This window comes from Bacteroides sp. ET489, assembly GCF_030518095.1.
In the GTDB taxonomy this organism is placed as follows: domain Bacteria; phylum Bacteroidota; class Bacteroidia; order Bacteroidales; family Bacteroidaceae; genus Bacteroides; species Bacteroides ndongoniae.
Map to the genome: position 1 here is coordinate 1 of NZ_JAULLJ010000022.1, position 55,519 is coordinate 55,519.

The 55,519-nt window shown below is 51.4% G+C and carries 63 protein-coding genes and 3 pseudogenes (1 of these 66 cut by a window edge); 27 read left to right on the top strand and 39 right to left on the bottom strand.

The window, feature by feature from the left end:
• The first annotated feature begins 404 nt into the window (after positions 1-404).
• The 9 genes and pseudogenes from Q3C19_RS12005 to Q3C19_RS12045 form a co-directional block, all read left to right on the top strand.
• Complete coding sequence (locus tag Q3C19_RS12005) at positions 405-1,628, top strand: site-specific integrase (protein ID WP_072545349.1); 1,224 nt, start codon at positions 405-407, stop codon at positions 1,626-1,628.
• A gap of 16 nt (positions 1,629-1,644) precedes the next feature.
• Positions 1,645-2,286 carry a site-specific integrase gene (locus tag Q3C19_RS12010; RefSeq protein ID WP_302729560.1) on the top strand — a complete coding sequence of 214 codons (642 nt, stop codon included), beginning with the start codon at positions 1,645-1,647 and terminating at the stop codon, positions 2,284-2,286.
• A gap of 12 nt (positions 2,287-2,298) precedes the next feature.
• Entirely contained in the window at positions 2,299-2,712 is a 414-nt protein-coding gene (locus Q3C19_RS12015) for a hypothetical protein (RefSeq protein WP_018711275.1), read from the top strand.
• A gap of 344 nt (positions 2,713-3,056) precedes the next feature.
• Positions 3,057-3,506, top strand: a complete 450-nt coding sequence (locus tag Q3C19_RS12020) for a hypothetical protein (protein ID WP_302729563.1) — start codon at positions 3,057-3,059, stop codon at positions 3,504-3,506.
• 2 nt (positions 3,507-3,508) lie between these two features.
• Positions 3,509-3,937: pseudogene (locus tag Q3C19_RS12025) on the top strand (ribonucleotide-diphosphate reductase subunit beta); the annotation flags it as partial.
• A 98-nt stretch (positions 3,938-4,035) separates the two neighbouring features.
• Positions 4,036-5,121 (top strand): hypothetical protein, encoded by a 1,086-nt coding sequence (locus Q3C19_RS12030; protein WP_177608175.1) that lies wholly within the window; start codon positions 4,036-4,038, stop codon positions 5,119-5,121.
• Between the two features lie 3 nt (positions 5,122-5,124).
• Positions 5,125-5,679 carry a hypothetical protein gene (locus Q3C19_RS12035; protein WP_225226218.1) on the top strand — a complete coding sequence of 185 codons (555 nt, stop codon included), beginning with the start codon at positions 5,125-5,127 and terminating at the stop codon, positions 5,677-5,679.
• Entirely contained in the window at positions 5,676-6,458 is a 783-nt protein-coding gene (locus Q3C19_RS12040) for a hypothetical protein (protein WP_177608179.1), read from the top strand. Before Q3C19_RS12035 ends, Q3C19_RS12040 begins: the two co-directional genes overlap by 4 nt.
• A 60-nt stretch (positions 6,459-6,518) precedes the next feature.
• Positions 6,519-6,680 (top strand): annotated as a pseudogene (locus tag Q3C19_RS12045) (ribonucleotide-diphosphate reductase subunit beta); the annotation flags it as partial.
• A 336-nt stretch (positions 6,681-7,016) separates the two neighbouring features.
• Here the strand turns inward: Q3C19_RS12045 and Q3C19_RS12050 are convergent.
• Positions 7,017-7,292, bottom strand: coding sequence for a hypothetical protein (locus Q3C19_RS12050; protein ID WP_204393653.1), 276 nt, complete (start codon positions 7,290-7,292; stop codon positions 7,017-7,019).
• Between the two features lie 555 nt (positions 7,293-7,847).
• On the opposite strand from Q3C19_RS12050, the gene Q3C19_RS12055 reads away from it, so the two are divergent.
• The 8 genes from Q3C19_RS12055 to Q3C19_RS12090 are packed head-to-tail and all read left to right on the top strand — an operon-like array spanning position 7,848 to position 10,376.
• Complete coding sequence (locus tag Q3C19_RS12055; RefSeq protein WP_204404715.1) at positions 7,848-8,108, top strand: hypothetical protein; 261 nt, start codon at positions 7,848-7,850, stop codon at positions 8,106-8,108.
• Between the two features lie 12 nt (positions 8,109-8,120).
• On the top strand, positions 8,121-8,609 hold the full coding sequence (locus Q3C19_RS12060; RefSeq protein ID WP_117616271.1) for an SLOG family protein: 489 nt from the start codon (positions 8,121-8,123) through the stop codon (positions 8,607-8,609).
• Positions 8,610-8,617: 8 nt separating this feature from the next.
• On the top strand, positions 8,618-8,836 hold the full coding sequence (locus Q3C19_RS12065) for a hypothetical protein (RefSeq protein WP_302729578.1): 219 nt from the start codon (positions 8,618-8,620) through the stop codon (positions 8,834-8,836).
• Positions 8,837-8,847: 11 nt separating this feature from the next.
• A complete protein-coding gene (locus Q3C19_RS12070) occupies positions 8,848-9,438 on the top strand; it encodes a hypothetical protein (protein ID WP_071150615.1) in 591 nt (196 codons plus the stop codon).
• Positions 9,439-9,463: 25 nt separating this feature from the next.
• Positions 9,464-9,721, top strand: coding sequence for a hypothetical protein (locus tag Q3C19_RS12075; protein ID WP_071150616.1), 258 nt, complete (start codon positions 9,464-9,466; stop codon positions 9,719-9,721).
• An 11-nt stretch (positions 9,722-9,732) separates the two neighbouring features.
• Positions 9,733-9,966: a DUF3873 domain-containing protein gene (locus Q3C19_RS12080; protein ID WP_071150844.1), complete on the top strand. Its 234-nt coding sequence runs from the start codon at positions 9,733-9,735 to the stop codon at positions 9,964-9,966.
• The gene (locus Q3C19_RS12085) at positions 9,959-10,204 is read left to right on the top strand and encodes a hypothetical protein (RefSeq protein WP_071150617.1); all 246 of its coding nucleotides are present in this window, start codon (positions 9,959-9,961) and stop codon (positions 10,202-10,204) included. The genes Q3C19_RS12080 and Q3C19_RS12085 overlap by 8 nt, the downstream gene beginning before the upstream one ends.
• 4 nt (positions 10,205-10,208) lie before the next feature.
• Entirely contained in the window at positions 10,209-10,376 is a 168-nt protein-coding gene (locus Q3C19_RS12090; RefSeq protein WP_158098078.1) for a hypothetical protein, read from the top strand.
• A gap of 31 nt (positions 10,377-10,407) precedes the next feature.
• On the opposite strand, the gene Q3C19_RS12095 is transcribed toward Q3C19_RS12090, so the two are convergent.
• From Q3C19_RS12095 to Q3C19_RS12165, 15 genes are read right to left on the bottom strand one after another with little or no spacing between them, the layout of a single operon-like run.
• Positions 10,408-10,866, bottom strand: a complete 459-nt coding sequence (locus Q3C19_RS12095; RefSeq protein WP_072545356.1) for a DUF3872 domain-containing protein — start codon at positions 10,864-10,866, stop codon at positions 10,408-10,410.
• Between the two features lie 15 nt (positions 10,867-10,881).
• The gene (locus Q3C19_RS12100; protein ID WP_191762945.1) at positions 10,882-11,469 is read right to left on the bottom strand and encodes a conjugal transfer protein TraO; all 588 of its coding nucleotides are present in this window, start codon (positions 11,467-11,469) and stop codon (positions 10,882-10,884) included.
• Between the two features lies 1 nt (position 11,470).
• Positions 11,471-12,469, bottom strand: coding sequence for a conjugative transposon protein TraN (gene traN, locus Q3C19_RS12105; RefSeq protein WP_302729585.1), 999 nt, complete (start codon positions 12,467-12,469; stop codon positions 11,471-11,473).
• A gap of 31 nt (positions 12,470-12,500) precedes the next feature.
• Positions 12,501-13,802, bottom strand: coding sequence for a conjugative transposon protein TraM (traM, locus tag Q3C19_RS12110; protein ID WP_302729587.1), 1,302 nt, complete (start codon positions 13,800-13,802; stop codon positions 12,501-12,503).
• Complete coding sequence (locus Q3C19_RS12115) at positions 13,741-14,064, bottom strand: TraL conjugative transposon family protein (RefSeq protein WP_302729589.1); 324 nt, start codon at positions 14,062-14,064, stop codon at positions 13,741-13,743. The genes traM and Q3C19_RS12115 overlap by 62 nt, the downstream gene beginning before the upstream one ends.
• A 6-nt stretch (positions 14,065-14,070) precedes the next feature.
• Entirely contained in the window at positions 14,071-14,694 is a 624-nt protein-coding gene (gene traK / locus Q3C19_RS12120; RefSeq protein ID WP_072545361.1) for a conjugative transposon protein TraK, read from the bottom strand.
• A gap of 30 nt (positions 14,695-14,724) precedes the next feature.
• Positions 14,725-15,732, bottom strand: a complete 1,008-nt coding sequence (gene traJ / locus Q3C19_RS12125; RefSeq protein ID WP_071150623.1) for a conjugative transposon protein TraJ — start codon at positions 15,730-15,732, stop codon at positions 14,725-14,727.
• A gap of 2 nt (positions 15,733-15,734) precedes the next feature.
• Positions 15,735-16,367 carry a DUF4141 domain-containing protein gene (locus Q3C19_RS12130; protein ID WP_072545363.1) on the bottom strand — a complete coding sequence of 211 codons (633 nt, stop codon included), beginning with the start codon at positions 16,365-16,367 and terminating at the stop codon, positions 15,735-15,737.
• Positions 16,368-16,393: 26 nt separating this feature from the next.
• Positions 16,394-16,675, bottom strand: a complete 282-nt coding sequence (locus Q3C19_RS12135) for a DUF3876 domain-containing protein (RefSeq protein ID WP_072545364.1) — start codon at positions 16,673-16,675, stop codon at positions 16,394-16,396.
• A 4-nt stretch (positions 16,676-16,679) separates the two neighbouring features.
• Positions 16,680-19,184 carry a TraG family conjugative transposon ATPase gene (locus Q3C19_RS12140; protein ID WP_302729593.1) on the bottom strand — a complete coding sequence of 835 codons (2,505 nt, stop codon included), beginning with the start codon at positions 19,182-19,184 and terminating at the stop codon, positions 16,680-16,682.
• Complete coding sequence (locus Q3C19_RS12145; protein WP_071150627.1) at positions 19,181-19,501, bottom strand: DUF4133 domain-containing protein; 321 nt, start codon at positions 19,499-19,501, stop codon at positions 19,181-19,183. Before Q3C19_RS12145 ends, Q3C19_RS12140 begins: the two co-directional genes overlap by 4 nt.
• Before the next feature lie 33 nt (positions 19,502-19,534).
• Complete coding sequence (locus Q3C19_RS12150) at positions 19,535-19,837, bottom strand: DUF4134 domain-containing protein (RefSeq protein WP_072545366.1); 303 nt, start codon at positions 19,835-19,837, stop codon at positions 19,535-19,537.
• Between the two features lie 31 nt (positions 19,838-19,868).
• Positions 19,869-20,561 (bottom strand): conjugal transfer protein, encoded by a 693-nt coding sequence (locus tag Q3C19_RS12155; RefSeq protein ID WP_302729596.1) that lies wholly within the window; start codon positions 20,559-20,561, stop codon positions 19,869-19,871.
• Positions 20,562-20,576: 15 nt separating this feature from the next.
• Positions 20,577-20,969, bottom strand: coding sequence for a DUF3408 domain-containing protein (locus Q3C19_RS12160; protein ID WP_302729598.1), 393 nt, complete (start codon positions 20,967-20,969; stop codon positions 20,577-20,579).
• A gap of 2 nt (positions 20,970-20,971) precedes the next feature.
• The gene (locus tag Q3C19_RS12165; RefSeq protein WP_302729600.1) at positions 20,972-21,736 is read right to left on the bottom strand and encodes a ParA family protein; all 765 of its coding nucleotides are present in this window, start codon (positions 21,734-21,736) and stop codon (positions 20,972-20,974) included.
• 49 nt (positions 21,737-21,785) lie between these two features.
• Here Q3C19_RS12165 and Q3C19_RS12170 point away from each other — a divergent pair, with 49 nt between their 5' ends.
• From Q3C19_RS12170 to mobC, 5 genes are all read left to right on the top strand, one after another.
• Entirely contained in the window at positions 21,786-21,917 is a 132-nt protein-coding gene (locus tag Q3C19_RS12170; RefSeq protein WP_255395964.1) for a hypothetical protein, read from the top strand.
• Positions 21,918-21,941: 24 nt separating this feature from the next.
• Entirely contained in the window at positions 21,942-22,172 is a 231-nt protein-coding gene (locus tag Q3C19_RS12175; protein ID WP_217732218.1) for a hypothetical protein, read from the top strand.
• A gap of 260 nt (positions 22,173-22,432) precedes the next feature.
• The gene (gene mobA, locus Q3C19_RS12180) at positions 22,433-22,876 is read left to right on the top strand and encodes a conjugal transfer protein MobA (RefSeq protein ID WP_217290106.1); all 444 of its coding nucleotides are present in this window, start codon (positions 22,433-22,435) and stop codon (positions 22,874-22,876) included.
• Positions 22,851-24,080: a conjugal transfer protein MobB gene (mobB, locus tag Q3C19_RS12185; RefSeq protein ID WP_302729667.1), complete on the top strand. Its 1,230-nt coding sequence runs from the start codon at positions 22,851-22,853 to the stop codon at positions 24,078-24,080. Before mobA ends, mobB begins: the two co-directional genes overlap by 26 nt.
• Positions 24,081-24,137: 57 nt before the next feature.
• Entirely contained in the window at positions 24,138-26,153 is a 2,016-nt protein-coding gene (mobC, locus tag Q3C19_RS12190; RefSeq protein WP_302729609.1) for a conjugal transfer protein MobC, read from the top strand.
• 2 nt (positions 26,154-26,155) lie between these two features.
• Here mobC and Q3C19_RS12195 read toward each other — a convergent pair whose 3' ends face one another.
• From Q3C19_RS12195 to Q3C19_RS12260, 14 genes are all read right to left on the bottom strand, one after another.
• Positions 26,156-26,767 carry an RteC domain-containing protein gene (locus tag Q3C19_RS12195; RefSeq protein ID WP_302729611.1) on the bottom strand — a complete coding sequence of 204 codons (612 nt, stop codon included), beginning with the start codon at positions 26,765-26,767 and terminating at the stop codon, positions 26,156-26,158.
• A gap of 81 nt (positions 26,768-26,848) precedes the next feature.
• Positions 26,849-27,706, bottom strand: a complete 858-nt coding sequence (locus Q3C19_RS12200; RefSeq protein WP_302729613.1) for a helix-turn-helix domain-containing protein — start codon at positions 27,704-27,706, stop codon at positions 26,849-26,851.
• Positions 27,707-27,831: 125 nt separating this feature from the next.
• The gene (locus tag Q3C19_RS12205) at positions 27,832-28,359 is read right to left on the bottom strand and encodes a hypothetical protein (protein WP_204428840.1); all 528 of its coding nucleotides are present in this window, start codon (positions 28,357-28,359) and stop codon (positions 27,832-27,834) included.
• Between the two features lie 170 nt (positions 28,360-28,529).
• The gene (locus tag Q3C19_RS12210) at positions 28,530-29,549 is read right to left on the bottom strand and encodes a hypothetical protein (protein ID WP_301617857.1); all 1,020 of its coding nucleotides are present in this window, start codon (positions 29,547-29,549) and stop codon (positions 28,530-28,532) included.
• A gap of 183 nt (positions 29,550-29,732) precedes the next feature.
• Positions 29,733-30,035, bottom strand: coding sequence for a hypothetical protein (locus Q3C19_RS12215; protein ID WP_302729617.1), 303 nt, complete (start codon positions 30,033-30,035; stop codon positions 29,733-29,735).
• Between the two features lie 97 nt (positions 30,036-30,132).
• Positions 30,133-30,654 carry a hypothetical protein gene (locus tag Q3C19_RS12220; protein ID WP_302729619.1) on the bottom strand — a complete coding sequence of 174 codons (522 nt, stop codon included), beginning with the start codon at positions 30,652-30,654 and terminating at the stop codon, positions 30,133-30,135.
• An 8-nt stretch (positions 30,655-30,662) separates the two neighbouring features.
• Positions 30,663-31,385 carry a PoNe immunity protein domain-containing protein gene (locus Q3C19_RS12225; protein WP_195617082.1) on the bottom strand — a complete coding sequence of 241 codons (723 nt, stop codon included), beginning with the start codon at positions 31,383-31,385 and terminating at the stop codon, positions 30,663-30,665.
• 68 nt (positions 31,386-31,453) lie between these two features.
• On the bottom strand, positions 31,454-31,930 hold the full coding sequence (locus Q3C19_RS12230) for a hypothetical protein (protein WP_018712185.1): 477 nt from the start codon (positions 31,928-31,930) through the stop codon (positions 31,454-31,456).
• 113 nt (positions 31,931-32,043) lie between these two features.
• Positions 32,044-33,150, bottom strand: coding sequence for a site-specific integrase (locus tag Q3C19_RS12235; RefSeq protein ID WP_302729624.1), 1,107 nt, complete (start codon positions 33,148-33,150; stop codon positions 32,044-32,046).
• Between the two features lie 97 nt (positions 33,151-33,247).
• On the bottom strand, positions 33,248-33,859 hold the full coding sequence (locus tag Q3C19_RS12240; protein ID WP_302729626.1) for a TetR/AcrR family transcriptional regulator: 612 nt from the start codon (positions 33,857-33,859) through the stop codon (positions 33,248-33,250).
• Between the two features lie 97 nt (positions 33,860-33,956).
• Positions 33,957-34,340 carry a hypothetical protein gene (locus Q3C19_RS12245; protein WP_204392330.1) on the bottom strand — a complete coding sequence of 128 codons (384 nt, stop codon included), beginning with the start codon at positions 34,338-34,340 and terminating at the stop codon, positions 33,957-33,959.
• Between the two features lie 124 nt (positions 34,341-34,464).
• Complete coding sequence (locus tag Q3C19_RS12250; RefSeq protein ID WP_204430344.1) at positions 34,465-34,719, bottom strand: hypothetical protein; 255 nt, start codon at positions 34,717-34,719, stop codon at positions 34,465-34,467.
• Positions 34,720-34,816: 97 nt separating this feature from the next.
• Positions 34,817-35,368 (bottom strand): hypothetical protein, encoded by a 552-nt coding sequence (locus tag Q3C19_RS12255; RefSeq protein ID WP_204392334.1) that lies wholly within the window; start codon positions 35,366-35,368, stop codon positions 34,817-34,819.
• Between the two features lie 31 nt (positions 35,369-35,399).
• Positions 35,400-35,777 carry a hypothetical protein gene (locus tag Q3C19_RS12260; protein ID WP_235302476.1) on the bottom strand — a complete coding sequence of 126 codons (378 nt, stop codon included), beginning with the start codon at positions 35,775-35,777 and terminating at the stop codon, positions 35,400-35,402.
• Between the two features lie 264 nt (positions 35,778-36,041).
• Here Q3C19_RS12260 and Q3C19_RS12265 point away from each other — a divergent pair, with 264 nt between their 5' ends.
• The 4 genes from Q3C19_RS12265 to Q3C19_RS12280 all read left to right on the top strand — a co-directional run bounded on the left by Q3C19_RS12265 (position 36,042) and on the right by Q3C19_RS12280 (position 45,787).
• Complete coding sequence (locus Q3C19_RS12265) at positions 36,042-37,376, top strand: DUF3945 domain-containing protein (protein WP_302729634.1); 1,335 nt, start codon at positions 36,042-36,044, stop codon at positions 37,374-37,376.
• 27 nt (positions 37,377-37,403) lie between these two features.
• Positions 37,404-39,506: a type IA DNA topoisomerase gene (gene topB, locus Q3C19_RS12270; protein ID WP_302729636.1), complete on the top strand. Its 2,103-nt coding sequence runs from the start codon at positions 37,404-37,406 to the stop codon at positions 39,504-39,506.
• Positions 39,507-39,627: 121 nt separating this feature from the next.
• Positions 39,628-40,092, top strand: coding sequence for a DUF1896 domain-containing protein (locus tag Q3C19_RS12275; protein WP_204430354.1), 465 nt, complete (start codon positions 39,628-39,630; stop codon positions 40,090-40,092).
• The gene (locus Q3C19_RS12280; RefSeq protein WP_302729639.1) at positions 40,082-45,787 is read left to right on the top strand and encodes an N-6 DNA methylase; all 5,706 of its coding nucleotides are present in this window, start codon (positions 40,082-40,084) and stop codon (positions 45,785-45,787) included. The genes Q3C19_RS12275 and Q3C19_RS12280 overlap by 11 nt, the downstream gene beginning before the upstream one ends.
• A gap of 98 nt (positions 45,788-45,885) precedes the next feature.
• Here Q3C19_RS12280 and Q3C19_RS12285 read toward each other — a convergent pair whose 3' ends face one another.
• The 6 genes from Q3C19_RS12285 to Q3C19_RS12310 form a co-directional block, all read right to left on the bottom strand.
• Complete coding sequence (locus tag Q3C19_RS12285) at positions 45,886-46,041, bottom strand: hypothetical protein (RefSeq protein ID WP_164488585.1); 156 nt, start codon at positions 46,039-46,041, stop codon at positions 45,886-45,888.
• A 20-nt stretch (positions 46,042-46,061) separates the two neighbouring features.
• The gene (locus Q3C19_RS12290; RefSeq protein WP_072545380.1) at positions 46,062-47,021 is read right to left on the bottom strand and encodes a nucleotidyl transferase AbiEii/AbiGii toxin family protein; all 960 of its coding nucleotides are present in this window, start codon (positions 47,019-47,021) and stop codon (positions 46,062-46,064) included.
• The gene (locus Q3C19_RS12295) at positions 47,018-47,743 is read right to left on the bottom strand and encodes a DUF6088 family protein (protein ID WP_072545381.1); all 726 of its coding nucleotides are present in this window, start codon (positions 47,741-47,743) and stop codon (positions 47,018-47,020) included. Before Q3C19_RS12295 ends, Q3C19_RS12290 begins: the two co-directional genes overlap by 4 nt.
• Before the next feature lie 194 nt (positions 47,744-47,937).
• Positions 47,938-48,351 (bottom strand): helix-turn-helix domain-containing protein, encoded by a 414-nt coding sequence (locus Q3C19_RS12300; protein WP_302729645.1) that lies wholly within the window; start codon positions 48,349-48,351, stop codon positions 47,938-47,940.
• Positions 48,352-48,370: 19 nt separating this feature from the next.
• The gene (locus Q3C19_RS12305) at positions 48,371-50,413 is read right to left on the bottom strand and encodes a bifunctional DNA primase/helicase (RefSeq protein WP_205096421.1); all 2,043 of its coding nucleotides are present in this window, start codon (positions 50,411-50,413) and stop codon (positions 48,371-48,373) included.
• A complete protein-coding gene (locus Q3C19_RS12310) occupies positions 50,406-50,765 on the bottom strand; it encodes a helix-turn-helix domain-containing protein (RefSeq protein WP_072545384.1) in 360 nt (119 codons plus the stop codon). The genes Q3C19_RS12305 and Q3C19_RS12310 overlap by 8 nt, the downstream gene beginning before the upstream one ends.
• A gap of 894 nt (positions 50,766-51,659) precedes the next feature.
• Here Q3C19_RS12310 and istA point away from each other — a divergent pair.
• Positions 51,660-53,030: an IS21 family transposase gene (gene istA, locus Q3C19_RS12315; RefSeq protein ID WP_302729649.1), complete on the top strand. Its 1,371-nt coding sequence runs from the start codon at positions 51,660-51,662 to the stop codon at positions 53,028-53,030.
• On the opposite strand, the pseudogene Q3C19_RS18445 reads toward istA, so the two are convergent.
• The 3 genes and pseudogenes from Q3C19_RS18445 to fldA all read right to left on the bottom strand — a co-directional run.
• Positions 53,021-54,115: pseudogene (locus Q3C19_RS18445) on the bottom strand (DUF3945 domain-containing protein); the annotation flags it as partial. The gene istA and the pseudogene Q3C19_RS18445 sit on opposite strands and share 10 nt — an antisense overlap.
• Before the next feature lie 875 nt (positions 54,116-54,990).
• Positions 54,991-55,347, bottom strand: a complete 357-nt coding sequence (locus Q3C19_RS12325; protein ID WP_302729669.1) for a DUF2023 family protein — start codon at positions 55,345-55,347, stop codon at positions 54,991-54,993.
• 34 nt (positions 55,348-55,381) lie between these two features.
• A protein-coding gene (gene fldA / locus Q3C19_RS12330) for a flavodoxin FldA (RefSeq protein ID WP_302729650.1) crosses the window boundary here: on the bottom strand, positions 55,382-55,519 show its 3' portion. It continues 369 nt past the right edge of the window; only the last 138 of its 507 coding nucleotides appear in the window; its start codon lies off the right edge, out of view; the stop codon is at positions 55,382-55,384.

Consider the following 55,519-nt stretch of genomic DNA (forward strand, 5'->3'; position numbering starts at 1 on the left):
TTACGAAAAAAGACTGAAATAAGAAAGTCGAAGACAATATCCTCAAAGTCAGTAACTTTGGGGATATTTTTTTGTTATACCACGACAGATGAATACCCCGTTGGAAGTCGAAAATTGGACAAATCGAGTAACCAAATCGTAACCAAGAAAAAAAACGGGAATTTTGGTTACGACTTCGTAGATATGTCGTTGATTTGTCGTCGTTTACGTTCAATTTTATCGACACGCCGTAACCTAAAATCCTGAGCAGAAAAAGGAAACAACCGGCACGTTTACGATTCATTTCACGGGAATACACGACAATGACCCTCAAATGTCCGTTTCATAGCCGCCAAGTGTCCGCCTGTGGATTGCGCCAAGTGATTGTCAAACAGTATTTTTGCAACAAAAAAACTTAAAAGCGCATGAAACGGAACACATTCAGCGTACTTTGTTACGCAAGGAAAAGGGAACAAGGAAAGGACAAACAGTATCCCATCATGGTTCGCATCACCATCGACAGCGAACAGGTACAATTCAACTCACAGTTAATGGTGGATAAGAAGATGTGGAAGGACGGTGGCGTAGTCGGTCGTAGTGCGACGGCGGTGTATCTGCGCACGCAGATAGAGAAAATCAAGACCGACATTACCCGCATTTACGAAAAGGAAATCGAAAACAACCGCTACCCTTCACCGCTGAAGCTGAAGAACATTTATCTGGGCATCGAAACGAAAGCCAACACGCTGCTGACCGTATTCAAGAAGATGAACGAGGAAAAGCGGAAGGAAGTGGGCACATCGCTCTCGCAGAACACCTACAAGAAGTACGACCTGACTTACCGCCGTATGGAAGAATACATTCAGTTCAGGTTCAGGAAAGAAAAGTATAAAGACATTCCATTGACGGAGATAAACGAGGAATTTATCAACGGCTTCCGCAACTTCCTGCGTGTGGACAAGAAGGTCGGCCACAACGCCACCTCGAAGATGATGCAACTGTTCAAGAAAGCCGTCACCCGCGCAAGGAACGCCGGCCTTATCCAGTTCAACCCGTTCACGCAGCCCATCACCTTCGTTCAGGTGGACAAAGGCTTTCTGACGATGGACGAACTCCAGAGCATTATGGACAAGGAGATTGAAGTGGAACGCCTGCAACGGGTGCGCGACGTCTTTGTCTTTTCTTGTTGGACGGGGTTGGCGTACATAGATGTATATCTGCTCAAAGACGAGCATATCCAGAAGTATCTGGACGGCAACTATTGGATTATCTCCAAGCGCCATAAGACCGGCGTACCCATCAACGTGCGCCTGTTGGACATCCCCCTGCGCATCCTGCAAAAGTACAAGGGGAAACAGCCCGACCACCGCGCCTTGCCCATGCCAAGCAACCAGAAGATGAACGCATATCTGAAGGAACTCGCTGATATTTGCGGAATTAGGAAGAACTTGACCTATCACCTCGCCCGGCACACATTCGCCACGACTGTAACGCTAACTAACGGAGTATCAATAGAATCCGTGTCAAAAATGTTGGGACATACCAACATCCGCACGACGCAAATCTACGCGAAAGTAATCAACCAGAAAAGCGGCAGCGAGATGGAAGCCCTTTCCGACAGGCTGCACGTATCCATGAACGCATTATAATAGAAGGAGGACAGATATGAGAACGATAGAAAGACAGCTTAGAGCCAGACAAACGGCGGTGAGCCTGAACGAGAAGGAATTGAGCAGACTGATGAAAGCCACGTTTGACACGCCGCGTTTGGAACAGGTGCGTGACCTTTTCATCTTTTCGAGTTTCACGGGACTGCATTACCAGAACCTGAAATCCCTCCGTAAAGAGAATTTCCACAGCAAGTACGGGCAGAAGTGGATTTTCATGGTAAGAGAACAGACCGACGCGTTCATCCACATCCCCCTGTTGCCTGTTCCCCGAATGATACTGGAGAAATACGAAGTCCGGTATGCCGGGACGGATGAACTGTTGCCCGTCCCCAGCAACCAACGTCTGAATGTCTATCTGAAAGAGATTGCGGAACTCTGCGGAATCGAGAAGAACATGACCATGTATCTGGCTTACCATACGTTCAAGGAAACGATAACGGCAAAAAACGGCATATCCACCGGCACGGTATGCCGCATGTTAGGGCGGTTCGACCTGCGCGGCCGCCATGCCTATGTCACCGACCGCATCATCAAGCGCGAAATGGACAGAGTGGCGCGCAATTGCATCCCGTTTGAAAAAATTGCGGCGCAATACATTATGACAACCAATAAATCCGTATATTGTCCCACCAAATAAAACGATACCCCTATGCTACACAGAGGAAACATCACCATTACCGGGCTGGAGGACATCAACCGCCACCCCACAGTCAGCGTCAAGTTAGAGAACGGCAACGTATGGCTCACCAAACACGAGCTTGCTCGCCTGTTCGGAGTATTCATCCAGACGATAGATGCCAATATGCGCTCCATCTTCAAGTCGCGTATCCTGAATGAAAGTGAAGCGACCATTACGGAGAAGCAGGATAAGCTATACGTTACCTACTACAATCTGGAGGCCGTCATTTTTCTCAGCTTCCGCATCAACACCTATTGTACGAAGCTGTTCCGCGAGTGGGTGCTCAACTCCTTGTGCGAATACAAACGGCTGAAAGAGAAGCAGCCCGAAGTCCTTGTTGTGTTCAACGCTTCGGATAACCAGACATTCATTTCATACAACTAAAAAATAAGAAACATGGCAACAAACAAATCACAGATAGAAAAGTGGATAACGGCGCAGAAGAAGCACCGGCTGTCCGTCAACAGCGATTTTGTACACCAATTCTTCCCCTATGATGCCTGTTTTTAAGAGCAAGTTGCCTGACTCGTTCCATGAGTCGGGCAACTCACGGAAATGAGTTGCGCGCTATTTTGGAATCTATGGGCAATGTAGAAGGGCTTATTGTGGAAGATTTAAGTATACAACAACTTTAGAAGCAAAAAGTGCAGAAATAGCACGATTACAACCGTATTACGATAAAATAGGAGAGATGCCAAAAGGTAATCAAAAAAGTTTCAAACCTAAAAATGGAAATCATTAGTATGAAAATATATTTTGGACAACTTTATATACAAGCTGGGATTTCATTCCCCTTTAATTCATCATTTCAACGCTTTTTATCAGAAGAAGTGTCTAAATTAGTAGAAATGAATCCTAAATTTGAACAATCTTATGGAACAGAATATGAATTAATGTTCCGTATATCTGCAAAAAAAGAATTATTAACAAATGAAATATGTGGACCAACTATTTTCAAAAAGGAGAAAGACATTGAATACACCATATTTTTACCTTATAAATTTATAATGGAGCAATCTAACCCTAATAAATGCGCATTAGAGTTTTTGTTTGAAGGGATTTATACAGTTTTAGACTTATATGAAATAAATACATCAAGGCTGAAAATAGAGCAAAATAAGATTATAAATAAAATTATATCATCTTCTAATATGTTCAAAGATATACTTGTTTATTAATCAAGGAGGGGAAGCAGGCGGCCCTCGTCGCCAAAATCTTCTCCCTCTGCATCTCCCGTATGCCTTTCTACAAGGAAAAGGCTGCCAATGCCGTACTCATTCCCATCCCGGCGGCTACCCGTGAGCGCAACGCCGCCCGTTTCGCCCGGTTTTGCAGCCTCCTTTCACGCCGCCTGAAAATCACCGACGGCTTCCGTGCCACATGGATAAGGGAAGACCGTGAGCAGATGAAAGGCACTCACGGCCTTGACAAGCTTTCCAACCTCATATTCCACCTCGCCTGTTTTCAGGGACGCGATGTGTTCCTCGTGGACGACATTGTGTCCACCGGCGAGAACTTCACGCAGATGAAACGCAGGCTGATGCAGCTTGGAGCCAACTCCGTTACCGGCCTGTTCTTGGGGCGGACGGTGAAAACGGGGAAAGAATAAAAGGAACATTTCACAAAGTCGGACAACCTAAAGTTCTGAGTTGGAGAGGATGATGGCGGATTCCGCTGATGGTATGACATTATTGACAACGTAAAACAATGATAAAGATAGAATCATTCATATTGTGCCTGCTTTTCCCTATCATGGCTTATGGTAAGGGAAGCATGAGGGATACCGTAAGGATTCAGGTTCATAAACAGATGTATGAACTTACCATGTCCGTGGACTCCGCTAAGGGCGGATGTGCCCAAAGCCCGGTTATCGTGTCCGTGAAACTTGCCAAGGGAGGGAAGCCAGCGGGAGAAAGCGTCTTTCCGTTAGCAGGCGACTGTCCTGATGAAGAAGATATAAGCATTGAAGGCTCGGACAAGGGATTTACAATCAAATGTCCGTACTGCGAAGGTTTCTACCTTTATATCGGCTATGCCCGATTTGGATATTCAGAAAGGCTGGATGATTTTGTTTTGGCGGGATACAAAGAAGAAATTATAGACAGGCTGTTTCCTGAATCGGAAAGTAAAACCGTGGAATACAAGTTCCGCCCTGAAAAGCCGCTTACTTTATGCGCTTTTTCAATCCAGGCTGTCAAGAATTTGATACATCAGAACATAGCTCAGGAATACGAAATTGCTCAAACCCGTACCGGTTTGTATCCGGTGTTCGGTTACTCTTCCAAGAAAGGCAAATTGATGTGGATAGGATGTCCGGTCGAGTTTGTGATACATAACATAGGTAAAAACAGGCTGTCAGTGCTTGATCATTCTTCTTATTACGGCTATGCCCATGAAGTTATTTATAAGCTTGATAACAATCCTTCCAAGAGATGGAATAGCGAACTCATTTATAGGAGTGAAAGCGACTCTATAGGAGATTATCTGGATTCTGCGGAATCCATTTCTCCCAACGAATCCAAACGCTACATTATCATGCCACGGATTTTTGTTTATAAGAATCCGGAATTTCAGAAGCTGTTTGAGGATACGATTGCGGTCATGGCACGTTCCCATAAGGAATCCCGTTGGCCTGTTGCCCCTTCTTCGCTATCCTCTGACCAGCGGAAGTTCCTCAAGGAACTTATTTCCGGTGATTCCCTGAGAGTCCGGTTTTATTCAGATTCATTGCATCGTCATCATGCGGTAAACATTCCTCTTGATACTGACAAGAGGCTTTCCTCATTCTTCTGATAAATGAAAAAAGGGAATATTAATTCAAAGACTTTAATTGCTATATGGGAAAGAAAAATGAGAAAAGCCAATACCATAAAGTTCACGATATACTTCTTGCTTTTCGCTATTATTCTATACTTTGAATATTATGCGATAGAAATGCAAGAGGGGGAATGGATTGCCCATGACGACCGCAGACCTTTGACAAGCATGATAGCACTGATTGGCATTTGCCCTCTTTATATATTGTATGACATGGCTATACGCAATACGTTGTGTCGGTTGTCCGCCTTGCTGTTGCAAGCCGTTTTTAACCTTTGGAGCCTATTATGGTTTAGTTCATTGCCGACACTTGGCACATACGAAGCGGAATATGAACGCACAGGGGTTCTGCCGGAGAATATGATACCGTCTAATGAAAACAATTTCTACTTTTGTTGGATTGTTGGCGCAGTCATCATACTTTATCTTGTGGTGGCAATGACAATCTCGTATGTTATGAAACTATATGCCGGAAGCAAACGATTTACAGACAAATGGACTGGCAGCAGACAACCATGCAACAAACATCTATGAGAATACTTTTTTGTCTTATATTGCTATTGTTACCTTCCCTGATAATAAAGGGGCAAACAGGACAAGATTCTATCATCTTTCATGGGAATATAGTGAACGACATGGAGGAGGAAGAGGATATTGTAGCGCAGTACAGGTACAATCTATTTTGTAAAAGTAATCCACAAAACAGGATTCCATTAGATACGACTGTTTTTGCAATCAAGTGTTTGAGAGGAGATACTATTGTTTTGGAGGTGTTGGAAGCGTCTCCGTTCCTTTTTCAAGTGGAATGTATCGCAAACAGCGATGCCCAGACCGATATTCATATTTGGAATTTCCCCAAATCGTATAATGGTTGGCATCTTGGTGATAATAGGACAGAACATCTGCCCGTAAAAAAAGGGGATTACCTTTCAACATTAGTCGGAACCTATCAGCAGACATTACATATCGCAGGCGAAGAGCTTGTATGGACGATGATGAAACTTGTCGCTGATGGCACTTTTGAATATATCGGTAATATCTTTAACCTGGACAGAGAAGGTGGAAATTATCTTATTGGAAGATGGTATGTAAACAAAGATACCCTTGTGTGCAATGTAGAACCTGAATTATTCCCTCCGCGAATACAAAGGCGTTATGACGGACAGATTCTTTGTTTTCGTTATCCTGCATGGGAAGAAAATAGGAAAGAAGCTTTGAGCCATGGCATCGTTTACAAGTTCTTAATACGCAAGACAGGTTTGATTGAGATTGATGACAAACAAAGAGTATTCAAAAAAATAAAGCATCGGTAGCTACCGGATATGATTATACCCCAATAGGTCATTAGACTTTAGGTAGATTGCCTGCTTATGTTTTGCAGCCTCCTTTCGCATCGCCTGAAAATCACTGACGGCTTCCGTGCCACATGGATAAGGGAAGACCGTGAGCAGATGAAACGTAGGCTGATGCAGCTTGGAGCCAACTCCGTTACCGGCCTGTTCTTGGGACGGACGGTGAAAACGGGGAAAGAATAAAAGGAACATTTCACAGAGTCGGACAACCCAAAGTTCTGAGTTGGGCAACTCACGGAAACGGGTTGGGCGACTTGCAGGCTTGGGATAAATGCCAAAGAATACAATATTCCAATCCCCGACCCAAGCAGCGGAATGTAAAAGCCCGTCATTTCCGTCGGCAAGCATATCCCCGTTCCCTTTGGGAATGGAAATACCCTTGCCGCCTACGCAAAACCGTAGAAACATGCCGCATGGTCAAGCGTGATGAACCCAATCATCACACCATATCCCATACGCCACCTTTCCTTGACCGGTTTTGTCGCCAAGGTAGGCTTTTACGCTTGTCCGACCCGCCCGTTATTGCACGTTGCCGCCTTCGAGGGCGGAGTCGAAGGCATTGTAATGGTCGTCGTCATGCACGCTCAATGCCGCCACGAGGCTGTTCAACGTGCGCACGGCATCCAGCCGCTGTTCCGGCGAGCATTCCTCCGGATGGCTCAATACATCAATGGCGCAGGTCAGATGCGCCTTCGTCTGCTGCAAGGTGGACACATCTTGGATGGGAAACAGATAGAAAAGTTCTTCATCGGAAGAACGGACGATGCCCTTCAGGGCGGTAGCTTGTAATTCCATATCTTTCGGGTATTAACAAATGACGTAACGCTGCCGGCCACCGCACCCAAAGCATCGCCAAACGCTTAACACGAAGTGAACCGGCAGGTTACGTCAAGGTATAACCTACCCGGTTCATTTACCTTCGTGTTTTGAAATTGGCGATTTCTGGATGCCGGTAAATGAACAACATTACCACGATGCTATTTGCACCGCTGGCACAAAGGTAAGAAAATAAAGCCAATAATCCATTGCCATCCTTAAAAAACCTCCTTCGGAAAAGTCCATTGCGGAGAGAAATCAACATTCCTACGGTATGTTTCCCTTGCCGCTTTCATTCCCCATCACTCCACCATGCGCGATTGAAAGGTTGGATGGGCTGACTTATTACGTGCGCAAAAGTAATTTCGGGTTTTGACGGACAAATCAAATTTTTTAGGCACAATCTCCACACTTCGCAGGCTCAGGTAGTATTCCACCGAAAAAATTTGCTTCTGCAAAACCCTGTCTTTTGCCCCGCTTACGAAATAAGTCAGCTCACCCAACTCGTCAATGCATAAAAAAAATGTCGTGATTATGAAAGCAACAAGAGAAACAAATGGAAATAAGTCGCTTCCCAATCTGCCTCTGCATAAATTCGTGGGCGTGGCGGTGAGGTTCTCCCTTGCGGCACTCGGCACATCCCTGTACGGTGGCTCCCTTCTGGTGTGGTTCGTCGGGCTGTGGCTGGCGTGGAACTTCCTTGTGGGTGTAGTCCGTTTCCTGTGGGTCTGCCTTGTGTTCCTTTTTGCGTTTGTTTCGGTTGTCGCTTTCATAGTCTGGGTATTAACACTCTAAACTCACATCATCATGGATACAACAAACATTTCAAAGAACGTTTCGTTTACCGGACACCGCTCCGGCAGGATAAGCCAACCCATGCTTACTCTTTTTACAGGCATGGTGACGGAAATCAAAAGACTGTATGCTTTGGGCTACCGTAACTTTCTCTCAGGCATGGCGGAAGGCAGCGATTTGATTTTTGCAAAGGCAGTCTTGACGGTAAGAAACGAATTAACCGATATACGGTTGGTAGCTGCCATCCCTTTCCGGAAGCAGTCCGCACGCTATTCCGACACGAACAAGAGGCTTTACATCAGTCTGTTGGAAGAAGCGGACAAGACGGTTATCCTTTCAGAAAGCTATCACAAGGGCTGTTTCCACCGGCGCAACGACTTTCTGGTGGAACATGCGGCAATCATGCTCGCTTATTGGGACGGACTGCCCTATGGCGGCACATACTATACCATAGGAAAGGCGCAGATGCTGAACAGAATAATTATAAACCTTTATAAATAAGAACGCTTATGAAACGGTACAGCAAGACTATCGCACAGCAGTGCAAGTATTATGAAGTGGAGGACATTTTCGAGTACATGGTGGAAACCTACATCGACGGCAACCACAGCACCTTTACCCGGCTGTTCAAGGAACTGGAGAAGGACGCACGCAGGCTGTTCATCGAATACCTGTTGTGGGAAGTCAATCCCCAATACCACGTGGAAATACTGAAAGCAACCATCTAAAGAATTACGGTATGGACAAGATAATATCCCAAATGACGAAAGAAGAAAAATTGCAGGCTTTGGCGGACTACCATGCCTGCAAGCGTGAGCGGCACATCATTCTCCGCTATATCCAGGCACTCCGCCGGGAAGATGCGGAACAGACCGCCTATTTCGAGAGCTTCGGCGAAAGCGTGCATCAAATTGTGCTGAACGTGAATACCTACGAGCGCAGGCTTGTTTTCGGCTATGTGGACAAGCAGTTCAACGAATATGGATGGATAAATGGCATGTTGCCCATCGTGGAGGAAATACGGTTGGACACATCCAACGTGATACACATCGGCCAGTCCGTGAATGGCACGTATGCCGTTACGGTGAGCTGGTGTACCGGCACGGCAGGAGGCGGTAGCCACCCATCGGTATGGGATGAACCCATTTCCGACTACAAGGAAGCGGTACGCACGGGAATACATCGGCTGGAAGGGCATTACACTTATGCGGAACGCCACTCCCTGACAGACAAGGGAAATTACAACCCGAAGTATATCCGCAAGTTGAAAGCCGGATTGCGGGAACTGAAGTTACGCTATACCGCCCCGCAGCAGTTGAGCCTTTTTTGATTATTCACCTATAAATATATAATGTATGGACGTAAAGATTGAAAGCATGATTTTCGGGTGGGACGAGCGGATACCCGAAGTGTTGGTAAAGTTCATCAATTCCGTGACGCTGACAAAGGACGAACAGGAGCTTCGCGAACTGGTGAAAGTATTTGCACAAAGCAAGGAGTTCAACCGCTTCTTCGCTTTCGGATACGGGAGCAGCCACTTTTGGCTCAAACAAAGGATGGCATCTGACCCGGACAAGTGCATGGAGAACCGCTTATTGATTGTCGAATTTTAAGGAATTGTATGATGGTTACAAGAATGACAGAAAACGGCGTTTCGACCTGCCGGGCAGCAGGAACGGAACAATTCGAGAAATTCCAGACTGGTTTTGGGAGAAGAAAACGCACGCTTGTGCAGTACGATTACAGGGCATCCGATGGGGAATTGTTCTCCTGCGTGGCTCCGACTTTGGAGGAATGCCGCCGCAGGCGCGATGCATGGTTATCGGAAAAGGAAAGAAAGGAGGCCGGCAATGAATGACGGTTACGAAACGCTGATAATCACATTTAGCGAACCCATCGAGGTTTTGGACGGTAGGTTTGAGGACATCGACACATGGGGCGTGGACAGCCTGAAGAAGTGGGTGGACGATTACGAGACCACACGCTTCACCCCGATAAACGGCTATACGGCAGTCATCACATCCGAATACAACATGAAGCCCGTAAGGGAATGGTTGGAACATTACATGCCCATAGCGGAAATGAAGGAATTGTAGAGGGATGATGCGCTTGCAGAAGCAGCCCGCCGGAACCAATCCGACGGGCTGCAACCGTTTCACACCACAGGCATGTCAGTCCGTTTCCTCGCCCCAAAGCTCCGTATCAGTCGGGGCATGGCGTATGGCACGCCAGATGCAACAGCCGGTTACGGCAAGAAGCGTCAAGTAAGCAATGGCAAAACAAAGCATAGCCGTCAGTATTATGGAGCAGGCTGTTCCGGGTTCTCTACTCCTTCTTCCGTCTCGTTGTTGAACGAAAAGCTCTTGGTTACCGTCTGGTTAAACGAATCCACAATGTAGATGTCAATCGTCTGCTGGTCGGTGCAGAGCGACCTGTAATAGAGCCGGAAGGTCTCGCCCGGCAACGAATAAAGGTCATTGGGCAGCAATACCGTGCCGTCCTCCAGACGAAGCTCCCCCTTGCCCGTAGGCTGGAAATAGCGGATGAAATACTCCGTTTCCTCGTACCGCCCGCTGCGTACCAACTGGCAGCGTATTTCGGCTTCCCCGCCTTCCACGATGGTACTCTGTACCGGCAGGGTTGCCAAATCGAACTCATACACCTGCTGGATGTCCAGCTTGTCGGAACAGGCGCAAAGCAGCACGGCGGCAACCAGCGCGAAACCGGCGGTAAAAATCAGTTCAGTCATTCGTTTCATTTTCTTGATGATTTATTAGTCCAATATGAATTTCAGTCCCACCCCGAACTGGAAGTGGAAATTTCCCGTACCGCCACCCCACAGGCAGCGTTCACGCGCATGGAGGAGCAGTACTGTCCGGTTGGTGAGGTAGGTTTCTATCTCCAGCGATACCGCGCCGCCATAGACGAAAGCGTCGCCGTCCGTGATGCGTGCCCCGTCATAAAGCAGGCTCTCGCCCCAATTCACCGTTTCATAACCCGCCATCGCCGAGCCGCCCACGTAGCAGAGGAACACTTTGTTCGCGTCCGAGAGGAAGTTATAGTAGTATCCCCCTTCCGCCGTGAACTGCGACAGCGGCAGGCGCGTGTCCTTGTACGGGTGGTACTTTTGCAGATACTCCGCGCCGAACACCCACTTGCTGCACCCTTTCGTGTACGAGTCCATCGACAGCCCGAAGTGGTAGCCCAGCTCATTGCGCCGGCTTGCCGAATGGAAGCCGTCCGCCATGCCCGCCGTCAGGCGCAGCCCTTTCATACCCGGCAGACAGCGTTGCGCCTGCACCTTGTCTGCAAGGACAAGGCACAGCGCCATGCCGATTAGAATAAACACCGTCCGTTTCATCCTACTTCACTTTCAGTTCGTTGATGACCTTGGCACGCACCAGTTCGGCATTGGTGACCGTGAACTGCTGATGCCGCCCGCCGTTCTGCTCGTTTATCTCCACCACCAGTTGCTTGTCGTCCGGCAGGGTGAACTTGGGCAGGGTGAACACCGTGCGCTCCCGGCTCTTGCCGCCAATCTCCGTCACGTAGTTATAGGCACGCAGCGGTACAATCACCTGCTCTTGGATGGCGGTGCGTTTCGCCACTTTCCGGTCCACCACCTTGAACGACACGAAGTCCACCGTGAACGGCACGTTGGAGGAGTTCTTCAGTTCCGTATGGAAATAAAGCAGCCCGTTGTGCGTGTAGATGCCTTTCAGGAGGTACTGGATGCCGAAGCGTTTGCAGCCGATGTGCTTCACCAGCCGCTTGTCGTCCTTGTGGATGGACTTCATGATGAGCCGCACCAACAGCGGTGATTCGCTGCCCAACTCCTTCAGATAAACCTCCTGCGAATTGTTCGGGCGGTTCACCGCCTCCCCGTCGTGCAGGAAGTCCTTCATCTCGATGTTCAGCTTGGTCGGCTCATCGGCATACTTCACGTTGAAGGTATAGTAGCTTCCATCCTCGGTAATCACCGCCAGATTGGTTTCGCGGGAGAAGTCGCGCAAGGCGGCCTTCACTCGGAGCACGTTTTCCGAGCCGTCCGCCTTGCCCGCGATGATGTCGGCGGAACCCAAGTCCACGTATTTGATAGTGGCGGGGAAGATGATATGCACGGTCTTGTAAAACGTAACCTCCAGCGCATACGGGGGTATCATCCGGTCGAAGGTTATCGGGCGTGTCAGCCCGTCGAACAAATCACCGGTGGACGGGCTTTGTTTTACCCCATCATCGCCCGTTTCAGTTTGTCCTACTGTTTCTTCCGTTTCTTTCAAATCGGTTTCTTCCACGACCTTCTGCGCTTGGGCATGGGTCATTGCGGCCATGAGAGCCGCCATAAGCATAATTTTCTTCATTCTTCCTTGTGAATAATAGTGATACATAAGATTATTTCTTGGCCACGAGCAGTACCGCGTGGTTCGCCTTGAGCGTTACCTTGACGGTGCGGAACTTCGTGGCGAGGTATTGCGACAGCCCCTGTATCGCACTGCGTCCCAAGTCCGAGGCCAGTTGCGCCCCGGCATCGGTGGAGATGTTGATGCTGCTGCCCATCGTGGAACCCATGTTGGCCGCCATCTCCTTGAGTGCGGTCAGTTCCTGCGACCCCGGCACCGAGATGCCTTTCATGCCGCCCATGTCATATACCTCCAGTTCCACCGGCACGACCCTCCCTTTATAGGCAATGGTACTGATGGTCAGTTCCATACGCTCCCCGTTGATGCGTGCCGTGGCGGTCAGCACGGTGTTGGCCGGTATATACATGCCCCCGACGTCAATCGGTTCCAGCAGGCGGATTTCCGCCTCCTTGCCGTCGCTTACTGTAACCGTGCGCCGGATGCAGGCACGGATGCTGTTCCTGCCTGCCGTGTGCGCTTGGTCTGTTACCGTGTGGAACCCCATGTTGTGGGGACGGCTGTACCGTTCCATGAACTCGGCATCGGACATCGGTTGTGCCAGCATCGACACGACCTGCTCCGCCACCTGCGTGACCGGGCTGACCGTCCTTCCCTTCGTTTCCGTTACGGGTACGGACTTCGCTCCGCCACCCTCTTGTGGCAGGTAGCGCGAGGCCATCTCGTAGGATTTCTCCATCAGGCGGAGCTGCTCGTCGGCGGTTTCCTTTGCCTTGCGTTCCTCTTCCGCCCGGCGTTCCAGCTCTTGTATGCGCCATTCCAGTTCCAGCGTTTTCTGGTCGTCCTCCGGCTCCGGCTGCTCGTAGAAGCTGCCAATCTGCCGGTTGATGTCCCGGTAGGCATCCGCCGAGGTGCGGATGGACGACCCGCCCGATGATGCAGTTTCTTCGGTCTGGAACACATCTTCCACGGCCTCCCTGTCCGTATCATCCTCCGCCACCGCCAAGTCCTGCAGGGTGCTCATCTTCTCCCGCTGCTTGCGCTCGAAGTCCTGCTGCTCGTAGGCGGCACGCTTGTCCGAAGGCAGGTTCTTCTCCTCCGGCATGGGCACTTCCACGTTGAAGCCGTCGGGCAGGCTCTCCCCTTCGTCCGACGGTGCGAATATCAGCCACATCGCCACGCCGAAGACAAGGAACAACAGCGGATAGACCAGCATCTTCCTCCGTTTCCGGATTTCTTCGGGAGTCAGCGGTTGGGACTCCTTCCGCCCGCGTTCATTCTTCTTTGCCGTTTCCGGCTGTTTTTCCGTTTTGTTCTCTTTCATGTTTCCTGTCATGATTAAAATGGATACTGTCTTTACTTATGCCCGGATGCAGTTCCAACTGCCGCATCCGTTCTATTCTCATCTGCTCTCCCCGGCGTTTGCCGATGTTGTATATCGACGACACGGTGATGTAGATGGAGAGGGCGCTGAATCCCACGAGCATCGCCACCACCACGATGAGCCGCACATCGGGCGACAACCGCCCGCACACGCAGCGCATCCCGTCGCTTATCCGGTCAGGGATGTAATGGAGCCACTTTCTTGTCTTTCCCATACGCCTTTACCTTTCTATGGTCCGTAAATCGCGGTTCTCCAGAATGGTGAACTGCTCCATCGTGAAACCGTGAGGATTGTTGTCCGACCGCACCGAGTTCAGCAGGCGGCAGCGGGTTACAAGACTGCGCTCGGTGATGTTGCTGCTCCTGACGAGCGACTGGCGGGCATAGGTCGTCACGATATAGGGGTAACGCTCGAAGTCGCACGCCACGCTGTCCACCCGCACGGTCTGGTTGATGTTCGCCGAGATGATTCGGTTGTAATACCCCTTCTCTTCCCAGTCCTTGTAGTAGCGGAAGGCACTTTCGTCACACAGGTACAATGCCCGGCGGATGTTGCCCTCAATGGCCGCCTTGTCGGGCGAGAGTGTGAAGAACAGTTCGTGGAACCGCCTGACATGTTCCCGCGCCTCGACCGGACGGTTCTGGGAAAGGTCTTGCGAGAGCGCGAGGATGAGCGACTTGCCGTTGTCCAGCACGTAGATTTTCTCCCGCTGCTTCTCGGCGAAGCTGTACGAACTCCATAGCGCGTAGCCCGTGACCAACGCGCACAGCACGACGAAGGCTATCGCCATCGTGCGTATCTGCCGGAAGCTCGTTTCGATGTTCTTTAATGACTTGAATTCCATTTTCTTTAATTCTTGTTGTTGATTGTTGAATCATTTGCCCCGCAGCTTGCCCGCAATGTGCCCTGCTCCGGCACCGGTAGCCGCTGCCGCCACCTTGCCGGTCTTGACGGCGGAGTTGTTCACCTGTTTGCCGTAGTTGCCCGCTCCGGCCGCCTGAATCACCCATGTCGATACCGTCGGGATGGTGAAATACCCCACGATGGCGATGAGCATGAAGATGATATAGGCCGAGTTGTTCGTGTCCGGCACGAAGTTCGGGTCGGTCAATGCCGCGATGTCCTTCTCGATCATCAGCGTCTGGATGCGTGCCAGCACCGAACTGAACAAATCGGAGATGGGCAGCCACAGGTAGATGCTGATATACTGGCATATCCAATGCACCATCGTGCTGTGGAAACCGTCATACACCGAAATGGCGAATGCCAGCGGCCCTAGGATGGAAAGCACGATAAGGAAGAACGTCCTCAGCGTGTCCAGTATCAGCCCCACCGCCTGAAAGAGCAGCTCCAGAAAACTGCGGAAGGCGTTGCTGATGGTCTGCTTGATTTCATACTTGCCGCGCTCGATGGCCATCCCCGCCATCGTCTTCAGTTCCGACGGCGTCCAGCCCAAGTCCTCAATCTGCCGCTCGTATTCCTCGTCGCTGACCAGATAGGCCGTTTCCGGGTTCCGCACCAATGCCTCGTATTCCAGTTTCTCCCGTTTCTCGGCGTACTCCTCCATGTCAAGCGTCTGCCCTTGCAGGATGCCGTGGCAGCCGGTGACGATGGGACTCATGATGCCGTTGATGGTTCCCAACACGAAGGTGGGGAAGAACATGATGCACGCCCCGATGCAGAACGGGCGGAACAGCGGATACACGTCTATCGGCTCGGCGCGTGAGAGCGCCTGCCATACCCGTGAGGCCACGTAGAACAACGCGCCCAATGCCGCCACCCCGGTGGCCACGCCCGTGATGTCCGAGCAGAGCGGCATCATCTCGTCATAAAGGCTGCGCAGCACTTCATGCAGGTTGCCGAATGTACTTTCTCCCGTCATGGCTACCAGTATCTTTGGTTATCGGTCCCGTACAGGTCGAGCACGCGCCGCGTGTCGTTCTTCTCCTTTGCCCGGAGGTACGACACGCCGATGTTGCGGTTCGTGTAGTAGCGCACTAAGTTGCGGTGGTTCTTCACATCGCGGTAGATGCGGTCTATCAGGTCCATGCGCTCCTTGTCCGTCATCGACAGGCCGGTCTGCGTGACGACCGTCTTCAGCTCGTCAAGCATCCCGCTGCTTTCCTCCAGCATCTTCGTGTAGCCGGAGGCGATGGCGGCCAGTTCGTCCGTCGTGTAATTCTCGTCGGCAAGCATCTTCTGGAACGAGTTCACGTAGATGTCCGATATTTCCCCCACGAGCAGCACGGTCTGTTGCACCTTACGCGCGTCTTTCACCAAGTTATGTACCGACTTGAGCGCGTCGTAATACTTCTTTCCCTGCTCGTAAATCTTGACCGTTTCCTGAAAGTTCTTCACCATGTTCTCAGCGGTCGTGGTGGTCTGTATCACGTTCCGCGTGGTGTTCACGATGCTCTGCGCGAGGTTCGACGGGTCAAAGGTCACCCATTGCGCCCGGACCGTCGTGGCGGTGCAGAGCAAAACCGTAAGACAGATTGCTGTTATTCTTTTATTCATATCCGTTGATGATTAAAATGTTCTTGTCAATATTCATATTCCCTGCAATCCCGTACATACACCCCTTCCGAGGCGAGCACGAGCCGCTCGTTTTCTTCGTCATAGGCGACCTGCACCCTTTCGGGCAGTTCCGCCCATGTCCCTTGCCCGTTCCGGTAGAGCGTGGCGGTCAGCACGGCTCCCCAGCGGTAGGCGAGGGCGATGCGGTACGTATGCCCTTCGCGGTACACTCTGACCGGGGGCGACTTGCCCCGGCTTTTCCACCGCCCGCAGATGCGGTCGAGCGGGAACAACGTTGCATATTCCATAGGCTCATCCCTTCCTTGCGTTCCTTTTCTCCTCTGCCAGCCGCTTGATGGCCAGCTCGATGTTGCCGCCGAGCTTCTCCGCCATGCGCTGCACCTCCACTTTCTCGCTCTCTTCGGTGGTGTAACAGAGGTATTCCTCCAATGAGGTTTCCGTCGCATACACCGCCGACTGCACGCCGCCCAGCCCGAACCACACCTCCTTGTACTTCCGCGTCGGGTCGTTGGACATGTTCACCGAAAGAATCTGCCCCTTCTCCTTGTCCGTCAGCCCGAGCAGTGTCTGTATCTGGTCGAACTTGTTCAGGTATTTCCGCTGGTCAAGGAGAATCTTGCAGTCCGAGTTGTTGATGATGCTCTCTTTCACTATCGGCGAGGAGATGATGTCCTCCACTTCCTGCGTGACTACCACCGCCTCCCCGTAGAACTTGCGGACGGTCTTGTAGAGATAGCGGATGTAGTCCGCCATGTTCGCCGAGGCGATGGCCTTCCACGCTTCCTCGATGACTACCATCTTGCGGATGCCTTTCAGACGGCGCATCTTGTTGATGAACAGCTCCATGATGATGATGGTCGTAACGGGGAACAGGATGGGATGGTCCTTTATCTGGTCGATTTCGAAGACGATGAAGCGTTTCGTCAGCAGGTCAAGCTGCTTGTCCGAGTTGAGCAGGAAGTCATACTCGCCGCCCCGATAATAGGGTTCCAGCACGTTCAGGAAGCCCGCCAGGTCGAAATCCTTCTCCCGTACCTGCTTTTCCTCCAGTATCCGTCGGTACTCCGACTTCACAAACTCGTAGAAGGTGTTGAACGAGGGTTCTTCCACTTCCCCCGCCTTGATGCGCTCGATGTAGAGCGACACGGCGTTGGACAGCGCCACCTCCTCTGAGCGGGTTGCCGGTTCATTGTCCTTCTTCCACAAGGTGAGCAGCAGCGTCTTGATGCTCTCCCGCTTCTCGATGTCGAACACCCGGTCGTCGGTGTAGAACGGGTTGAAGGCTATCGGGTGCTCGTCCGTGTAGGTGAAGTAGATGCCGTCCTCGCCCCCGGTTTTCTGGTGTATCAGCGAGCAAAGCCCCTCATACGAGTTTCCGGTGTCCACCAATACGATGTGCGTTCCTTGTTCGTAGTATTGCCGTACCAAGTGGTTCATGAAGAATGACTTGCCGCTGCCCGAACCGCCCAGCACGAACTTGTTGCGGTTGGTGGTGATGCCCCGTTTCATCGGCAGGTCGGAGATGTCCACGTGCAGCGGTTTGCCGCTGATGCGGTCTGACATCTTCAGCCCGAAAGGGGAAAGCGAGCTGCGGTAGTTCGTTTCCTCCGTCCAGAAGCAGACGGCCTGCTCGATGAAGGTATAGAATGATTCCTCCGCCGGGAAGTCTGCGGCGTTGCCCGGCATCCCCGCCCAATAGAGCGTGGCGGCATCCACTGTGTCGTGGCGCGGTTTGCACTCCATTGCGGCAATCTGGCTGCCCGTGTCGTTGCGGATGACCTTCACTTCGTCCGGGTTGTCCGTCCATGCGATGACATTGCAATGGCAGCGCACCGAGGTCAGCCCATAGGAATGCGCGTCGTTCAGGTACAGGTCTATCCATTCCTTGTTGATTTGGTTGCTCCGCGAATAGCGCGAGAGCGACTGCATGTTGCGTGCCGTCTTCTCGAAGCGTTGCAGGTTCTCCGCGCTGTCGTCGATGAAGAGGTACTGGTTGTAGATGTGGTTGCATGGGAGCAGCAGCCCCACCGGGCTGGCGAAGGAGAGGCGGCAGTCCGACCGGTCTGTGGAGAGCCGTTCATAGCGGCTGTCCGTACCGACCCGGCCCGGCAGCGCGTCCAGTTCCGAGAGCGTATAGACCGACAGCCGTTTGTCGCCGATGCGCACCCCCTCGTCGCCCAGTTCGATGTCCTCCAGCGTGCCGGTGTCCTCCAACGACAGGCAGAGGTATTTCTCCAGCAGGCCGGGTTTTTCCTCCGTGCCGGTTACCTCGTCGCCCGACAGACGGCACAGTCTGACCAGTCCCGTGTCGTTTACAATGCGGGCGAACTGCCCGGCGGCATCTAAAAAACGTGCCGCCGTGTCCCGGTTCACTTCCTTGGGGATGATAAAGCCCCGGCACAACGACGAGAAGCTGCTCTGCATCCGCATCCGCTCCTTGGTCGTCTTGGTCAGATACAAGTAGCAGCAGTGGTTCAGGAAAGGCCGTTCGTTGAAGTGCAGTTCATAGCTCCGCGAGAGGAAGCCGAGCTTTTCGCCCTCCGTCCGGCTGCGGTAGTGTTCCTTCACGAACCAGTCCTGCTTGTGTACCACCGTGTAGTCGGGCAGCACCTTAACCGCTTTGCACCATGCCGCATGGATGGCGGCATATTCGGCAGAGGTTACCGTGAACAGTTCGGGAAGCTCCACTTCGAAGGCCACGGTGATGTCCGCGTCTTTCGAGACGATGCAATCCGACTCGACGGCCAGCAGCGGGAACTTGCTTTCCAACGTGGCGGCTTTCAATATATTTCTCATAGGCTTCTCTTTGGGGTGAATAACTTCCGGACGCTAATCCGGTTAATCAGGTATCGCGGGTGCTGCCGTTTGGCGAGCCGTTTCATCAGCCCGTGCTCGCCGTACTTGGCGTTCAGACGGAATGTGAGCCATACCAGTATCGATGCGGATACCGCGCCAAAGGCGATGCACACCCATTGACCTGTTCCTGCCATGTACATAACGATGAACACCACGAACACGGCAAGCAGTCCTCCGGCGAAGATGAACAGGTATTGTGCCTTCAGCCCCTTGAACTCCGCGCTCTGCCCGATGCCCTTGTTCAGTTCATATTCCATAATCCTATTCTATATATTATTTATGTATAGGGATTAGAGGAAGAACGAGCGCAGGATGGTGGCGGCGACTATCAGGAAGATGCACGCCCCGAACCACGAGGCGGCGGTCTTCGATGTGTCCGGGTCGCCCGAACTGAACTTGTTATATACCTTGATGCCTCCTATCAGGCCGACCACCGCGCCGATGGCATAGACGAGTTTCGTTCCCGGGTCGAAGTACGAGGTGACCATCTGCGTGGCTTCCGTGATGCCCGCTTGTCCGTTACCTTGCGCGTAGAGCGCACCGGCTGCCATCAGGCAAACCGCCATGAAAAAGATTCTCTTTGTTGTGTTCATAAAAAGTTGGTTTTATGCGGATAGACCGCTGTTAAACAATGTCGTCAATGGAAAAGTCATCGGGTACGATACTCTCGGCGGGAGGCTCCGGTTGCCGCTGCCTGCGGTAGTCCGCCAGATGCAGCTCGATGAGCGAGGCGATGCGCCGTTCCCGTTCCGCATCCCCGGCGGTGAGCTGGTCGAACATCGGCGTGCCCTTGAGTTCGGCAAGTGCACGTCCGGCCTGCTGCCGTTCTGCTTCGGTGGCGGTGTTGTCATCCATCGCCATGCGCACTGCCAACCCCATGTCCTCGAAACGGAGGCCTGTCGCTTTGGGCGCATGGCCTTCCAGCATCTCGTCCTCGTCTATCGGAGGCTCGCCGGCATCCGTGTCCCGGTACTCCATCGGTTCGTCCTGCCCCTCCACGGGTTCCAGCCCGCCTTCGGCAAAGAGCGCGTCCAGCTCGTCGGCGGACACCACCTTGGGGTATCGTTCCGATTCCGTTGCAAAAGTACCCGCTTCGCTTTCCGGTTTCACGGTTTCCGTTTTTTCAGGTACTTGTGGCGTGGAGTGGCACAGGGAAAATGTGCTTTTGCCTAAAATCTCTCCCGCGTCGGCTATCTTCCGGGGGAGTGTTTCCTCCCTTTCGCGCTGCCTTTTCCGGCGTTCATGCCGCTCATACAGGAGATAGGCGGCCACCCAAAGCAGATAACCTGCAAGGAATATGATAAGGATTGTTGTCATAGGCTGTCTGTTATTTTAGAAAATTCCGGTATCCCGTTGCTTGTATTCGCGCTCGATGTCCCCCTGCCAGTCGGCAAAATGCTTCTCCAGCACGTTGTCCACGTAGCTGAACAACGATACCCGGTTGCCTCCGATGGTCTGCACGATGCGCTGTATCCGCTCGTGGAACTCCTTGCGCAAGTAGATGGTCTTGCCCAGCCGGGCGCATACGGGCGACTCGTGGATGAACAGGCGGAGGTACTCGCTCTCATGGGCTGGCTTGATGTCCGGCTGTTCCGTCTGGCGGGGTACGGGCGTTTCCGGCTCCACCGTAGGAGGGACGGCCAGAGCGGGCTGTTCTTCCTTGAACGAGGCGACGATGGAGCTTTCGTCCAGTTCCGTCAGGCTGATTTTCTTCCGTTCCCCCATGGCTACCTCCCGATAATGGTGAGTATCTCTTCCGTTATCTCCCGGATATGGCTCCCCTTGGCGAGCGTGCCGTCCACCGGGAACAGCGTCGAGCGGAACACCGCCTTGTGTTCCCCCGTCAGTTCGCGCCGGAAGCGCTTGCTGTCGGGCAGGAAGGTTTGCAGCACCTGCAACCCCAGCTCCCGGATGATTTCCTCATATACCCTGTAGAGTTCCGACTTCTCGCGCCCATCCACCATGTTCCACAGCAGGTACAGCCCCTTGATGTTCGTCTTGCCCGGGTCTATCAGCGTGTCTTTCAGCTTGGCCGCAAAGCGCAGGGTGCTTTCCATCACCACCCGGTCTGCCGCGATGGGCGAAAAGATGTAGTCCATGTTCGCCAGCGTCCGCAGCACGCCGCCGCTGTTCACCGTGCCGGGCAGGTCGAAGAACACGATGTCCGTGCCGGGCAGCTTCTCTAATAGTCCTTCCGCCTTTTCCACGGCATCCTCCGCCGTGCCCTCGACGACCGGGTAGGCCTTCTTGCCGATACGTTGCAGTTGGCGGTAGGCCATCGCCTTGTAGTGTTCGTCCTCCATGACGGTTTTCAAGTCGCGCTTGCGCATTTCGGCGATGCTGTGCTGCGGATAGTCGCAGTCCACCACCGCCACGTTCAGCCCTTTCACGTAGTGCAGGTAGCTGGCCGCCAGCACCGTCAGGGTCGTCTTGCCCGCCCCTCCCTTCTGGGTGGAGAAGGCGATGTAAAGTGTTTCTTTTTCTGTTGGCATAACCGTTCCGTTTCAAATGATGCGGCAAAGGAAAAGAGAAACGGGAACGGTGGAAAAGGATTTCACGCTTCGGGGCGCGAGTGGCTCGGCTTTGGCGTGGAGTGGCTGGCTGGTTGGTCATACATCTGATTGTCCGGATAGTCCGTTGGACATCCGTATGATTGCCGGGTGGAATGGCTGATGCACCGGTGGCTGATATGGCTGGATGGCTGTTTGTGTCATTAGCCGCTTGACGGGTTGTCCGGTTCTGCAACCGCCCGGTTGTCGGTACGGTTGGATGTCGGGCTGGCTGGTCAGTCGGCTGTCCCAACGTTGCAACGGAGGTGCTGGCTACCGTCGGAATTATCCTCCGGGCAAAGTGGCTCCCCTATGGCATAATGTGGCTGGTCGGGGTGTTGTGCTGCAAACGGCTCCGCTTCCTACCTTTGCGGCATGAATCCGTTGGCGTGGTCGGAGGCTTTCCGTCTGGTCATCGTCCGCTTTCCCCGAAAGCGCTTTTCTCCACCGGTGGGGAAAACGTATGTTCGCCAGAACATAGCAAGCTGTGTTTTTTGCAGCACGCATCCGCTTCTGCCGCAAAAAACGCTTGCCCTTGCAGGGGGCGCAATTTGGCTCCGAAGTCGCAAATTGTAGGGATGGGGCATAACGGCGGCACGGCCACGGACGGGCAGGTTTCACCTTTTAATGACAGCAAGCATGAATGAACAACAGCAACACCCGAAAAGAAGGAAAGGCGGACGGACACCCAAGTCCGCGCCCGCCTTCCACCGCGAGACCGTCAATCTCGACGCCGCGCAGCACGCCCGGTTCCTCACCCTTTACGAGCAGTCCGGTCTTTCGTCCAAGTCGAAGTTCATCGCCGCGCGTATCTTCGGCGACGGCTTCCGGGTCATACGCACCGACCGGGGCACGATGGAATATGTGGCCAAGCTCACCGCCTTGTACCAGCAGTACCGCGCCGTCGGGGTGAACTACAACCAGGCGGTCAAGGAACTGCACGTGCATTTTACCGAGAAAAAGGCGTTGGCATTGCTCTACAGGTTGGAGAAGCTGACCCTCGAACTGGTGGCGCTCAGCCGCCGCATTGTCGGACTTTCCGAAGAACTCAAAAGGCATGGTGGCGAAAATCAGCACGGGTAAGGACTTGTATGGCACGTTGGCATACAACCAGACGAAGGTAGAGGAAGGGCACGCGAAGATATTGGATGCCAACCTGCTTCCATACCCGGAGGACGGGCATTTCCGCATGGGCGAAACGATGGAGGCTTTCACGGCATGGCTTCCCTCGCACTTCCGCACCGAGAAGCCGGTCATCCACATCTCGCTCAACCCGCATCCCGACGATGTATTGACCGACGGGCAGCTTGCCGCCATCGGCAGGGAGTACATGGAGAAGTTGGGCTACGGCAACCAGCCTTTCCTGATTTTTAAGCATACAGACATCGACCGCCACCACATCCACATCGTGTCCCTGCGCGTGGACAGCGGGGGCAGGAAGATTTCCGACCGCTTCGAGCACCGCCGGAGCAAAGAAATAACCGGGCAGTTGGAACTGAAGTACGGGCTGCATCCGGCAGAGGGGCAGAAGAAGGCGGAGGAGTGGAAGCTCCGCCCGGTGGATGCGGCGCGGGGCGACATACGCCGGCAGATAGCCGATACCGTCAAGCCGTTGCTCAAGCTCTACCGCTTCCAGTCGATGGGCGAGTTCCGGGCGTTGCTCTCCTTGTATAACATAGGCATGGAGGAAGTCAGGGGCGAAGCGGGCGGACGTGCCTATCATGGCATTGTCTATACGGCATTGGATGCGGACGGGAACAAGGTGGCGACCCCCATCAAGTCGGCAAGGCTGGGCAGGATGGCGGGTGCGGAGGGCTTGCAACGGCGCATGGAGTGGTCAGCCTCGCGCATCAGGGCGGACGGTTGCCGCGAGCGGCTGCGCCCTCCGTTGGCCGGGGCATTACTGAAGGCAAGGGACGAGGCGGATTTCCGCCGCCGTCTGGCTGCCATGAACGTGGATTTGGTGCTACGCCGCAATGAATCCGGCAGGATTTACGGGGTAACCTTCATCGACCACACGAGCCGTACCGTGCTCAACGGCTCCCGTTTGGGCAAGGAGTTCTCCGCCAATGCCTTGGAAGCGCGTTTCAACGTGGCGCAGCCCGGACTGTCGGAAGAGGTACAGCCACATATAGCAACATCTGCGCCGGAACCCGATACGGACGGCAAGGTATTGGGCGGCCTGTTCTCAGCCATCGAGCCGGAGACAAGTTTTGTCCCCCGGCATCCGCGCCTGCACAAGCCTGACAAGAAGAAACGCCGCCGCAGGTACGGGCGGCAGGACTGAATGCAGCCCGGATAACATTCGACCGAATTTCAATCACCGTTAAAACAAGTATAACTTATGTCACAGGAAGATGATTTGAGAGGGCTGGCCAAGGTCATGGACTTCATGCGTGCCCTCAGCGTATTGTTCGTCATAGTCAATGTATATTGGTTCTGCTACCCCTCGATGAAGGAATGGAACATCGACATCGGGGTGGTGGACAGGATACTGCTCAATTTCCAGCGGACGACCGGGCTGTTCTCGTCCATTCTTTGGACAAAGCTGTTCGCCCTTGTGTTCCTCGCGCTCTCCTGCTTGGGGACAAAAGGCGTGAAGGAGGAAAAAATCAAGTGGCCGCATATCTGGGCGGCGCTTGCCGCCGGCATCGTGCTGTTCTTCTTCAATTGGTGGCTGCTTGATTTGCCGCTGCCCCTTTCGGCGCGTACCGGCTTCTATCTGCTCACCTTGTCCGCAGGCTACGGCTGCCTCTTGGCCGCCGGGGTATGGATGTCCCGCCTGCTCCGGCAGAACTTGATGGAGGATGTGTTCAACAACGAGAACGAATCCTTCATGCAGGAGACACGTCTCATCGAGAACGAGTATTCCGTCAATCTGCCCACCCGCTTCTGGTACAGGAAAAAGATGTGGCACGGCTGGATAAACGTGGTGAACCCCTTCCGTGCCTCTATTGTCTTGGGCACGCCGGGCAGCGGCAAGTCCTTTGCCGTGGTCAATTCCTATATCAAGCAGCAGATTGAAAAGGGCTATGCCACCTATATCTACGACTTCAAGTTTCCGGACTTGAGCACCATCGCCTACAACCACCTGCTCCGCCATCTGGACGGCTACAAGGTCAGGCCGAAGTTCTATGTCATCAACTTCGACGACCCCTCGCGCAGCCACCGCTGCAACCCGCTCAACCCGAAGTTCATGACCGACATCTCCGATGCCTACGAGAGTTCCTACAACATCATGCTCAACCTCAACCGGACTTGGGCGGCCAAGCAGGGCGACTTCTTCGTCGAGTCCCCCACCATCCTGTTCGCGGCCATTATATGGTTTCTCCGCATTTACAAGGACGGCAAGTATTGCACCTTCCCCCATGCGGTCGAGTTCCTGAACAAGCCCTACGAGCAGATTTTCCCCATCATGTCCTCCTATCCCGAACTGGAGAACTACCTCAGTCCGTTCCTCGATGCGTGGCTTGCCGGGGCTGCCGACCAGCTCATGGGGCAGATTGCCTCGGCCAAGATACCGCTTTCGCGCATGATTTCCCCGGCACTCTATTGGGTGATGTCCGCCGACGAGTTCTCCCTCGACATCAACAACCCCGACGAGCCGAAGGTGCTCTGCATCGGCAACAACCCCGACCGGCAGGCCATCTACGGGGCGGCGCTCGGACTGTACAACTCGCGCATCGTCAAACTGGTGAACAAGAAGGGCAGGCTGAAAAGCTCCATCATCATCGACGAGCTGCCCACCGTGTTCATCAAGGGGCTGGATAACCTTATCGCCACCGCGCGCAGCAACAAGGTGGCCGTGCTGCTGGGCTTTCAGGACTTCTCGCAGCTCATCCGCGACTATACCGACAAGGAGGCGAAGGTCATCATCAACACCGTCGGCAACATCTTCTCCGGGCAGGTGGTGGGCGAGACCGCCAAGACGCTCTCCGAACGCTTCGGCAAGATTCTCCAGAAACGGCAGTCCATCTCCATCAACCGCAACGATGTGTCCACCTCCATCTCCACCCAGATGGACAGCCTTATCCCGCCGAGCAAGATTTCCTCGCTGACGCAGGGCATGTTCGTCGGTTCGGTGGCGGACAACTTCGGCGAGAAAATCGAGCAGAAGATTTTCCATTGCGAGATTGTGGTCGATGCCAAGAAGGTGGCGGAAGAAGAAAGGACTTACCAGAAGATACCCGTCATCACCGACTTCAGGGATGCCGACGGCATCGACCGCATGAAGGAAATGGTGCAGGAGAACTACAACCGCATCAAGGAGGAAGCCCGGCAGATTGTCGCCGACGAACTGGAACGTATCGGGAGCGACCCGAACCTGAAGCATCTGCTGGAGTTGAACAAACAGGCATAGGCTTATTTGTTCCGCCGGTATTGCTTCTCGTCGTCCGTGTCCATCTTCCGCAGCAGGACTTCCCGGAGCCGGTCGATGAAATAGGTGCGGTCGTCGCCTTTCCTCCGCCGCATCCGGGCATAGTAGCTCGATGCGTTCTTCACATCCACACCCAGTGCGCTGCACACATATTCCACCACTTGCTTGAGCGTGATTTCACCGTCATTGAACAGCTTCAGTTCATGGCAGGCATAAAGCAGTTCAATAAGATGGATGGCATCGTCAGTCCACAGCACGGGAGGCCCGTCGCCGGGCGGACGGGCTTCTCCGTTTCCGGAACCCGTCCGTCTTTTTTCCATTCGTTCCATCGTGTTTTCCACATACATGATAGCTCCCACCACATGGCAGTAGCACACCAGATGGCTCTGCCCGTTGTTGTGGTAGCGTTCCCGCAGGACGGTCAGCCGGAACTTCGTGTATTGGAGATGGAGGAACACGCAGGTGTGGTTGCCGTGTTCCTCATGCAGATGGCTGAGGTGGCGTATGAAATCGTCGCTTGCCTCATTCAGCCTTTCGGTATCGCAATCCCCCTGTTCCAGTAAAAGCAGGTAGGGGCACAGGTAAAATACATCCATTTGAAACTATTTTATCGGTTATGAACGGCAAAAATAGCGGTGTACATGGATGTGGCAGTTCCGTTTTTCGCCGGAAATGCGTCATTCCCCCAAATAGAACTTCTGCCGTTCCGCACACAGCTCGTCGTACAGCTCCTTGTGCAGCTCGCTGGGGCTTTGCTTCATCTGTCCCGTGCAGAACTCCCAGAACCGGTTGGCCGACTCGAAGCCGTTCTTCTCGGCTATCTCCCTGAGCGGGCGGTCGTAGTGGTATTTCAAGTCCCGCCGTATCTGCCCGATGCGCTGCTCCCGCAGCCATTTGTTGGCGGACTGGCGGTATATCCTGCTGAATTTCTCGCGGAAGGTCGATACGCCCATGCAGAGCATCCCCGCCAGTTCCTCCACGCTGTTCGTGCGGTAACTGTAACGGTTCACCTTCAGCCGGAACACGGCGGCATACAGCGGCTTCAGCCGTTTCTCGGCATGTTGCAGTTCCGCTTCGGTGAGCGGTGTGGGCTGGCGGCTTATCTGCTTGCGCCGCTCCACAAAGAAGTAGTCGCACACCTCGTTGCACAGGTTGTACAGGGGGCGGGGGATGCCGGTCTGGTACAGCACGTCGCACAGGTAGAGCATCTCCGGCGTGCGGCAGGCTTTCCGCCAAGGCTCTGCCAGTCCGTGCAACAGCCGGTTCTGCACCTCCGTGTCTTCCGACAGGGCGAGCAGCATCAGCAGCGGGCGGCATCCGGGAGCCGACACCTCCGGCAGCGCGGGCTGTCCCGTCAGCAGGTCAAGGAGGTGGTGGCATAAGTTTGTGTCCCGCGCGTAGGGTTCCAGCGCGAGGTAATGCTTCGGGGTGCGGGCTTTCAGCAGCCCTTTCACTTCTCCGCACAGGGCAGCGATGGTCTGTTCCAAACCTGCCGGGGCGGTAGCGGACAACAGTTCGATGAAATTTGTTTGCATAAGAAATCTGTTTTTATTGTTTGATGAATCCACAAAGATAACCGGCTGCACGTGCCGGTTGTTCCGATTTCCGCCGGAAATGCCGCATGGAATGGAGTCGCCATCATTTGTTTCCGACTCTCCCTTCACACCCCACTAAGCAACAGATAGAAAGTCGCCAACTGGACAACAAGGGAAACGACATAGATGCCGTAGTAGAGCAGATACCTTTTCTTTTTATCGAACTCGGCGAAATACTTCCTGTACTTGTCGTGCTTGAACAGGAATATATGATTGGCATAATACAAGGACAGCACGATGACTGCGAAAAGCAAGACACAGAGGAAGATGTTTCCAAAAACCATATCCAAGATGCTCAATAATCTTACCTTGAAAATCTTGATGCAGGCAAGGCAGACAAGGCAGAGCATCCAAAAGCTGATGATGCATGGGGTGTGGGTCGCCCAAATGCAGATGGTGCCATTGATACCTTTATCCATTCCGGCTGCTTCTTGTCGCTTATCAATTGAAATGCATCGGTTTATATAGCGGTTGTCCCATTTCAAGAGGCTTAGCCAATACAAAGGGTTTAGCAGCCTCCAACAAAGGAAGAACAGCAGCTTATAAGTGCAGTAATAATTGATATTGTAATATTTCTCCAATAATTTCATCATGCTTAATAAATAATGATGCATCCTTTTTCCACCGTGTTTTACGATTCCCAGCCAAATATCCAGTAACACGCCAGCAAGTACAGAATGAGAAACACGATAAATCCTACTCGAAAAAAGTGTCATTGATGACAGTTTTCCCGAGTAGGGCATTCGCCATTATCTCTATATACCTAATTGTCATGAAAACAATTCAGCGAATCGTTATCAGCATTCCTTTCCTTTTCTCTTATTCCTTCTATCTCCTTATAAGTATCGTCCACGACTTGACGGGACAACCCGTTCAGTTTCTTCGCATGTTCCTGAACAATAGAACCTATTTCATGACAAATCCAAGCGGCGGCAATCAGTACCGCGAATACCATCAATATATTCTTTATCGGTTTGTAGCGCAGCAGATACCCCAAGAAAGCGAACAGGATATACGCGACGTATATACATATAGTGTTGAGAGTTCTGCCGAAATATTCTTTTTGATGGCGTTGCAGTTCGGTGGAGGTTTCCCATGCGGTGATGGCGTATCGGTACAATTCCGTATGAGCTATGAACATCAGACTGTCTTCGCTGGCAGCGGGATGAGCGGCATATTGATAGGCAACGCCCATTGTTTCCAACTGATAGCTGTCATAGGCTTTCGATGCCAAAGTGTCCGGTAGCATTGAAAGCAGTAGTCCGCACGTGTCAATATCAGCTAAAAAAGATGTTTCAAGAGAATCTGTTTGGGCTATAAGTTTCGTTTTGGGCATTACCATAGGTATATTGTGCAATATTTCTTCCGGGTCGATGCTGAACTTGTCTGCCAACGATTGGGGATAAGTCTGTTTTATTTCTATTATTTTATCAACAGATGCAGCCATTGTTTGGGGACGTATAAACCAGTCATAGTAATAGGTCATCGCCGATAGAGGCAAAACAAGAACCAGACCGATTACCCAATTTCGGAGAAAGCCTGTCCATTTTTCATCGTTCATTGCCCAAAAACTCAAGAAAGTTGCGATGCTCAAACTGTATGGAATGAGGGCAGTAAATGCTGCCATCCCCAATTGCAAACAAAAGGCCAATGCCTCCGAGGTGGCTAAGTCATAAAATGTGCCCTTATCTACTTCCTTAATTACAAGTACCGTGAAGCCACATACCAAAACGATGGCAAGAATGATAACAAAATATATACTAAGTTTCTTCAAATACTTCATATTCATTTTACTGATTAATGGTTTGGTGGAAAACACCCGTTCTGGGGTTATCTTCCTTTGTTACCAATGAATTTACTTTTATATACAATTCTTACTTTTGTTGTATTATTCATATATGTGCGCTATTTGTTGGTAATGGCTAAGCGGGGAACGGCTTGCCGTTATCCTGCGTTGTTAGTAACTTTAATCACCCGTAATTCTTATCTTAGATATATTGGTGGTATTTATACAATTTACTATTTGCTCAATCTCCTTACCATAAGGAGATTTTTTTCCAATTTCTTTTAACTCATTAATGAAAGATACTAATTCTGTTCCCGAAAGTTCTACATCAGTTAAATAATAGTCTTGTACACGGAATATAGTTCGAAATCGCCCTTTATCTAAATGTGCAAGATTAAACAGCCAATAATGTAAGTTTTCACTAATTTCAGTCACATCCGTACTTGTTCCGTCTTTATTATAAATTGAAATATCTAAGCCCATATAAGAATTATTAAATTGTTACTAATGGTTCAGCAGGGAACGGCTTGCCCGTTATCCTGCGTTATTAACATCACATTTTATTCTACCAGTGTCCATATCAATACACCATAATAACAAGGTCTTTTTGCGCTTCAATGGCTTCGTCGAAAATGAAATTCAAGTCGTCCATTTCCTGCTCATAGTCGTAATCACCGATACCATTGCCCTCTTCCAGCGAATTGTATTCCGTCCTCTTGCTCCCCAATTCAGAAACAGGTATGCTAATGATATAGGGAAAATCATCACTTAATGGAATAGGGATGAATGTACTTTGGCTATCCAGTTGCCAAAGGTTTTCCGCACAATAGATTTGCGTTCCGTAATGATTACAAATCTTTTCATACACATACCCGTACATGAAAGCAATTTCGGGATAACGGATTTCTCCGTTCACAATGTCTGCCAATACAGCATAAGCATCCATATCCGTGTTCAGACTATCGCTGAAATAATCGTTCAAACTGTCAAGTCCCGACTTCAGTGCAGCCTTTAATTGGTTAAGCAGCAGATTATCACGAGCTCCATAAACAGACTTTACCTTATCGGCTTCTGTCAAATATGCACAAACAGAGTAACTCATACTTATCTTTATTTTATGTTGTCGTTCCAGTGTACCATATCGTATGGATAATATGGCAACCCTTTCAGGCTGCTATCATCCAGCCCCAAAACCTTGACCAATGCACCGCTCTCAAAACTCCAATATCCATCATGTATTATACCATATTTGTGGTCGTCATGCCAAGCGCAATCGGAATGTCCTCGATACCATTCCCTTTTTAGATACTTTTCCAATCGCTTCGTCGCTTGAAGCTTGTTTGTTTTAGCCAAATCCGACACTTCCAAGATTGCCCGATAAGGCACAGCATCAAACACACAATCCGCCATTTCCTTCCGTTCCGGGAAACGGTAATTCAGCAATACATCATAAACACGGTCTTTAACTTCTTTCATGTCTATAAGTACGCGGAGTTTATCAATAACATTATTATCATACTCCAACATGATTCCTATTGAAAGCAACCATAACATCTGAACATAATAGCCATACGGAGTCCAGCATTTTTCTAAAACATTGATTGTTAAAATATAATTGGATTTTATAGATTCTAAATTCTCCCCCATAGAATACATAGTTACGATAGTATAAACTCTACAATCAAATAAACGTCCATACAAATCAGGACTAATCTCATCACCATCTTTTTCTGATTGTTCTATCATACTATTAAGTTTTTCTATTCTGGTAGTATACTTAGCCAATTGCTTTATATACTGTTCTTCGGTAAAAAGTTTATCTCTTGTTTCCATTATGGTACACTGTTTTTGATGTTAATGGGATGCAGCTTGCTGCCGTTAGGCGGCACAGGTGCTTGTTATCAACCTTTCAAAAATTCAGAATAGCGTTTATTACAAATTTCTTTTATCTCATTATAGTTTTCTTCTGAATTTTCCACATAAAAATATGAAGTGTCGGGATTATATTGACTGCCTAACTTATTCTTTACCCAATTATCATAGTCAGCTAAATAGTAACCAAACTTCTTTGCAAATTTGGTTTTGTCTGAATGATAATAGGCTGCTGCAAACTGCTTACCTTTAGTATTAAGTTCATTTGATGTAAGAACTCCGTCCATATCATCAAAGAAAAAATCTCTACAATCTAACTCTTTATTTTTAATTTGTTGGAGCTCTTCTGCACAATCTTCTTCGATTTCTCGTGACATTAAATCATTTTCAACACACCACCTTACGAAGAAAGCAATGTGTGTTGCACCTGCTATTGCAGGTAAATCTTTAGGCATATCTTTTGAGTCATAATGCCATTTGGCTTTGTCATAAACTTCAAACTTCATATTTTGTTTTTTTAAGTTAGTTGATAATTTGTTTATAAATACACCTGTAGGTATAGGATATTTCGATAACCGACACCTGGCAGGTGTGTTTCCTAATCTCTAATAGCCGCACCCTACGAATCATCCAGCGAATCAAGCGGATTTGGGATTTTAGCTTTGTGTGCATTCGATGTATGAAGATATATGGCTGTAGTCTTTATGTCGTTGTGTCCCAACAGTTCCTGTATCGTGTGCAAGTCTGTCCCTTGTTCCAAAAGGTGGGTGGCAAACGAGTGGCGGAGCATGTGTACATGCACTCGGTGCTTGATGCCCGCACGTTGTGCGGCTTCTTTCAGCACTTTCACCAATGCGCTTGCCGAGTATGGTTCTCCGGGCGTTTCGCCCTCAAACAGCCATTTCTTCGGTCGGTATTCACGGAAGTACCGCCGCAGCTCTTCCAGCAGCTTGGGCGAAAGCAGCGAGTAGCGGCATTTCTTGCCCTTGCCCATGATACGCACGGACATCATTTCGCTGTTGATGTCTTTTGGTGTGAGGTTCAGCAATTCACTACGCCGCAATCCGGCTGAATAAACCAAGGAAATCATGCAGTGATGCTTGATGTTAGACAGTTGGTCGAGGATGCGTTTTATCTCGTTCTTGCTCAATACTTCCGGGACGGTCTTGTATTCTTTGGCTCGTGTGATGCCGCCGTAATACTGCCGTTTCCCGCCTTTCACCTGCTCGTAGTAGAACTTGATGGCGTTGATGCGCATATTCTGCTGTGAAACAGAAATTTTCTTTTCGTTTACAAGATAAAGAATGTACCTGTTGATGTCCGCCACTTTCAGGCGGTCGATGTTGTGCCCTTTGTGGTACTCCACGAAGTCGCTGAAATAAGCCCGGTAGGTCTTTATGGTGGATGGGCTGTAGCGTTTCTGTTCCAGCAGTTCCAGATAGCCTTCCGGCAGCGTGTATTCCCTCTTGGGTCTGGGATGCCGCACATATACCCGGCTGTAATCAATATAGGCATGGGGAGAATAGCGGTCGTAGAAATCCGATAGCTTGAAAACAGCAGCCGCCATGCAAGCGGAATCCTTGCCGGTCATTTCCACGCCTGTATCCTGGGCAAGCAGCAGGGGGATTGCCCCGTTTCCTGCATACTCTATCCGGACATAATCCACACCATCCTTTTCTTCCTTGTGCAGGATGATGCTCCCTCTTTGCCTCTGAGCCTTGTCCATGTCGTCGAATTTTGCTTCATGGCTTCAAAGGTAGTGAAAAAACGGCATATTTTGAACAATCGTTCAAAATAATGGAAGTTAAAAAGACTAAACGGCGTCAGGCTTTAAGCAGGGAATAAACATAGCGGAAATTTTTCTCCAGTTCGTCCACGTCCAGACCGTTCAGGAACGCCTGTTCGTAGGACAGTCCGAGAAAAATCTGCCGGAACAGGGTTGCCGCCTTCCGCACGTCCGTGTCGCTCCTGATTTCTCCGCTCTCTTTCGCCTTCTGTATGACTTTCTCCCAAAGCTCATACTCCAGCCGGAAAATCCGCTCGATTTTTTGCCTGATGCCCGGATAGTACATGCGCACTTGCGAGAGGAAATGGAAGTAGTAGAAGTTTGGGCTGCAATCATGCGGGCTGCCGTTGTCGCCAATCAGTTCGAGAATCCTTTTCATGGAAGCGGCTACTCCCGCCACGTATTGCCCGATGAATTCCGCCAGCGTATCGGCGGGAGCGGTAAACTTGTTGTCCGGCTTGTGCATTTGCAGCACATACTTGTCCGCCACGGCCATGAACAAGTCCAGCTTGTGCGGAAAATAATAGACGATGCCCGTCTTGGTCAGTCCGCAGGCTCTGGCAAGCGTGATGATGCTTGCCTTCTCATAGTTCATCCTGACAAATACCCCGAATGCCCTGTCAATGATTTCTTCCCGGTTGGTTATCATGCTGATGCGTAGGTTTATGTTTTTTTTGTCAGCGAAGATAAGGAAAATCGGCGAGAATCCGATGCGGTAGGGGCAAGTTTCTTGTTTATCGTACCTGTTATAAATTAAAGATTGCCAAAGCCAACAGCCCCACAAAAGGAGTGAGCATAAACAGGTAAGCCCACAGACTTGTGGTATGCTCATAAGTCTTCTTCTGCATAATTCGATAATCTCTACTCTTGTATCGGTAGTAGAAGTATAGGCTGAGCCATATTGCCAAGCCGCCTCCATAAACAACCAAAAGTACGGCCCCCATATCCTTATACGGAGGATAGCCCATAATGATATAATGGTATAGAATCCAGAAATCTACGATATAAAAGAAGATAACTCCTGTCATTACGAAAGGGACATGTACGTTCAGGCTACTCGTGTCTGAATAACGGGTAATCCTCTGAATCTTGTAGTACAAGTATTCCATTATCTGATGAAAGGTTTTCATGCGAAGTATCTGCTTGCGATTACGTATTCCTTTATATTTTCAGTGGTCGTTATCCTAATCCCGCCGCTCCAAAGATACAAAAAGAATCAGAGAAACAGACCGGGCGGTTAGAAAAAGTCGCTGATTATCCATTCCGATTTGCCAAATATCCGCAAATGGACAGATATATTCCATAAATCACAATAGACAACCCCATATAAACGAATGCTCTATGCGGGAATATATCCAGATGATTGCTCCACAGCAGCACGGGCATTATTACCGGGAGGACAATCAGGAGTTTTTTTCGGGTAAGCCGCAGGATGAACATGCCTGCCAGCAAGGTCAAGAACAGGATGACAATGCTGAACCGGAAAAGGATGCCTATCGAAACGTCCATGTGCACAATCGGTTTGCATACATTGATTTGATTGAGGCATACGCAATATGTCGCACAGCAGATTATATTCAATATGACAGGGACAAGTATTTTCATGTTATTCAATACCGTACAGCTTCTTTTTGGCGCAGACAAAAGAATTCCAATCCTGGAAAAGTTCTTTGATGCGGTTCACATATTTGTTGCCTTTCTTGTAGTCCCAATCCCAATGTACCCAAACCGTGTGGTATTTCTGGTTCGTGTCCACCGAATAGTGGTGCGTTTCCATTAGGATATCGTCAATGTGGTTCCTGAAATCTTGGATATTGTCCCAAGTGGAGAACACCGGGTCGTATTCCTCGCCCTCCTTGAAATCCTTCGTCATATACTTTGTTTCTTTGTAATAGGTGCGGGATATGGATTCGTATTTCACCAAAGTGTCCAGCGGCAATGTCTCAATGTCGTATTTCTCCACCATCTTGCGCAATTCGCAGGTGTCGCAGGGTGCATTGCTTACTACAAAGGCTTCGTGTTTCATGCCATCGTTCAGTCTTGTGAGAATCGGATAAAACTCCGTCGGCTTGTCGGGATTGTACCCGCAAGCCAGCCATTTCCACATCAGCAGACCGACTGCGAGAATGGTCAGGATAAGTATTGTTCGCTTTTTCATGGGCAACTTGGATTTAGAAAAAAATATCAACTTATTTATCAGTCTTTGATTGTAAGATATACCGTAAGCCCCAACAGTATTCCGTCTTGCTGTGGCTCTGGTAGCAATTATTCTCGTCCAAATAAATATCCAGCTTCCAAAAGTCCAAATCCTCTTTGCGAATGACATCACCGTAGTTATCTATGAAAACAGCCGCCTCGTCATCCTCGTTCCAACTCCAAAGGTAGGGCAACCTGTAGCGGACAGTATGATTTTCGATATACAGTTTCTCCAAATCCCCATCTGCCGTGCAAACTATCTTTCCCAAATACTTGCTTTCTTGTGGGGTATGGAAGATAATGGTCGGATGAAACTCACGATATAGCCACCCCGACAGCACGAGGGCTGCTATAACGGCTATTGTCTTCATCAATCCTTTTTGTTGTTTCAATCGGACAGTCATATTTCCTGCGATTTGTAATACTAATGTTCAATTGCGATTCCCAAAGATATGAAAAGAATCGGAAGCACAGACCGGACGGTCGGATATTTTTGCAAAAGAAGCGGGCGGACACTTCACGCCACCCCATAGCCACTTGCCTCCCGTCCGTTGATTTCCCATTGCCCGGCAAGGCAGCCCGTTTACTTTCGTGCCGCAATCAACTTATTGTTTCACGATTTAATTCATTTGTATATGGACAACCTCAAGGACATGAAAGACGAAGTGCTGGTAATGACCAACGCTTCCGACGGTAACAAGCCCCATGTGGTAGAGCGCATCGAACAGGACGGCTCATTGAAGACCCAGCCGCTGGCAAAGGTCAAGCCCGACGGCGATTTCCTGAAAATCGACCGCAGCGAATCCATCCTCGAAGCCTTCTTCTCCAATTTCAAACGGCAGTTTGACAACCCGTCCGACTTCCGTTTCTACCACATCCCGGCGGAACTGCTCGCTGCCGCCAAGGATATGGCGGACTTGTTCCGCAAGCCGGAAGAGAACGCGGCCATGATTGACGGGTACAGGTTAGACCCGGAACAGCACGTACAGAAACAGGACTTGCGGCAGGCTCCCGCCACCGAAGAACCCGCCCCGCAGCAATCCACGAAATGGAGCATGGAACAGGTGGACTGGCAGCAGCTCGCACGCATGGGCATCACACCCGAATCGTTGGGCGAAATCGGTACGGCACGTTTGCTCAACGGGCATGAATCCGCCGTGCTTGACATCCGCACCAACTTCGAGGGCATCAGCTTTGAAACACCGGCCTGCATCCGGCTGGTGGAATCGCCCGACGGGAAACCCGTGCTCAACATCGAGTGCTGCAGGCAACGCCCGGAACTGGGCGAATACATGGGCACTGAACTTCCTCAGGAGGTGCAGGACAGCTTGCTCAAAACACACAATGCCGGACGTCCTATCGACATCCGCCAGCCCGATGGCACGGTAGAAACCTGCCTTCTTTCCTTCAACCCCAAGACCAACCGCCTGCACCACCTTCCCATTCAGGATATGAAGCAGGTGCGCGAAATCAACGGGGTCGCGCTGACCGAAGACCAGGGACTACGGCTGATGAACGGCGAGTCCGTATTGGTCGAGGGCATGTGGTCCGAGCGGAGGCAGAAGCATTACGACGCACGCCTCCAGTATAATGTATGCAAGGGCGGCTTCGATTACGACTTCCGGGGACTGAACCGCAAGGTGGAGCAAGGGCAAACGGAGCGGCAAGAAATCATCATTCCGCAGAAGCTGAAAGGGGTGGAACTGACCCAAGAGCAGAAAGATGCGTTGAAAGCAGGCAAGGCGGCGTATGTCAAGGGCATGTCCGACGGTGGCGGGGGCACGTTCAATGCCTACGTGCGCCCCAACTACGAGAAGATGAAGTTCGACTTCTTCCGCTGGAATCCCGACAAGAGCCAAAAGCAGTCGCAGGGACAGACTGGCGGGCAGCCGAAACAATCCGCGCCGACGGCGTCCCAGAACCGTCGTATCCGGAAGTCGGAGAAAAAGGGAGTCGGTGCATCACTCTAATTACTTACCTATAATATATAAGTGTATATGAAGAATGTTATCATCGCAGAAAAGCCGTCGGTGGCGCAAAGCATCGCGGCAATCGTGGGAGCCGGACAAAGGAGGGACGGGTATCTGGAAGGCAACGGCTATGCCGTAACATGGGCTTTCGGGCATCTGGTCGGGCTGGCCATGCCCGAAGCCTACGGGTTTGCCGGTTTCCGGCAGGAGAACCTGCCCATACTGCCAGCCCAATTCACGCTCATCCCCCGCCAGAAGCGTGAGGGGAAGGAATACAAGGACGACCCCGGCGTAGTGCGCCAGTTGAACATCATCAAAGGACTGTTTGAGTGTGGCGACCGCATCATCGTGGCGACTGATGCCGGACGCGAAGGGGAGCTGATATTCAGATATATCTACCATTATTTAGGCTGCACCAAACCGTTTGTCCGCCTGTGGATAAGCAGCCTGACCGACAAGGCCATCCGCGAAGGGATGGAACGGTTGCTGCCGGGCAGCAATTATGATAATCTCTATCTTTCCGCCAAGGCACGTAGCGAAGCGGACTGGCTCATCGGCATCAACGGCTCGCAGGCGCTCAGCCTTGCCGCCGGGCGGGGCGTGTTCTCGCTCGGACGGGTACAGACACCCACATTGGCCATGATTTGCTCCCGTTATCTGGAGAACAAGTCGTTTGCCCCGAAGAAGTACATGCAGATACGCATCACGGTGGAGAAGGATGGCATTGCGTTCCATGCCACAGCGGAACAGCGTTACGAGGACAAGACCGCCGCAGACAGTGCGTTGGGCGAAATGAAAGCGTGCGGCACGCTCCGCATAACAGCACTTGCCCGGCGGGAGGTCAAAGAAGAACCTCCGCTGCTCTATGACCTGACCGCCCTTCAGCGGGATGCCAACACCCGGCTGGACTTCTCCGCCGACCGCACGCTCTCCCTTGCGCAAAGCCTGTACGAGAAAAAGGTGCTGAGCTATCCGCGCACCGGCAGCCGGTACATTTCCGAAGACGTGTTCGACGAAATCCCCTCGCGCATCGCCCTCTTGCGGCAACATCCGCGTTTCGGGCAGTATGCCGCGTCGCTTTCCGGCGCACCGCTCAACCGCCGCAGCGTGGACGGTGGGAAAGTAACCGACCACCATGCGCTGGTTATCACCGAGAACCTGCCCGACGGCTTGTCCAAAGACGAACAGGCCATCTACGATATGGTAGCCGCCCGCCTGCTCGAAGCCTTTTCCGCCCCCTGCATCAAGGAGGTAACGGAAATCCATGCGGCGGTGGGCAACGACACGGTGCAGGCCAAGGGCACGGTGGTCAAGTCCGCCGGCTGGCGTGCCGTGCGCAGTGGAAAGGAAGATAGCGACGAGGATGCACCGCTTCCCCGTCTGGAACAGGACGAAACGCTCCCGATACAATCGCTCGAATCGGTGGAGCGGCAGACCAAGCCTAAACCGTTGCATACCGAAAGTTCCCTGCTCTCGGCGATGGAGCATTGCGGCAGGGAGATTGACGGTGAGCAGCTACGGGCAAGCATCCGCGAGACGGGCATCGGTACGCCTGCCACCCGTGCTGCCGTCATCGAAACGCTGTTCGCACGCGGTTATATCCGGAGGGAGAAGAAAAGCCTTGTGCCCACCGACAAAGGCATGGCGGTCTATGAAACGGTAAAGGAGAAGAAGATTGCCAATGTGGAAATGACTGCTGCATGGGAGGACACGCTGGCACGCATCGAATCGGGCGAAGCCGACGCAGCCGCCTTCCGGCGCGACATCGAGGCATATACCGCACAGATTGTGACCGAACTGTTGGAAACCAAAGTGTCCGTAGCGCCTTCGGAAAGCGAATACCCGTGTCCCAAATGCCGGAACAGCCGGGTGCTGTTCTTCCCCAAGGTCGTCAAATGCGCCGATGTGGACTGTGGCTTTACCCTCTTCCGTAACAAGGGCGGCAAGGAACTGTCGGACAAACAGCTTGCCGAACTCCTGACCAAAGGCAGAACCGGTGTTATCAAAGGTTTCAAAAGCAGGGAGGGCAAGGCTTTCGATGCTTCATTGGTATTGCGCCCCGACTTCTCCGTGGGCTACGAGTTTGCCGACAAGAAACCATCCAAAGGCAAATCTGCCAAGCGGAAATAACCATCCGGATATCAACCCGGACTTGATGCAGGATAAGTCCGTACCTCATGTACCATCAGTCCGGAACTTATCCTGTATGCCAATTACTATTGTTTCGTTTAACTTGTAAAGAAGAAAAATCATGAATCCGAACAAACCGAACATCCCGGCTCCGGCAGTTGAGCCGGACGAACTTTCCTATTACCGTCTTACCCTGTTGTCCTACCTCCGCGAATCGCATCCCGAACGGGCTGCCGACGATGCTTTTATCCGTGCGCGTGCCGACCTTGCCGCCGAAGCGTTCAGCAATGCCGTCAGGTCGGGCATGAATTATGACGAAGCCGTCCAACAGGCGGACGAGGTGCTGTTCCAGGGTCTGCACTTTTCCCGGCTCGACACGCTTATCACCGTGTTGTGGAACGAGTTCGCCGACGAGGTGCCCGCAGGCCGCGCCCGCGAGGTGGCACTCCAGCTCCTGCCCGAATGCGGCAGGGTGTTCAGCGGTTACGACCTGAGCGACGGTTTCGAGTTTACCCCCGACTTCGACCGGCTGTGCGGGGAACTGGCCGGTGTAATCTCAATCTGGCTCGAAGAAAATGGCATATAACAAGAAGGCACATCTTAGGGACAACATCGAGGCCATCCGCCTGATGTTCCGTCTGGAACGGGAGAGGCGCACCGCCACACCGGAGGAGCAGGCGGTATTGGCTGCCTATTCCGGCTTCGGGGGCATCAAGGCGGTGCTGGCCCCTTTCGGCAAGCTCACCGACATCCTCCGCTGGACGCAGAGCGACCGCGAACTCTTTCCCCTTGTGTCGGAACTGCATGGCGTGCTCCGCGAGGGGGCGACGGATGAACGGGAATACAAACGGCTGGTGGACAGTGTGAAGGCATCCACCTTTACCGCGTTCTATACACCGCCGGAAATCATTGGTGCACTGGCATCCTCATTAAGTGAGCATGGCGTGTCGCCGCACCGCTTCCTTGACCCGTCATCGGGCACGGGTAACTTCATCACCGCTTTCCAATCGCATCTTTTCACGGCCACCGCCCAGCCCGAAATGGCGGCATACGAAAAGGATTTGCTGACCGGGCGTATCCTCCGGCAGCTTCAGCCCGGTACGGATGTCCGTGTGCAAGGCTTCGAGGAGCTTCCCCCGCAGGACAACGGGCGGTTCGACGTGGCGGCGAGCAACATCCCCTTCGGCGACATCCGCGTATTTGACCCGTTGATGGACGATGGCACGGCACGGCGCTTCGCGATGAACTCCCTGCACAACTATTTCTTCGTCAAGGGGCTGGATGCCGTGCGCGAGGGCGGCATCGTGGCTTTCATCACCTCACAGGGGGTGATGAACTCCGCGATGGGCACTCCCGTGCGCCAATATCTGATGGAAAGGGCGCGGCTCCTGTCCGCCATCCGCCTGCCCAACAATCTCTTTACCGACTATGCCGGTACGGAGGTGGGCAGCGACCTCATTGTGTTGCAGAAGGACACGGCATCCGGAAGGGAATACACCGGCCTTGAAAAAGCTTTCGTGGAAGTCAGCACACAGGCCGACGGCACAACCCAGAATGAATACTTCGAGCGTACCGCCGCCATTGTCCATACGCGCGGCCATGTGGGAACCGACCCTTACGGCAAACCGGCACGCGTCTTCCTGCATGACGGGGGCATGGATGCCATCGCCGCAGACCTGAAATGGATGCTGGACAAGAACCTGTCGGAAAACCTCGACCTTGACCTTTATCTCCGCTTCTCGCCGGTGCGCGAGTTGCGCGAACTGGCGGAAGTACGGGCGGAAAGTCTTCAGGAACGCATTGCACAGGTGCGGGCGTTATCCAAGCCGGAACAGCAGCGTGTCGCGACGGAAACGCCGGAGGCGGTTGTGGAAGAACCGCCCATTGTCCGCTCTGAACCGGAGAAACCCGTCACGCAGGAGCCACTGATGTCCCTGTACGACCTTTTCGGTTTCACACAGGAGGAACGGCAGGCGTTCAGCACCGGACGGAAGCCCAAGCGGAAGAAGAAGCAGGACACCCCGCAGCTCTCCCTGTTCGACATTGTGGAACCGCTCAGCGGCCAGTCCGTACCCGACAAAGGGGATGCCATTGCCGCATCGCCCGCAGAAAAGCCTGCCCGGACTGCACAGCCCGAACCGGCAGCCGCACCCCAAGCCCCGTCGGAAGAAGAACTCCGGGAACGGGAGCGCCGCCGGGCGGAGGAAGAGGCCGCACGGAAGGAGCGCATGAAGCCACGCCCCTTCACCGGTGAAAGGCTGGAACATTACCGGAACGGCTCACTGGTGGATATGGACGGGCAAATCGGCTACCTCTCCGGCATGGATAAGGGAATCCCCGTGTTCCATCCGCTGGAACTGCCCGCCCGCCAGCAGCAGCGTGCCGCATCCTACATTGAACTTCGCGACACCTACCACCGCCTGTACAATGACGAGGCGGAGCATCATCAGGAGAACGGGGAACTGCGTGCGGGCCTGAACGGGCTGTACGACGGCTTTGTCCGTCAGTTCGGCAACCTGAACGACAAGAAGAACATCGACCTGTTCCGCATGGATGCCGATAACCGGGAAATCCTCGCCTTGGAGCGTTACACCGACGGCAAGGCGGTCAAGGCCGACATCTTTGACCATCCCGTGTCGTACAACGTGAACGAGATTACCCACACCGACGATGTGCACGAGGCATTGGCGGCCTCGCTCAACAAATATGGCGAGGCAAACATGGAATATATGGAATCGCTCACCGACAAGCCGCAGGCACAATTGCTGGATGAACTGCGCGGCAGGGTGTTCTACAACCCGCTGGCGAAGCGTTTCGAGATTGCCGACCGCTTCATCGCGGGCAATGTCGTGGCAAAGGCGGAGTATATCGGGGAATACTTGCAGACACATCCCGACGATGCCGAATCGCGCGTTTCGCTTGAAGCATTGCGTAAGGCGGCACCGGTACCCATTCCTTTTGAGGAACTGGACTTCAACTTCGGCGAACGCTGGATACCGGCTGCCGTGTACAGCCGCTATGCCTCATGGCTGTTCGACACCGACGTGTCCGTCCGCTACAACGCCAGCGCGGACGAGTACAATATCCGTGCCTCCGAACTCAGCCCGCGTATCTATAACCAGTACGCAGTCCGTTCCGAAACGCGCCTGTTCAACGGCGTGGCCCTCATGCGCCACGCCATCCACAACACCACGCCCAACATCACCAAGACCGTCACGGACAAGGACGGCAAGGACATCAAGGTGCGCGACCCCGAAGCCACGCAACTGGCCAACAGCAAGATTGACGAGATACGTGAAGGCTTCTCCGACTGGCTTATGGAGCAGTCACCGGAGTTCAAGAAGAAGCTGGAGGACATGTACAACCGCAAGTTCAACTGCTTCGTGCGCCCCAAGTTCGACGGCAGCCACCAGACCTTTCCTGACCTTGACTTGAAAGGGTTGGGCATCAAGGATTTGTATCCATCTCAGAAAGACTGTATCTGGATGCTGAAGATGAACGGCGGCGGCATCGCTGACCATGAGGTGGGTGGCGGCAAGACGCTGATAATGTGCGTCGCCGCCTACGAGATGAAGCGGCTCGGATTGGCGCACAAGCCGCTCATTACCGGCCTGAAGGCGAACATCCACGAGATTGCGCAGACCTTCCGCACCGCCTATCCCCATGCCAAGATACTCTATCCGGGCAAGGAGGACTTCACGCCCGACCGCCGCGTGGAAATCTTCAACCAGATGAAGAACAACGACTGGGATGCCATCATCCTCTCGCACGAGCAGTTCGGCATGATACCGCAGTCGCCCGAAATCCAGCGCGACATCTTGCAGCAGGAACTGGACAGCGTGGAGGAAAACTTGGAAGTCTTGCACCAGTTAGGCAGCGAGATAACCAATGCCCAACTCAAGGGCGCGGAAAAGCGCAAGATGAACTTGGAAGTCAAGCTCAAGGAGCTGACGCACGAGATAGAAACCCGCAAGGATGATGTGGCGGACTTCAAGCGCATGGGCATCGACCACATCTTTGTCGATGAGAGCCACCGCTTTAAGAACCTCATGTTCACCACGCGCCACGACCGTGTGGCGGGACTGGGCAACTCGGAGGGCAGCCAGCGTGCGCTCAACATGCTCTTTGCCATCCGCACCATCCAGCAGCGCACCGGCAAGGACTTGGGAGCCACATTCCTGTCGGGGACGACCATCAGCAACTCACTGACCGAGCTGTACCTCCTGTTCAAATACCTGCGCCCCAACGAACTGGAGCGGCAGGGCATCCGCTCCTTCGACGCATGGGCGGCGGTGTTCGCACGCAAGTCCATTGACTATGAGTTTTCCGTGACCAACGAGATTGTGCAGAAGGAACGCTTCCGCTATTTCATCAAGGTGCCCGAACTCGCCTCGTTCTATTCCGAGATTACCGACTTCCGCACGGCGGAGGACATCGGCATCGACCGCCCGAAGAAGAACGAGATACTGCACAACATCGCGCCCACGCCCGACCAGCAGGAGTTCATCGCCAAGCTCATGGAGTTCGCCAAGACCGGCAACGCCACCGTATTGGGCCGTCCGCCGCTGACCGAGAAGGAAGAAAAGGCCAAGATGCTCATCGCCACCGACTATGCCCGCAAGATGTCGCTCGACATGAGGCTTATCGACCCGCTGAAATATGACGACGACCGCGACAACAAGGCGACCCACTGCGCCGACATGATTGCGCAGTATTACAACCGATATGCCGAACATAAGGGCACGCAGTTCGTGTTCAGCGACTTGGGTACGTACAAGCCTGACCAGTGGAACCCGTACAGCGAAATCAAGCGCAAACTGGTCGAAGACCACGGCATCCCCGAAGACCAGATACGCTTCATTCAGGAAGCCAAGACCGAGAAGAAGCGCAAGGCGATGATTGAGGCGATGAACGAGGGGCGCATCCGTGTGCTGTTCGGCTCCACCGAAATGTTGGGCACGGGTGTCAATGCGCAGAAAAGGTGTGTGGCCATCCATCACTTGGACGCACCGTGGCGCCCAAGCGACCTCCAGCAGCGCGACGGGCGCGGCATCCGCAAGGGCAACGAGGTGGCGAAGCTCTATGCCGATAACAAGGTCGATGTCATCATCTATGCGGTGGAGAAATCATTGGACAGCTACAAGTTCAACCTGCTCCACAACAAGCAGCTTTTCATCACCCAGCTCAAGCAGAACCGCATGGGCAGCCGCACCATCGACGAGGGCAGCATGGACGAGAAAGGGGGCATGAACTACTCCGAGTATGTCGCCATCCTCTCCGGCAACACCGACCTCTTGGACAAGGCGCGTCTGGAGAAGAAGATTGCAGGGTTGGAGGGCGAGCGCAAGGCGTTCCAGCGCGGCAAGGGCGATTCGCGCATCCGGTTGGAGACCCTGTTGGCTAACCAAGCCTCCAACAGCGACATCATCGCGAGGGCGCGGCAGGACATGGCCGACTTCGAGAGCCGCGTGCAGTACGACAAGGAGGGCAAGAAGCTCAACCCGTTGAAGATTGACGGGGTAACGGGCAGCGACCCCAAAGTCATTGCCGCCCGACTGCACGAGATAGAGGACAAGGAGCGCACGCACGGCCAGCCGGTTCCCATCGGCTCCCTCTACGGCTTTGAAATCGTGGTCAAGACCGACACCACCGTCAAGGAGGGATTGGACTTCTGCGAGAACCGCTTCTTCGTGCGCGGCACGGGCAAGCTCCTGTACAACTACAACAACGGACGCTTGGCAGCCGACCCGCAGACCGCCTGCCGGAATTTCATCAACGCCTTTGACAGCATCCCCCGCCTGATAGAGAAATACACGCGGGACAATGCTGACATTGAAAAGGAAATTCCCGTCCTGAAGCAGGTCGTGGATGAAACATGGAAAAAAGAGGATGAGTTGAAGCAACTCAAGGCCGAGCTTGCCACGCTTGACCGCAAGATATTGCTCTCCTTGAAATCCGTCGATGCGCAGGAGGCCAACACTGAAGGGGTAACGGAAATCCGGCCGGAGCCGCAAGCTCCATCGGTGGCGCAACCCGCTCCCTCAATGCCCGGCGACCCTGCCGTCCCGGCAGCATCCGAACCATACGTCCACCGTATGCCCGACTACATGGCACATGCGGCGGAGCGCAAACCGCCGGTGCTGTCAGCCATGCCCAAGACCATCAGCATCAAGGAGCTGATGAGCGCGGGCAAGGAAAAGGTCGTAATCGGCGGCATCCCCCAACCGGAAGACGGCACGGAGAAGCCGCAGGAAAAACCGAAATGGAGGATGAAGCTGTGAGCGGGGTACACTTAATGAAAAACTTGGCAACTACATATAGTAAGGTGGTTGCCAAGTTTTCTATTTCAAATCTCGCCAATACATTCTTTATATGTTTTTCACCAAAATGTATATTGAGCCTTGAACTTCGCATAAACCTTCTTTGCCGCCTCCCTTTCTTCCTTGCTTTCAGGTTTCAAGTGAGCTATCTTCTCCGCAAAGCGTTTAGCGTCCTTACCGGTAACTACCGGCGTTTCTTTAATCGGTCGAGCCATAAATCCCTGTATGTTGTAAATTATATCTTGTTTTCAATTATCGAAATGAAATCGTGCAATTTCTTTCCAACTTGATTCGCATCAGGTATCCGGCTATATGCCAGATAATTTAATTCCCGTTCATAATATCCGCCCAATTGCTTCCATAGCTCATTGAATGAACCAAGAAGGGGAGATTCTTTAATGGGTGTATGTTTCCATTTTTCCGGTGAGTCAAACATTTGTCGGTCATGCGCCGCCAGTTCTTGCAGGTCTTTAATGAAATCCTGTTCCACATATTCCATACATTCCCTATCGTCAAGCAGAAAATAGATATCATAGAAATGGCGGATTTTCCCGGTTAATCCTTGCACCGGATTATCCATAAAGGAGAAACGGAGCAGCGAAACGACTTTCTCGCACAAGGTGCGCCGTTTGTCCAGAATGTTCAGTTCAAACGGATGCAGGTCATATTCTTCAATGAAAGAGTCCATACCTGTATTTTCAAGGTAGGAAGTGATAAAGCTCTTTATTTGCCGTCTGACATATGGATAAGGATTGGCAAACGAATTTATTTCCACGACTACACGGTTGGCGACAAAATCAAACAACGGGTCATGGACGCTTGCCGGATATTGGTACAAGGCTTTCCGATAACGGGAACCCTTACTTGTCAGTTCAGGCACAACCTGTTCCTGCAAGCCTTGGGTCATTTCTTTGCAGACCTTGGAAATCAAAGTCTTTATCTGATTTCCGCTCAACTTTTGCGTGAGTACAGCCACATCCACATCTTCCGAGAAGCGGTTAATCAATCCGTACCCTTTTGACAAGGATGTGCCGCCCTTGAACACCGTGTTCTCCATATAAACGCTTCGGGAGAGTTGTTGCAATATCTTGCTTATCCAATAGTCTTTTTCGATATAGACCGGTGCTATATGGTAATATTCGGAAGCCGCGCGTATTGCATCTGCTAACAGTTCAGGTTGTTTTTCCAGTATCATTCAATCCTCCATTTCTTTTTATTAGGCAATGTATCTTCATTTATTCCCAATTTATAGACCGTTACTGGATTCAATGAATCCCATAAAGGTTGCGCTTTCGCCATACCGCAATCGTTCTCGATGATGGTTCCCAACAAGGCGCGTACCATTGGCGGATAGGCCTCGGCCAAGGCAACCATCTTTTCCTTCTCCCTCCTGCCAAGTTCTCCTACCAGAAAAGCTATGCGCCTGTATGATGCCTCTATCGTGGTGTCGGGTATTTCCTTGATGAAGCGGATGGCATCCAATAATTGCAGGAGCGGAATATTGTCTTTGGTTATCGGGTTAGGTTGCAGGACAAAGCAGACGGTGAATATATCCCGTTGTTTCTTGTTCCTGCGTTGGTTTGTGCCGATTTGGATGATGTTGGGCACTTGTGTAGTAAGCCCCAACCGATTAAAGACGGAGTAACCGGTCAAATATCCGATGCGCTTTCCGTTCTTTTCCAACAAATCCTTCACCAACTCTTCTTGTCTGGGTTTCAACGTTCCGAACACGCTCTTTTTAGGCTTGTAGAACCGTCCTTTGGATATTTTAGCCAAGTAGCCTTCACCCGCCAGCCGATTCAGCATTTTAATGATGCTTTCGCTCGTTTCGGCAGGCAAGTTTAAGTCCCGGTAGGTAAACACGTAATCGGGCTGAAAATCTTCCAATCGTTTCTGTACTTCTCTTGTGATAATCATAATCCCATGTCCTTGGTTGTCGGTGCAAAGATAAGAAATATTCTTGTTTTTACGACACAAAACTGGAATTTTATTAGAAATGGCTCCACCCTGTCCTCCCGACAGAATGAAGCCGGTTGTTTAACTTAAATAGCGGGAACTTCCTGCTTCACAGCGGTAGAGAGTATCCCTGAACGATGAACATCCAAGATGCATTATCCACAATCATCTGGGAGTTCTTTATCTTCTGTTTCTTTCTCCCCGCTGCTCTCATCCGTTTCTTCGGGCATCGGATAGGTTTCCGACAGCTTGTCCTTCCGTGCCTGACGCTTGATTTCGTTCTCGTCGAAGTTGTTGCGGATAAACTCGTGCAGGTCTGATTCCTTGTAATAGGTTTTATGGTATATCGAATGGAATTTCAATGCCCCGTTGTTCCGGTATCGCTGGAGCGTGCGCTTGCTGATGCGCAGCAGTTGGCACACCTCCTGGTTGTCGTACAGCCGTTCCCCGTTCAGGTAGTTCAGGTGCTTCTGCCGGTTCTCCGCCTTGTCCAGCTTGCGCGATATGCGGTAAAGTTCACCCATGATGCGCTCCATCCACGCCTCAAATTCAGTCTTGTCCACTAACATGGCCGTTCCTCCTGTGCTTTTATACCTCGCCCAGCATGTAGCTGTTCGGGCTGTCGGGTGATTTCACAATGATTTCCTTTTCCCGCATGAAGCGGATGTAGCTCTTGGCCGTGCGTTCCTTCACCTCGAACGCCGCCTGAAGTTCTTCCGAAAGCTCCATGTAGCCGATGAAGCGTTTCCGGCTGAACAGTTCGCGTGCTACCGCCACGAGTTCCTCTTCCTTGCGCCTGTCCTTTTCCTCTTTCGGTTTCTCGCCCAGATAGGCGTGCATCGCCTTCTCCTTGTCCCATGCGAATTGCATGAGCGGTACATCCAGCGGGCTGCCGTCCCGTACTTTCAGGGCTTTCACCACCGAAACGGCGGGCTTCGTGTCCTTTTCGATGGAGAGGATGGCGGCAGCCTTGCGTTGCAGTTCGCTGCCCAAGTGCCCGCGCAGCTTCAGCCCGTTGGGGATGAAGTGCAGCACCGTGACGATGCACGTGTTGTAGATGCCCGCCAGCCGGTAGAGTTCCTCCACGACGGCGATGCTCTCCGCCTCGTCGTTGGCGCAGCGTATCAGGTCGGCGATGCCGTCAATGACCACCAGATGGATGCCCCCGTATTGGTAATGGAACTTGTCCATGCTGAGCACAATGGACTTCAGCCGCTCCTTGCGGCTCATCCCCGTCAGGCAGTATGCCTTGAACCATTCCGGCATCGTGTCGCGCCCGCAACGGCGCAATAGGGTGCTTACGTTCTTATAGAGTTGCACCTCGCTTTGCTCGGTGTCATAGAACAGCACCGCCTTGCCTTTCGGGTTCCCCTCGATGGAAACGCCCAGCGTGTCGATGCCCTCCGCGTTTTCCGGTTTCACAGCACCGGCAATCAGGGCGGCCACATAGTTGCTTTTTCCCGTACCTTCCCCGCCGGTGATGCAGAGCAGGTTCCCTTGTGTTCCGAGCGGCACGCCGTTCACCGATACTATCATTTGTGCCACAGGTGGCGGGTTGTTGAAATCCAACTCGCATGATTTTAATGCTGACATATCTTCCTTGTATAATGAATCCAAATGGTTTAAGAACAATTTCAATAAATCGTCGTGCGTGTGTCCCAACGCAAAATAATCCGTTACATCCTTTTCTTCTTTTGTTCCTGACAGTGGCAGCAAAAGGCGTTTCAATGCAAACGGCTTCAATTCTTCCTGCCGTTTGGCGGAAACTTCCAGACCGGTCTTGTCCATATCATACAGCAGGACAATGTGTTTGAACCGGTAGGAGAGCAGCATCAGCACAGAGGTAGGGATGACCGTCGTTTCCGAATTGAAACAGATGGCATGGAATCCGTTTGCCGCAAGGCTCATCACGTCTTTCTCACCGCCTGTGATAAACAACAAATCCCCTTTGGCGGATAATTGGTCAAGTCCGAAGCAGTAATTGTCGCCCAAATCTCCGGCATAGAGGAAACGCATCTCCGAGCGCGGGCGGTAGATTTTAATGTATTTGTCGCCTACATAGCCATACATCGGTTCCTGTGCCGTTTCAGTCAAGGTATAGCTTTTCCCTTCCTGATTGACGGAACTGAACGAATGCAGAGGCCGTACATTATATTTATTTAATGTATGCTCCGTGATTCTGGATTTGCTCCAAAATATCCGGTCTGTTTCATTGAACGCCCTTGGTACGATATTATACGGGCGTATTTTCTTTATCACCTGTTCCGGCGTGGGCGGACAAACTACCTGAACGGAAGATGTGTCCACACAATTTTCGTAACCGTCTGCCAACCCCAAATGCAGGTCATGGTCAATGATGCGCATGATTTCAACGAAATCCTTCGCGTTCCTGCAACTCAGCCCCGTCATTGTCCCTACCAACTCGAAGCAGTCCCCGGAATATTCCTCATTGCCGAAATCCTTCATCTTATACACCGAATGCCGCCGGTCATAATATACGTTGCACGATGCCTTCGTATCCTTATATAAAGGATTCAGGAACTTCTTACCGATGCGGAACGGCACGGGCAGGTAGTGTCTGAACACCGAAAGCCCCCTGTCCGTCGCCTGCAAAATATCCTCCTTATTCATTGTCTTCGTCCTTTGTTATATCCAACAACCGGTTCTTCTTGTAAACGTCTATCAGGTGCGGTTCACACGTGATAACCTTTTCCCGTACCTTTTTCTCTATTTCTGAGAGCTTGTACAGGCATTTGCGGCGGAACACCGAATACTCTACCAGTCCGTCGCTCCTTAACCGTTGCAGGGTGCGTGTGCTGATATGGAGCATATCGGCCACTTCTTGACTGTCCAGCCATACATCGTTGTCAAAGTCGCAATCCTGCAACTTGTGTTCATTCTTGGTAATGAACTCAGCGATTTTCGCTATTTGCCCCATCATCTTTTGATAGGCGGCACTTTCCATTACGATAACTTCTGTCATAATCCTAATTATTGAAATGTTTGCCGCAAAGTTCCCGATAAGTCAAAATCCGCATGGTATACTATACGTGTACTACACCATAATTTTTTTGTTCCTGCATTTTTTTGCGGGAAAATGCGAGGTCAATCCGTTTCGGTCAGGAGTAAGGTTAATAGGTTCAAAATTAGTTCAGTGCAAGGTGCAAGCCTATTTATATATATAGGCTCGCACCTTGCACTTGAAAAAAAGGCTGAAAAAAATATTGTCAAGAACTTGCATGTTTCAAAAATGTGTAGTACTTTCGCACTCGCAATCGAAAGGTGACACGGTGGTGTCATAAGCTACGAAAATTGACAAGATGAAATCGTAACCAAGTCGTAACCATTAAATTTTAGGTTACGCATAAGTTGCTGATTAAAAAGATATTATAAGCGGCAGGTACGATTACCGTACGCACCGCAATAAACATTGAAAATCAATGTTTTGTGAAATAGACACCCGATTTTACACCCAAGAATGTAAAGTCGGGTGTTTTTCATTAAGAAGCAAAAAGAAAGGGCTAAACTTACTTTGAAGTTTGCCCCTTAATCTCATTATTGCGGCTATTGCTATTTTTCTCCACGTATAAACATGTTCTGATAGTTAATAACCAGCCGTTTGAATGATAGTACGAAATCCGCTCCTAATGAGCCGGAAAATAACTGACTGCCGGATTCCGTATTTTTAACGACTGGAAAAGCCACGCGACTTTGACCCTTTTGGCCAAGCAGGATTGTCCCCTTTGGCTACAATATGATTGACCCTTCTGGCCAAAATAGTATTGACCACCTAGTTCACCTATTGTTATAGATTTTTTTGTGTAGATTTGAGTGCCCGAGTCCTGGTGTAACGGGGGTGATAATAAAATCTATACAAATGGATAAACGAATCAAAAACATTTTAAGATGTTATGCGGCCGGCATGGGAATCAAGGAAACGGCTTCCACGTTTCATACTTCCCGTAATACTGTCCGCAAGTATGTCCGCCTGTTCCTTTCAAGCGGCAAGAGTATTGAACAGCTTCTTTCCCTGTCCGACGGGCAATTGGATGAACTGTTCGGCTGTACGGCATCCCGGCATCGGGAGCCTTCTTCCAGGAGGATTGAACTGGAGGCCTTGCTTCCCGGCTATGTATCCCGCCTGTCACGCAAAGGCATGAGTGTCCGAAAACTGTTCAAGGAATACCATGCCGAACATCCTGACGGCTATCAGTTGTCTTCCTTCAAACGGGCTGTCCGTCAGTACAAGTTTCACATCAAGGTCGTCGGTCATGTCGAGCACTATGCCGCCGACCAGATGTATATTGATTTTGCCGGTGACAGGCTTGAAGTCGTTGATGAAATGACGGGCGAGACGAAGAAAGCCGAGGTGTTTGTCGCCATCCTTCCGTTCAGCCATTATACCTACTGCGAAGCCGTGTGGTCTCAACGCAAGGAAGACCTGATAAAGGCATGTGAGAATGCCATGCAATATTTTGAAGGCGTTCCTGCGGCTATCGTCCCCGACAATCTGAAGGCTGCCGTCACACGGGGCGACCGCAACGAGCCTGTCATCAATGATGATTTCGCCGCTTTTGCCGAATATTACGGCTGTGCGGTCTATCCCGCCCGTGTGCGTCATCCCAAAGACAAGGCTTTGGTAGAGAATGCCGTAAAGCTCCTCTACCGTTCCATTTACCTTGACATAGAGGGAATGACATTCTCCGGCCTGGAGGAACTCAATACCGCCATCCATGTCTCCCTGCTTGATTTCAATGAAAAGGTGATGGCCGGACGGGAGGTGTCACGCAAGGAAATGTTCCTTCAGGGAGAGAAGGATTATCTTCGGCCGCTTCCCGTGAAACGTTACGTAATGAAAGAAAGGAAACTGATGACTGTCGGGAAGAACTCTTACGTCTCGTTGTTCAAGCACCATTACAGCGTTCCGAAGGAGTATGTAGGCAGGCGCATGACGATTCTCTATGATGCCGGCACGGTGGAAATCTACTGTGGCATGAACCTTGTCGCCACCCATGACCGCTGTGACATTCCATACGCTTATTCCTGGAAAAAGGAGCACAACCTGCCGGGACACTTCATATCCTCTACAAGGATGGTGTGGCCTTCGTTTAACGCTTTGAGCTGCATGGGGGAAAGCGGTACACCGCCAAGCGTCTGCTGGTTGAAAGCCTGGTCTTTCGGGAAAATAAATTCGATGCCTCTTCTTTCCGCATTGTATTGCAGATTGGCATTGAATTCCTTGCCTTGATTGGATTTCATGCCATCCACGAATATCTGTTCACCGTTTTTCAGTTTCTGAATTTCATCCGGAGTCAGAGTCACACCTTTGATTTCATTCGGGATATAGACATGCTCCTGTCGTACGGCTACCAGTTCGTTGGTATTCTTGTCGATGGAAATCAGACACGGCTCTGTCGTGTTGCCACGTAGGTTAAGGTCAGCCACGCGTCCCATGTTCCCGCTCTCACGCAGGTTCTTCTTGTCCTCTTCCGTGAAGATATGTCCGAAATAAGGACGGTCCAGTTCCGGTTCTTTTCTGATACCGTGGATACCCAGCATAACCTGCCCACCGTTGGATATGAATGAAAGGCGTGCATCAAGCTTTGCGGTCAGTACCCCAGGAATGTTGAGCGTCAGCGGCATAGTTCTGTTGGTCTTGTATCCTTTCAGCATGCTGTCCAGCTGTCCGGACTGCTCCAGCATTTCCTTGGATATGCCGAACTTACCCAACTCTTCCCAGTTAATCATGTTCTCGTTGTAGCGGTACGTGGGTGTCTGCTGGCGTTGCGGTTCCTGCTGTTCGCGCCCCTGTGCGGCAGCTTCCACCTGTGATACCTGTTCAGGCTGAGCCTGCGTTGTCTGTTCCTGCTTCTTTGCCATTGTTGTTTCCTCCTCTTTTGTTTGACTGTTTTTCTGATTGTTTACTTTCGGTACGATTTCATAGCGTTTCAGAAACTCCTTTACCGCGTCTGTTTTCTTGCCTTCGGCCAGGTCCTTGAGAGCCTGTTTGTTCTGCTTGTAATCGTTGAAGGTCATGCGGATAAGCCTGAAATGCGTAGGCTCCTTCAGCTGGCTCCAGAAATTTTTGATGAAGTTTTCGAGGATGCTTGAATTCTTGTCGAATTTAAGGAAAGAATTCTCGTTCTTCTCTTCCGGTGTAACCGTCTGATAATTGCCTTTCTCGTCTGCCTTGCTGACTACTCCCAAGCCTTCCTTGGGGTCGTTCTTGTTGTGTACCAGCAGAAGTTCGTCAATTTGTTCCACATAAGGCTTTTCCGGTTTCTTTATCCGGCCTTGCCTTTTTTCCTTGTCAGGACTGTTTTCTTGTGCCATAATCTTTTGTTTTGAGTGACTACTTGATTTGTTTCACAGTCCAAATGTAAGACGATAAATTGAGTAAACGACTGATTTATAAATAGATGACATTAGATATCATCAGGTGTCATCAAATGTCATACGAAGGATAGGAAAGAATGCAAAACAGTTGGAAAAAAGGATGAAAGGAAGTAGGAAGAGTATAAGTAAAAGCATAGCTAAGCCACCGGACTATGCAGATCGGAGGGAGCTGAAATCCCTGTCTTATTTCGGGATTTGATAAGCAGGCTATGTTTTGTTATTGGGGAAAGTGGATTTTCACAGTATTTATGAGGCCATATATAGAATATAAGGATAGCCGCCTTTGATTCACGGCTATGCGTCACGTCGGTCGCAGTTAATCCCTGTAATCTTTCCTTTAATTCTAATCCGTTTGCCGCCGCATTCTTTTTCAGGTGAATTTTCATGGCGTAAGCCATAAAGAAAATTCTCCTGAAAAAAGGAATAAATGCGGCTGGCAAATCAGGATTGGGATTTATCTTTGATGGAAGGGATAACAGTTTTTTATTGTATTTATTCGTTAGATTATTCCTTTTTCTTTGTCAAAGACAAGAATTTCGTATAAAGGGAAAAAGTAGAATATTGATAGAGTATTTTCCTCTGAAAGGATAAACGTATGTAAACGGAAAAATGAAAGTGCTTTCGCAGGGTAATTTTCCTGTACGTATGAAGGCTACAGGCTTGAAGTCTGTATTGATGAGTTGGGGAAGATTTATACTCATTCTATTCTTATGCACGTAACCTCCATATATGGTGTAGAAGTCAATATAATGAGCTGTAACGTATTATTCAGTATATAAGGAAACAGAACGAGAGAGATTATACCATCCTTATTAGCAGGAGGCTTTCTTTCGTTTACAGTAACGTTCGCACTGCGCACAGATGTCATACCCCAGCATCGCTCCCAAAATGAAGTCTTCTTCTGGCGAAAGCAGATTGAGCGGTCTGTCTGCCAGAAAACGGATAGCCCGAATGCACTCAGGACGGCCGAAGAACAGATTGATGCTCGTGTCTGAAGCAGGTTGTACCAGAAAATCTATGTGCTGGTTCCTTAGACGGGCTGTAGCAAAGGCTTCATACTTGCGGTTGACCGTATAGAGCACCATGCGGCGCACACCTTTCTTATACTCGTACACGTGGTTCAGAAACACTTTCAGGTCTGCAGGGAGGATGTTGGGGGATGATATCATGTTCATAAAGCTAAAGATGAAGAGAGAAAAATGGTCAGAAGCACTTCTTCAGGTCGGCAGCCCAGGCACTGATGCGGCTGGCGGTCTTGCCACTTTCGTTCACATCGTCCAGCGCGAGACCCACGAAGCATCCGTCCACCACGGCGATGGAACTGCCGAATGAATAGCCGTC

Coding starts and splice junctions, on each gene's coding strand:
- Q3C19_RS12140 (WP_302729593.1), bottom strand. CDS start 19,184: ATGAGAAATATATTGAAAGCCGCCACGTTGGAAAGCAAGTTCCCGCTG.
- traJ (WP_071150623.1), bottom strand. CDS start 15,732: ATGACGGGAGAAAGTACATTCGGCAACCTGCATGAAGTGCTGCGCAGC.
- Q3C19_RS12300 (WP_302729645.1), bottom strand. CDS start 48,351: ATGTTAGTGGACAAGACTGAATTTGAGGCGTGGATGGAGCGCATCATG.
- Q3C19_RS12160 (WP_302729598.1), bottom strand. CDS start 20,969: ATGGGGGAACGGAAGAAAATCAGCCTGACGGAACTGGACGAAAGCTCC.
- traK (WP_072545361.1), bottom strand. CDS start 14,694: ATGGAATTCAAGTCATTAAAGAACATCGAAACGAGCTTCCGGCAGATA.
- topB (WP_302729636.1), top strand. CDS start 37,404: ATGAAGAATGTTATCATCGCAGAAAAGCCGTCGGTGGCGCAAAGCATC.
- Q3C19_RS12060 (WP_117616271.1), top strand. CDS start 8,121: ATGGATACAACAAACATTTCAAAGAACGTTTCGTTTACCGGACACCGC.
- mobB (WP_302729667.1), top strand. CDS start 22,851: ATGGTGGCGAAAATCAGCACGGGTAAGGACTTGTATGGCACGTTGGCA.
- Q3C19_RS12150 (WP_072545366.1), bottom strand. CDS start 19,837: ATGAACACAACAAAGAGAATCTTTTTCATGGCGGTTTGCCTGATGGCA.
- mobA (WP_217290106.1), top strand. CDS start 22,433: ATGAATGAACAACAGCAACACCCGAAAAGAAGGAAAGGCGGACGGACA.
- Q3C19_RS12035 (WP_225226218.1), top strand. CDS start 5,125: ATGAAAAAAGGGAATATTAATTCAAAGACTTTAATTGCTATATGGGAA.
- Q3C19_RS12030 (WP_177608175.1), top strand. CDS start 4,036: ATGATAAAGATAGAATCATTCATATTGTGCCTGCTTTTCCCTATCATG.
- Q3C19_RS12090 (WP_158098078.1), top strand. CDS start 10,209: ATGATGCGCTTGCAGAAGCAGCCCGCCGGAACCAATCCGACGGGCTGC.
- Q3C19_RS12230 (WP_018712185.1), bottom strand. CDS start 31,930: ATGAAGTTTGAAGTTTATGACAAAGCCAAATGGCATTATGACTCAAAA.
- Q3C19_RS12050 (WP_204393653.1), bottom strand. CDS start 7,292: ATGGAATTACAAGCTACCGCCCTGAAGGGCATCGTCCGTTCTTCCGAT.
- Q3C19_RS12210 (WP_301617857.1), bottom strand. CDS start 29,549: ATGAAGTATTTGAAGAAACTTAGTATATATTTTGTTATCATTCTTGCC.
- Q3C19_RS12205 (WP_204428840.1), bottom strand. CDS start 28,359: ATGATGAAATTATTGGAGAAATATTACAATATCAATTATTACTGCACT.
- Q3C19_RS12295 (WP_072545381.1), bottom strand. CDS start 47,743: ATGATTATCACAAGAGAAGTACAGAAACGATTGGAAGATTTTCAGCCC.
- Q3C19_RS12305 (WP_205096421.1), bottom strand. CDS start 50,413: ATGAATAAGGAGGATATTTTGCAGGCGACGGACAGGGGGCTTTCGGTG.
- Q3C19_RS12195 (WP_302729611.1), bottom strand. CDS start 26,767: ATGGATGTATTTTACCTGTGCCCCTACCTGCTTTTACTGGAACAGGGG.
- mobC (WP_302729609.1), top strand. CDS start 24,138: ATGTCACAGGAAGATGATTTGAGAGGGCTGGCCAAGGTCATGGACTTC.
- Q3C19_RS12055 (WP_204404715.1), top strand. CDS start 7,848: ATGAAAGCAACAAGAGAAACAAATGGAAATAAGTCGCTTCCCAATCTG.
- Q3C19_RS12070 (WP_071150615.1), top strand. CDS start 8,848: ATGGACAAGATAATATCCCAAATGACGAAAGAAGAAAAATTGCAGGCT.
- Q3C19_RS12135 (WP_072545364.1), bottom strand. CDS start 16,675: ATGGAATATGCAACGTTGTTCCCGCTCGACCGCATCTGCGGGCGGTGG.
- Q3C19_RS12245 (WP_204392330.1), bottom strand. CDS start 34,340: ATGAAAACCTTTCATCAGATAATGGAATACTTGTACTACAAGATTCAG.
- Q3C19_RS12010 (WP_302729560.1), top strand. CDS start 1,645: ATGAGAACGATAGAAAGACAGCTTAGAGCCAGACAAACGGCGGTGAGC.
- Q3C19_RS12235 (WP_302729624.1), bottom strand. CDS start 33,150: ATGGACAAGGCTCAGAGGCAAAGAGGGAGCATCATCCTGCACAAGGAA.
- Q3C19_RS12075 (WP_071150616.1), top strand. CDS start 9,464: ATGGACGTAAAGATTGAAAGCATGATTTTCGGGTGGGACGAGCGGATA.
- Q3C19_RS12165 (WP_302729600.1), bottom strand. CDS start 21,736: ATGCCAACAGAAAAAGAAACACTTTACATCGCCTTCTCCACCCAGAAG.
- Q3C19_RS12145 (WP_071150627.1), bottom strand. CDS start 19,501: ATGGAATATGAACTGAACAAGGGCATCGGGCAGAGCGCGGAGTTCAAG.
- Q3C19_RS12240 (WP_302729626.1), bottom strand. CDS start 33,859: ATGATAACCAACCGGGAAGAAATCATTGACAGGGCATTCGGGGTATTT.
- Q3C19_RS12130 (WP_072545363.1), bottom strand. CDS start 16,367: ATGAATAAAAGAATAACAGCAATCTGTCTTACGGTTTTGCTCTGCACC.
- Q3C19_RS12325 (WP_302729669.1), bottom strand. CDS start 55,347: ATGATATCATCCCCCAACATCCTCCCTGCAGACCTGAAAGTGTTTCTG.
- Q3C19_RS12015 (WP_018711275.1), top strand. CDS start 2,299: ATGCTACACAGAGGAAACATCACCATTACCGGGCTGGAGGACATCAAC.
- Q3C19_RS12080 (WP_071150844.1), top strand. CDS start 9,733: ATGGTTACAAGAATGACAGAAAACGGCGTTTCGACCTGCCGGGCAGCA.
- Q3C19_RS12220 (WP_302729619.1), bottom strand. CDS start 30,654: ATGAGTTACTCTGTTTGTGCATATTTGACAGAAGCCGATAAGGTAAAG.
- Q3C19_RS12285 (WP_164488585.1), bottom strand. CDS start 46,041: ATGGCTCGACCGATTAAAGAAACGCCGGTAGTTACCGGTAAGGACGCT.
- Q3C19_RS12225 (WP_195617082.1), bottom strand. CDS start 31,385: ATGGAAACAAGAGATAAACTTTTTACCGAAGAACAGTATATAAAGCAA.
- Q3C19_RS12115 (WP_302729589.1), bottom strand. CDS start 14,064: ATGGGAAAGACAAGAAAGTGGCTCCATTACATCCCTGACCGGATAAGC.
- Q3C19_RS12065 (WP_302729578.1), top strand. CDS start 8,618: ATGAAACGGTACAGCAAGACTATCGCACAGCAGTGCAAGTATTATGAA.
- Q3C19_RS12100 (WP_191762945.1), bottom strand. CDS start 11,469: ATGAAACGGACGGTGTTTATTCTAATCGGCATGGCGCTGTGCCTTGTC.
- Q3C19_RS12250 (WP_204430344.1), bottom strand. CDS start 34,719: ATGGACGTTTCGATAGGCATCCTTTTCCGGTTCAGCATTGTCATCCTG.
- Q3C19_RS12085 (WP_071150617.1), top strand. CDS start 9,959: ATGAATGACGGTTACGAAACGCTGATAATCACATTTAGCGAACCCATC.
- Q3C19_RS12005 (WP_072545349.1), top strand. CDS start 405: ATGAAACGGAACACATTCAGCGTACTTTGTTACGCAAGGAAAAGGGAA.
- Q3C19_RS12020 (WP_302729563.1), top strand. CDS start 3,057: ATGGAAATCATTAGTATGAAAATATATTTTGGACAACTTTATATACAA.
- Q3C19_RS12265 (WP_302729634.1), top strand. CDS start 36,042: ATGGACAACCTCAAGGACATGAAAGACGAAGTGCTGGTAATGACCAAC.
- Q3C19_RS12310 (WP_072545384.1), bottom strand. CDS start 50,765: ATGACAGAAGTTATCGTAATGGAAAGTGCCGCCTATCAAAAGATGATG.
- Q3C19_RS12290 (WP_072545380.1), bottom strand. CDS start 47,021: ATGATACTGGAAAAACAACCTGAACTGTTAGCAGATGCAATACGCGCG.
- Q3C19_RS12200 (WP_302729613.1), bottom strand. CDS start 27,706: ATGCAAACAAATTTCATCGAACTGTTGTCCGCTACCGCCCCGGCAGGT.
- Q3C19_RS12275 (WP_204430354.1), top strand. CDS start 39,628: ATGAATCCGAACAAACCGAACATCCCGGCTCCGGCAGTTGAGCCGGAC.
- istA (WP_302729649.1), top strand. CDS start 51,660: ATGGATAAACGAATCAAAAACATTTTAAGATGTTATGCGGCCGGCATG.
- Q3C19_RS12040 (WP_177608179.1), top strand. CDS start 5,676: ATGAGAATACTTTTTTGTCTTATATTGCTATTGTTACCTTCCCTGATA.
- traN (WP_302729585.1), bottom strand. CDS start 12,469: ATGAAGAAAATTATGCTTATGGCGGCTCTCATGGCCGCAATGACCCAT.
- Q3C19_RS12215 (WP_302729617.1), bottom strand. CDS start 30,035: ATGGGCTTAGATATTTCAATTTATAATAAAGACGGAACAAGTACGGAT.
- Q3C19_RS12260 (WP_235302476.1), bottom strand. CDS start 35,777: ATGAAGACAATAGCCGTTATAGCAGCCCTCGTGCTGTCGGGGTGGCTA.
- traM (WP_302729587.1), bottom strand. CDS start 13,802: ATGACAGGAAACATGAAAGAGAACAAAACGGAAAAACAGCCGGAAACG.
- Q3C19_RS12175 (WP_217732218.1), top strand. CDS start 21,942: ATGGCTGTTTGTGTCATTAGCCGCTTGACGGGTTGTCCGGTTCTGCAA.
- Q3C19_RS12280 (WP_302729639.1), top strand. CDS start 40,082: ATGGCATATAACAAGAAGGCACATCTTAGGGACAACATCGAGGCCATC.
- Q3C19_RS12255 (WP_204392334.1), bottom strand. CDS start 35,368: ATGAAAAAGCGAACAATACTTATCCTGACCATTCTCGCAGTCGGTCTG.
- Q3C19_RS12095 (WP_072545356.1), bottom strand. CDS start 10,866: ATGAAACGAATGACTGAACTGATTTTTACCGCCGGTTTCGCGCTGGTT.
- Q3C19_RS12155 (WP_302729596.1), bottom strand. CDS start 20,561: ATGACAACAATCCTTATCATATTCCTTGCAGGTTATCTGCTTTGGGTG.